This window comes from Alterinioella sp. B-7, from assembly GCF_056857775.1.
Genome location: NZ_JBSXNT010000017.1, coordinates 1 through 56,351, shown reverse-complemented (window position 1 = coordinate 56,351; position 56,351 = coordinate 1). Strand labels below are relative to the sequence as shown.

The following is a 56,351-nucleotide window of genomic DNA, read 5'->3' as shown; positions in this document are numbered from 1 at the left end:
ACGCTCGGAGGCGACGGTAAACGCCTCGACCGCCGAGGAATAATTGGACATCCGCATGTATGTCCGGCCAAGCAATATCCAGCCCTCATGCGCACCCCCATCCGGTTCGGCCTCCAGGCGGTTGCGCAGTTCGGCGGCCAGGCCTGCCATTTCGTTCGCCGCCGCGCGTTCCGCCCCACGCTCGGCGAAGGGCACGCTTGGCACGTCGGGTTCACCCAGGACGACGTAGAGCCCGACGCCGCTGGTCAGGACGACCGCGAGGACAGGAACCAGAACCCAGGCGCCGCGCCGAGGCGACGAGGCAGTGCGGGTCTGCGCGCCCGAATAGGCCAGCAGACGCCGCTTGACCTCGATCCTGGCGTCGCGGGCTTCGGCACTGTTGATCAGCCCGCGCGCTTCGTCCCGCTCGATCTCCGCCAGTTGGTCGCGCAGAATGGCAACCGCGCCTGCCTTGCGGTCCCCCCTGTTCTCATCACCCCGGCGCAGCGTCAGCAGCACGAACAGGATCGCAACGGCCGCCATGGCCGCGAAGATCAGGAAAAGCGTCATTGGCGGGTCTCCGTCGTTGGCGGGGTGTCGATGACCGACCGGAGGGCGTCCTCCTCTTCGGCGGTCAATTCATCTGGTTTCTCATGTTTTTTTCGCCGTGCCTGCCGAATGACGGCGATGCCGATGGATGCGGCCAGAAGCACCAGGACCAGCGGCGCAAGCCACAAGGCATAGGTCTGTGTGTTGAAGGGCGGGCGCAGCAGAACGTAGTTGCCGTAGCGCGCGACCATGGCTTCCAGAACCTCGTCATTGCTGTCACCGGCAACGATGCGCTCCCGAACCAGCACCCGCATGTCGCGCGCGATGCCGGCGTTGGAACTGTCGATGTCCTGGTTCTGGCAGACGACGCAACGAAGCTGCTGCGACACTTCGCGCGCGCGGGCCTCCAGCGCCGGGTCGTCCAGCATCTCGTCCGGCTCGACCGCCAGGGCGATGGTCGCAGAGGTCAGCACCACTGCGAGGGCAAAAAGAAGTCGGGTGATCATGTCATGCCTGCCTGCCGGGCCTGGGCGAGGGCGGTCGTGAAGTTACGAATTGCCACATCGCCCAGGATCGGACCGATATGTTTGTAGAGAACCGTCCCATCCGGGCCGACGATGAAGGTTTCCGGCACCCCGGTCAGGCCCCAGTCGAGGGCAACGCGCCCGTCGATATCGGAGCCGATGCGCGTGTAGGGATTGCCAAGCTCGTTCAGCCAGCGCAGGGCATCCTCCGGCTCATCCTGGTAGTTGATGCCGAACAGTTGCAGCCCTTCCTCCGCGACAAGGCGGGTCAGGACCGCGTGTTCGGCCCGACACGGGACGCACCACGAGGCGAAGATGTTGACAATCACCGGAGCATCGTTCCCCTCCAGATCAGCGTTCGAGAAGCCCGGCACCCCGGTTCCCGCAACCTCTGGCAACTCGAAAACGGGCGCAGGCCGGGAGATCAGCACGGACGGGATGGAATTCGGATCGCGTTCGGGATTCAGGCCCCAGAGGAAGAACGCACCAAAGACCAGAGCGACAATGACCGGGCTGGCGAATAGAAGGCGCTTCATGGGCTTACTCCGCGGGGGTTTCAGCGGCCGCGGACCGGCGGGCCGAACGGCGTGGCGCGCCGATACGCAGACGCCTGTCCGACAGCGACAAGCCGCCACCGAGAACCAGCATTGCCGAACCGATCCAGATGAAATTCACCAGTGGTTCATAGAGGATGCGCAGCGTCCAGGCGCCCCGCGCCTCTGCCTCGGCATTGGCGGGTTCCGTCAGCGAGGCATAGAGATCGCCTGCCAATGTGGAGCGGATTGACGATTCCGTCGTGCTGTATTGCGCGACGGGATACTGCCTGCGTTCGGGGTAAAGTGTCGTCACGTAATCACCGTCGCGTTCGACGACGAGGGTTCCCCGGTTGGCGACATAGTTTGGCCCGGTGATCCGCTCGACGCCTTCATAGACCACATCGAAGCCGGCAATCGAGATCTCCGTGCCCGGCGTGACGAACACGATCTCTTCCGATTTCCAGGCCGTCGACCCGACGAAACCCACGATCGCCACGGCAAGACCGAGATGCGACATCGTCATCCCATGGGCTGCGCGGGGCAGGTTCTTTGCGCGGCGCAGCGCCTCCCGCAGGGGCACATCGCCGAACCGGATCCGTCCCGCCCATTCCATCACCGTGGCAAGGAACAGCCAGGCGGCCAGCGCGAGGGACAGATAGGCCAGAACCGGCCCGCCCTCGGTCAGGTACCAGACCACCAGCGCGGTCAGACCCGACAGCACGGCCGCGAATTTCAACCGTTGCAGGACACCCGCAAGATCGGCGCGTTTCCACGACAGAAACGGCCCGATCGCCATGACGAAGACCAGGGGCAGCATCATCGGGATGAAGGTTGCGTTGAAGAACGGTGGCCCGACGGAAAGACGTTCTCCGCTGAGGGCCTCGATAAACAACGGATAGAGCGTGCCGAAGAGGACGGTGCCGGTCGCCGAGGCGAGCAACAGGTTGTTCACGAGCAATCCGGCCTCGCGGCTGATCGGACGGAACAGGCCGCCGGATTCAAGCGCCGGGGCGCGCCACGCGAAGAGCAGCAGGGATCCCCCGATGCTGATCCCCAGAAGCCACAGGATATAGAGCCCGCGTTCGGGATCGACGGCGAAAGCGTGGACCGACGTGAGCAGCCCCGAGCGCACGATGAAGGTGCCCAGAAGCGACATGGAGAAGGTCAGGATCGCAAGCAGGATCGTCCAGCTTTTGAACGCGTCGCGTTTCTCGGTCACGATGGCGGAATGCAGCAGCGCGGTGCCCAGGAGCCACGGCATGAAGCTGACATTCTCGACCGGATCCCAGAACCACCAGCCGCCCCAGCCAAGCTCGTAATAGGCCCACCATGACCCGAGCGCGATGCCGGCGGTCAGGCTGATCCAGGCCGCCAGCGTCCATGGCCGCACCCACCGCGCCCAGGCCGCATCGACCCGCCCCTCGATCAGCGCGGCGACCGCGAAGGAGAACACGATCGAGAATCCGACATAGCCGAAATAGAGCAGCGGCGGGTGCATGGCGAGGCCGACATCCTGAAGCAGCGGATTGAGATCCTGGCCATCCGCGGGGGGCGGAAAGACCCGCTCGAACGGGTTCGACGTGAACAGCATGAAGCTGAAGAAACCGACGCTGATCCAGGCCTGCACCGATAGGGTCCGGGCGCGCAGCCCCTCCGAAATATTGGTGCCGAAGAACGACACACCGGCCCCGAACACGGTCAGGATCAGCACCCACAGAAGCAAGGAGCCCTCGTGGCTGCCCCAAGTGCCCGCGATCTTGAACAGCAGCGGCTTGAGCGAATGGGAGTTCTCGACCACGTTCAACACGGTGAAATCGCTGACCACGAATGACCGCATCAGCGCCGCGAAGGCAACGAGGGTGAAGGTCACCTGCGCCAGCGATGTCGCCCGCGCCGACCGCATCCAGAGCAGGTTGCCACGGGACGCCCCGAGCATCGGTAATACGCTTTGAACCAGCGCGAAGCCAAAAGCGAGCGTCAGCGCGAATTGTCCGAGTTCAGGGATCATGTCGTTCCTCGATATTCGATTTCGGGATGCGGGCGGAAATCACCCGGTGCGGTTTCAGGCCCGTTCACGGAGGCCGCCGTATCGATCGGCAGGGTGAGGGTGGCGATCAGACCCCCCTCGGGCGCGTTGGACAATATGACATCGCCGCCATGTGCCCGCAAGATACCACGGGCGATCGACAGACCCAGGCCGTGCCCGCCGGTATCCAGGGACCGCGATTGTTCCAGCCGGTGGAAAGGCGCAAACACGTCCTCCAGCAGGTCGTCGGGAATGCCCGGACCATCATCGGCAATGCGGATTGCCAGAACCTCGCCCTGAACGTCATAGCTGACCCGCGCGTTGCCGCCATAGCGCTGCGCGTTCTCGATCAGGTTGCGCACCGCGCGCCGGAATGCGAACGGGCGCACCGACACCGAAACCTCCGGCCCCGGCGCAAGCGAGACAGGAGTGGTCAGTGTCTGGTTGATGTCGCCGAGCATCTGCCCGACCTGGACGCGCTCGGACGCCTCGGAGGCACTGACGCCGCGGGCATAGGACAGGGTCGCATCCAGCATCCCCTGCATCTCTTCGATGCTGGAGGTCAGTGCATCGCGGGTTTCCGTGTCATCCACCATCTCCGTTCTGACCCGCAGCGCCGTCAGCGGCGAACGCAGATCGTGGCCAATGGCGGCCAGCATGCGCGTGCGATCCTCGACGAACCGGGTCAGACGTTGCTGCATGATACCGAAGGCCGCCGTCAGATCGCGCACCTCGGTCGGGCCGGTCGGTTCCACAGGCTCCATATCCTCGCCGCGGCCCAGACGTTCGCTGGCCACGGCCAGACGTCTCAGCGGGCCGGTGATCCGTGTCATCAGGAACCAGAATCCAGCCGCCAGAAGAACCGCGGCGGTCCCCACGAAGGTCACGGTCGAGCCCCAGGCCCATTGCAGCGGGGGCCGTTCGAACCGTGTCTCGACATTCAGCCAATCGCCCCCCGACAGCGCGATCGAAACGCTCATCTCCAATGCCGACAGGTCGCCCCGCATCATCGCGACGTGCATTTCAGCCATTTCGGATGAGAGATGCGACAAGGGCATGATCGTCCCCTCGACGTCATGCACATCTACCCTGATCTCTCGGGTGAACTGATCGCCGAGCAGCCTTCTGATCCTGTCCTCGACAGGTCCGGCGACATTGTGATCGGCTTCCTGAACCTGCGGGCTTTCGGTCACGTCAAAACGAACCAGGGGTGAATTGGCGGCCCGCAGGATGGACGCGTGCAATTCGGTCGGGGCCTCCTCCAGCAGGCGGGCGACGCTTGCGGCACGTCCTGCCGCTTCGAAACCCAGTGCGGCACGGACGGCAAGGCTGCGTTCATCGACAAAGAAGAACAGGCTTACGATCTGGGCGGCCAACAGAACGCCGAGAAGAAGCAGGATCAATTGTCCGCGCAAACTCGAGAAGAAGCCGCGGATCACGAGGCAACCTCCACGTCGGTTGCCAGGCTGTAGCCGCCGTTACGCACGGTCGTTATGATCCGCGGGCGCATCGGGTCGGCCTCGATCTTGCGGCGCAGGCGGCTCACCTGATTGTCGATTGTCCGGTCGAACGGGCCGGCGGATCGTCCGGCGGTGAGGTCCAGAAGCTGTTCGCGGCTGAGGATCAGCCGGGGCCGTTCCAGGAAAGTGATCAGCAGGCGAAACTCGGAATTGGAAAGGCTGTCCTTGATCCCCGTATCCGACAGCAGCGCGCGCCGATCCACGTCAAGGCTCCAATGGGCGAACTGGACGGTTTTTCCAGCCAGGCGCCCGGCGAGGGATTCCAGGCGTTCGCTGCGCCTGAGGACGGCCTTTATCCGGGCCAGAAGCTCACGCGGGTTGAACGGTTTGGGCAGGTAATCATCCGCGCCGATCTCAAGCCCGATGATCCGGTCCATGTCATCGCCAAGCGCCGTCAACATGATGATCGGGCACGATCCCGAGGCGGACAGCCTGCGACAGACCGACAGCCCGTCCTCGCCCGGCATCATGACATCCAGCACGATCAAGTCGAAGCTGCCGACGGCAAGTTTCTGGTCCATATCCGCGGCATCCGTTGCCGAGGTCGCCCGCAAGCCGCTTTTTTGCAGGAAACGTGTCACGGCATCCCGGATTTCGCGGTGATCGTCCACGACAAGGATATGGGGGCTTTCTGACTTCATCGCGTAAGTCCTATGCAAAAGGACGGGGTGTTTCCGCCTCGGAATTGTCACGGTTTGTAACAAGGGCGGAAAACATGACGGCGCGATACATTTCCAGCCCAAGGATTCCCGCACGCGGAACCGGTGACATCGCGATCATCCATCACCCTCGGATCCGCAAGCCCGGGCAGTCAAGAGCGGAGCGGATAGCAGGTCGTCCGGCCGCATCTGTTCCTTTTCCGTTCACGACCTTGGGGCAGGCCCCTCTTTCCCCGAGCGTGCGCCTTGCCGGTCGCGATCCGCGTGTTGCGGCTATGCTGTCGTGTCAATCAGCTCCTCATCAGGACATGTCGCGGCAAGATCGGCCAGGATCGGGCAATCCGGGCGGTGATCTCCGGCACAGGCGTGAACCAGGTGCGAGAGGGTCGCACGCATCTGCGCAAGTTCCGCGATCTTGTTGTCGATACGTTCGAGATGCTGTTCGGCGATCTCCTTGACCTCGGAGCTGGCGCGCTGGTCATCCTCATAGAGCGCCATCAGATTGCGGCAGTCCTCTATGGTAAAACCAAGCGCGCGGGCACGGCCCAGAAACGCAAGCTTGTGCACGTCCCTTTCCAGAAAGTTGCGATATCCGTTTGCGCTCCGCAATGGCCGCACCAGGCCGATCTCCTCGTAGTAGCGGATCGTCTTGGGCGGCAGGCCGGACTTTTCGGCGACGTCTCCGATGTTCATGTCGTAGTCCTCCTCATTCCGCGGCAACGGGGGTGGGGACCGGCGAAGCGCTTTCGGTGACGACCGGCGTCTCGGCCTCGCTCATGGCGGGGCGCACCCAGCGAAGCCGCAGCGCATTCGTCAGAACGAAGACCGAGCTGAACGCCATTGCGCCCGCCGCAAGCACGGGCGACAGCAGCAGGCCGAAGGACGGATACAGCACGCCTGCGGCCACCGGGATCAGGGCGACATTGTATCCGAACGCCCAGAACAGGTTCTGCCGGATGTTCCGCATCGAGCGCGCGGACACCTGGAACGCGTTCACCACACCCCGCAGATCGCCCGACATCAGCACGACATCGGCCGATTCGATGGCCACGTCGGTTCCCGTGCCGATGGCGATGCCGACATCGGCATGGGCCAGCGCCGGCGCGTCGTTGATGCCATCGCCGACGAACGCGATCCGCTGGTGGTTGCCCTTCAACGTCTCCAGCGCCGCCACCTTGCCGTCGGGCAGGACACCGGCGAACACATGATCGATGCCGATTTCGCGCGCGATGGCATTTGCCGTTTCCGCCTTGTCGCCGGTGATCATGGCCACCTTCAGCCCGAGATCGTGCAGGGCGCGAATGGCGACGGTGCTGGCGGGTTTCACCGGATCCGCCACGCCGATAACTGCCGCGACCTTTCCATCCACCGCCGCAAAGAGCGCTGTCCGTCCCTGTTCCGCGATACGGCGTTCCGCATCCGCCAGGGACGCGATGTCCAGACCTTCACGGGTCATCAGACGATCCGCGCCGACCAACACATCGTGCCCGGCAACCTTGGCCCGCACACCGAGACCGGTGATCGACTCGAAATCCTCGACGTCATGGCGGGCCGCCCCCTCGGCCTTGGCCGCCCGCACGACGGCATCGGCAATAGGGTGTTCGGATTGTGCCTCGACCGCCGCGACCAGCGCGAGCATCTCGGGGCGGTCAAACCCATCGGCCAGCACAAGGTCCGTCAGTTCCGGGCGCCCTTCGGTCAGCGTGCCGGTCTTGTCCAGGGCCACGACATCGACGGATGTGAGCTCCTGAAGCGCGTCACCCTTGCGAAACAGAACACCCATCTCCGCCGCGCGTCCGGTGCCCACCATGATCGAGGTCGGCGTCGCCAGACCCATGGCGCAGGGACAGGCAATGATCAGGACCGACACGCCCGCCACAAGCGCATAGGACAGCGCCGGCGATGGCCCCAGCAAGAGCCAGGTCAGCACTGTCACCACGGCCAACACCATGACCGCCGGAACGAACCAGAGCGTGATGCGATCCACAATTCCCTGGATCGGCAGCTTGGCACCTTGTGCCTCTTCCACCATTCGGATGATCTGGGCGAGCGTTGTATCCGTCCCGACGCGCAGGGCGCGAAACTGAAAGCTGCTGGCCCCGTTGACGGTCCCGCCGGTCACGTGTTCGCCCTCTGCCTTCTCGACCGGAACCGGCTCACCGGTGATCATGCTCTCATCGACACGGGCGCTGCCTTGGGTCACTTCCCCATCCACCGCGACGCGTTCGCCGGGGCGGACAACCAGAATATCGCCAACGCCGATCTGCTCGATGGCAACATCCGTCGGCTCGCCGTCCACCAGGATCCGCGCGCTGCTTGGCTGGAGACCGAGCAGCTTCTGGATCGCGGCGCCGGTGCGGCCCTTGGCGCGTGCCTCCATCCAGCGCCCCAGAAGGACCAGCACGACAATGACGGCGGCCGCCTCGAAGTAGACCATGCGGGACGCTTCGGGCAGAAGCGTGGGCGCGAACAACGCGGTCAGCGAATAGAGATAGGCCGCGCCGGTGCCGACAGCCACGAGGCTGTTCATGTCGGGCGCGCCCTTCAGCAACGTGGCAAAGCCCTTGGTGTAGAAGTGCCGGCCGGGCCAGAACATGACGATGGTCGTCAGGACGAACTGGATCATCCAGCTTGTCTGGTGGCCGATCGTGCGACCGATCAGCTCATACACGCCCGGCACCAGATGCGCGCCCATTTCCAGCACGAAGACGGGCAGCGCAAGGGCTGCCGCAAAGATCGTCTTGCGGGCGAATGCGCGGGCTTCGTCTTGCTTGCGGGTGCTGCGGTCCTCGGAGGACGTGTCGCCAGTTGCCTCCGCCGGGTAGCCGGCCTCTTCGGCGGCCTTCAGCAGATCGGCCAGATCAAGCGATCCCTCGGCAAAATCGACGGTCGCCGTTTCCGACGCGAGATTGACATTGACGTCGAGGACTCCGGGCACCGCTGAAAGGGCTTTCTGCACGCGGCCCACGCAGGAGGCACAGGACATGGAGGAAATGTTCAGCCGCACCGATTGCGTTCGGGCAGGATAGCCCGCCTGGCTCAACGCCTCGACCACGTCGCCGATCCGGGATCTGGAATCGACCTGCGCCTGCGCCGTTTCGGTCGCGAGGTTCACATTCACCTCGGTAACGCCGGGCAGGGCGGAGAGAGCGCGTTGGACCCTGCCAACGCATGAAGCGCAGGACATGTTCTGGACTGAAAGCCGCAGGCCTTGTGAAGTTTGCATCGACGTCTCCTTGTTTATCCCGACAGCATTTAAGGCTTCCATTAACTGGAAGGTCAATGGAGTTCAAATAACTTTTTTCTCCTTGACCTTCCCATGTGGGAACCACCCATCTTCGTCGCCAGGATAAAGGAGATCACCATGAACAGATTCACTGTACCCGACATGAGCTGCGGGCATTGCACCGCGGCTATCGAGAAGGCGGTCAAGTCAATCGACCCGACAGCGACGGTCGCGTGTGACCTTGAGACCAAGACCGTTGCCGTCGAGACCTTCCTGAGCGAACGCGCCGTGTCCGAAGCCATCCGCGAGGCGGGCTACGAACCGTCGTCTCTTGCCGGGACATGAGAGCCACAGGGGGCTGACATCTCCCATGTCAGGTGTGAGGTGCGGGGCAGGCCGGTCTTGACCCGCATCTGATCGGCCGCACGCAAGGCGTCCCCCTCATGCGGGTTTTTCGACACGAGGGCGAACTCGCGGTACTGTTCGATCCGGCTGACCGGAAACGCCGGACAGCGGAGGCCGGGATAGGCTGAGCCCGCGGTTCGGACCCAGTATCGAACTTGAAAGATCCTGCGATGGTGCCGGTCGCCGCGCGATCGGGCGGCGGCTGGCGACCGCTATCAATGCTGCAAGGGCAGTCGGGATCGTTTCGGATGACCGGGCCGATTGCGGGGCATCCCGGCTTGGGTGGTATCCCGGACATTCCGGACAGAGTTTTGTCGCGCAATGTAACGGCCTCTCGATTTGCGACCCGCCGATACACGGCATGGAAGTGACTGGTATTCCATCGCAAAAATCACGTGCCATATAGGTCTCATCGCAACACCGGATACGAGGTTTTCCAAATGAAACGCACTACTCTTCTGGCAGCAATCGCAGTGACAACGGCCATCGCTGGCAGTGCGGCCGTCGCGAAGGCCAATCATGGCCATGGCGGCCAACCGAATGCCACGTCGCCCGCGGGCACCATGCAGGACGGCGGTCCCGGCATGGGCGGTATGGGCGGCATGATGGACATGATGGGCGGCATGGACGGCATGATGGACATGATGCGGCAGATGCACGGCGGCATGATGGGTGGCGGCATGATGGGCGGAATGGGCCCGATGGGCGGCACCATGATGCAGATGTTCGACGCAGATGGCGACGGCACCGTGACGCCCGAGGAAATGCGCGGCCAGTTGGAGGCAAAACTCGCCGAATACGACAGCGACGGCGACGGCGCGCTCTCGATCGCCGAGTTCGAGGCCCTTCACAGCGCCATGATCCGCGAGATGATGGTGGACCGGTTCCAGTATCTGGACGCCGATGGTGATGGATCGGTCACGTCGGAAGAAATGACCGCACCGGCCGACATGATGGACCGCGCGCAAATGATGCGCGATCGCATGATGCCCGCGCAGCCCGACATGGACGCGGACATGAGCGACGGCAACATGATGAACGACAACTAAGCGATCGGCGCCGGCGCAATGCCGGCGCCGCATCCTTCTGGCCTTATGGAGGTTTTCATGATGGGTTTTGGTATGGGCGGGATCTGGATGCTGCTCCTCATCGTCTTCCTGGTGTTGGGGATCTTCGCATTCGTCAAATATCTGTCCAGGTAAATGAAAGGAAACCGAGAATGGCATATACCTACGATCGCATTCTGAACGACACCGGCATCGACGACGCCGAAATGCGCGTTCGCGCGGCCCTTGAGGACAAGGGCTTTGGCGTCCTGACCGAGATCGACGTCAAGGCGACGATGAAAAAGAAGATCGACGTCGATATGGCCCCCTACCTCATCCTCGGGGCCTGCAATCCCGGCATGGCGCACAAGGCCATCGGGATCGAGCCGCGGGTGGGCGCGATGCTGCCCTGCAACGTGATCCTGCGGGAGGTGGATGGCGGCACCGAGGTCAGCGCCATCGACCCGGTCGCATCCATGCAGGCCATCGACAACCAGCAGCTCCACGAGGTCGCGGGCGAAGTTCGCGACATGCTTCGCAAAGCGGTCGATGCCGCTTGATCGCACTGCATCCGGCGTGAGGCCGCGAATGGCACATTGGTCTATCCCCCCCGGGATCGCCAAGGCGGCCATCGCGGCCTTTCTGGTCGTGGGTCTCGCGCTCCTGTTCATCGGGCCGCTTGCGGGTGTGATCGAGCGTATCGACGGCGACCGGATTGCCGGATGGGTCGAGGCCGCGGGGCTTTGGGGTCCGATGCTGGTCATCGCCCTGATGACGGTCGCGATCGTCGCCACGCCAATCCCGAGCGCACCGATCGCATTGGCGGCGGGGGCGGCCTACGGACATGTGCTGGGGACCGTCTACATCGTCGCCGGTGCCGAACTGGGCGCGCTTGCCGCATTCGCACTGGCGCGATTTCTCGGCCGCGATGCGCTTGTCCGCTGGCTTGGCGAAAAGGTCGATGCGGGCTTGCTGGGGTCGCAGAACGCGTTGACATTCACGGTCTTCGTCAGCCGCTTGCTGCCGTTCATTTCCTTCGACATCGTCAGTTACGCCGCAGGGCTGAGCAGGCTGCACTTCTGGCGGTTCGCGGTCGCGACACTGGCCGGAATCATCCCGGCGAGCTTCGTTCTCGCCCATTTCGGCAACGAGGCGGTCAGCGGCAGTTCGGCCCGCGCCACCTGGGCCGCCATAGGGTTGGGTGTGCTGACGCTGACGCCGCTTGTTGTCGTGGCCGTGCGGGACTTGCGAAGGCATAGGGTGCGCCATGACTGATCGCCGCGCCCCGGTGCGGCCTCCATCCGATCTGACGAGCGCCGTCAGATCGACACGTAGAACGCGCCGTCCGGCGATCGCTGACGGCTTCCAAGCCAATCCGTTGTTTGAGGAAACCCGGCCATGCTGACCGCCGCCATACCATTTCCGGACATAAGCCACGAGCTGTTCTCGATCGAGATCGGCAGTTTCACCTTTGCGCTGCGCTGGTACGCGCTTGCCTATATCGCCGGCCTGTTGATCGGCTGGCGCCTCTGCGTGATGGCGGTCAGCCGGCCGGCACTGTGGTCCGGGGCCGGTGCGCCGCTGGACCGCCGCCAGATCGAGGATCTTCTGACCTGGATCATTCTGGGCGTCATCCTCGGGGGGCGGCTCGGTTTCGTGCTGTTCTACCAGCCGGAATACTACCTGGCCAATCCGCTGGAGATACTGAAGATCTGGCGGGGCGGCATGTCCTTCCATGGCGGTTTCCTTGGCGTTGCCACCGCGGGGCTGGTCTTCAGTCTGCGCCACAAGGCGTCGGTGCTCAGCGTGGCCGACCTGCTTGCGCTGGCGACCCCGCCGGGGCTGTTCCTCGGGCGGCTCGCGAACTTCATCAACAATGAGCTCTGGGGCCGGCCCACCGACGTTCCCTGGGCCGTGATCTTTCCGGGGGACGCCGCGCAGGATTGCCTCGGCGTCGTTTCCGTTTGCGCCCGTCATCCCTCGCAGATTTACGAGGCGCTGCTCGAGGGCCTGCTCCTCGGCACCGTTCTGATCTACCTCGCCTGGCGGCGCGGTTGGCTGAAGATGCCAGGGGCGCTGACCGGGACATTCCTGGTCGGATACGGCGCTGCCAGAAGCTTCGTGGAGCTTTTCCGCCAGCCGGATGCGCAATTCGTTGCGCCCGGAAACCCGGTCGGTCACGCGATCCATTTCGGCGATTGGGGTCTGACGATGGGGCAGGTGCTGTCCGCACCCATGATCCTGGTCGGGCTGGCGCTGATATTGTATGCGGTCAGGCAATCGAGAACGGCAACCGAGCGGGACTCCAGCCTTGCCGGGTGACGGGTCGTCGTCACTGATGGGAGAGACTTGGAAAATGCGACGGTATCAAAGGAACTGACCGCCCACCATCGACCGATGCCGTCCCGGCGGATCGACCTGATGTAAGCCGGAAGCCCTGTTTGTGTAACGATCCCGAAAGCTCGGCGTCTACTGCTTAGACTCTGATGCTTTGGGCCATGGCGCATGAGAAAGACAGGCAGACCGGGCTTGAGGTCCGACAGCCATGGTCGGCCACGCGTCGGGACACGGGGATCAGGTGGCCTCGCAGCACCATAGATCGCAACAAGGAGACGTGACATGACCACAACCCTCCATCTTGCCGTCCTCGCGGCGATCCTGTTCCCGGCCCCGACCTTCCTGGTCTTCGGGGGTCTGTTCAACGCCATCGCCAAGCGTGGGAGGGTCGCATGACACGTTTCAACCGTCCCTCGCTGCGGTTTCTCGGCGCTGCCGGAACTGTTACCGGATCGCGCTACCTGCTGGCGATCGGCAGGCGGCGTATTCTGGTCGATTGCGGCCTGTTCCAGGGCTTCAAGCAACTGCGGGCGCGAAACCGGAAACCCTTTCCGGCGCGGCCCTCCAGCATCGACACGGTGTTGCTGACCCATGCGCATCTGGACCATTCCGGCTATCTTCCCGCATTGATCCGGGCCGGCTATGGTGGCCGCGTCATCTGCACCCGTGCCACGGCCGAGCTGTGCGGCCTGATCCTGCCGGACAGCGGCCACATCCAGGAAGAGGAAGCGCGCTATGCCGCGCGCCGGGGGTTTTCCAAGCACAGGAGTCCGAAACCGCTCTACACGCTGAAGGACGCCGAGGCGGCGCTTGATCGGTTCGATACCGTGGATTTCGGGCAAAAGGTCGATCTGGGCGACGGTATCACCGCGACCTTCATTCCGGCAGGGCATCTTCTGGGCGCGGCGCAGATCCGGATAGAATTCGGCGGAACGGTCATCCATTTCAGCGGCGATCTGGGGCACGACCCGGACCCGTTGATGCCTCCGCCCGAACCCTTTGCCGGTGCCGATGTTCTTGTCTGCGAATCCACCTATGGCAACCGCGCCCATCCCGACATCGACGCCGAGGCGGAACTGGCGCCGGTCTTGAAACGGGTCTTCGCACGGGGGGGGACAGTCTTGATCCCGTCTTTCGCCGTCGGTCGCGCCCAGGGGTTGATGCTGCATATTTCGCGGCTGATCGAGCGCGGCGAGATCCCGTATGTTCCGGTCTTTCTCAACAGCCCCATGTCGGTCGACGCCACCGACATCTACCACCGGCACCATGACGAGCATCGTATCAGCCGCGAGGAATGCGTGGCGATGTTTGAACTGGCCAAGCGGGTGAACACCGTCGCGCAGTCCAAGAACCTGAACACCCGCCAGGGGCCGATGATCATCATCTCGGCAAGCGGCATGCTGACCGGCGGGCGCATCCTGCATCATCTGGCCAGTTTCGGCGGCGACCGCCGCAATGCGATTCTGCTGTCGGGCTTCCAGGCGGGGGGCACGCGCGGTGCCGCTCTGGCCGATGGTGCGCGTCACCTGCGGATGTTTGGCCGCGACTACCCCATCGAGGCCGAGGTCGTGCAGCTTCGGTCGTTCTCGGGTCATGCCGATGCCGAGGAGATCCTGCGCTGGATGTCGGCCGGTCCTGCGCCGCGCATGACCTATGTGACACATGGCGAGCCTTCGGCATCCGATACCCTGCGCTTTCGCATCAACCATGAGTTGGGCCGACCGGCCCGCGCGCCCGACCATCTGGAAACCGTGTATCTGGACCATCCGCGATGACCGAGACGCTCGCACTCGTCCCCTCGGGAATAGACACATACCGCCAACCGGTCGTCTACATGCACGAAGACTGCCACATCTGCCGCGCGGAAGGGTTCGCCGCCGAGACCCGAATTCGCATCGACCTGCGCGACCGCTGGATCATCGCCACGCTGAACGTGGTCGCGCGCGGTGCGTGGCTGGCCGTGGATCAGGCCGCGCTGTCGGTTTCAGCCTGGCAGGCGCTGAAGGCGCAAGCCGGCGACCGGGCAGGGTTCTCGCATCCCGAGCCGCCGGTTTCGTCGTCAGCAATCCGGGCCAAGGTCTATGGAGGGCGTTTGCGGCAAGAGGATTTTGCCGCGATCATTGGCGACACGCTCGACAGCCGCCTCTCGGATCTCGACCTCGCCGCATTCATCACCGCCAGCGCCGGAAACCGCCTTGACGAGCGGGAGACGGTGGCCCTGACCCGCGAAATGCAGGCTGCGGGCGAAACGCTTGACTGGGGTGGCCAGACCGTCCTGGACAAGCATTGTGTCGGCGGGCTGCCGGGCAACCGGACAACCCCGATCGTCGTCGCCATCATTGCCGCTGCAGGGCATCTGATCCCCAAGACGTCGAGCCGGGCAATCACGTCCCCCGCCGGGACTGCGGACACGATGGAAGCCATGGCGCCGGTGGCGCTGGACGCCGCGGCGCTGCGCAAGGTGGTCGAAGCCGAAGGCGGCTGCGTGGTCTGGGGCGGCGGGCTGAACCTCAGCCCCGCTGACGATCACTTCATCCGCATCGAGAGGCCGCTGGATTTCGACAGCGTCGGACAATTGGTCGCCAGCGTCCTGTCAAAGAAGGCGGCTGTCGGCGCAACCGACGTGTTGATCGACCTGCCGGTCGGGCCAACGGCCAAGGTGCGCTCGGCGCAGGCCGCGGCGGCCCTGGGATCCCGCCTGAGCGCGGTCGGTCAGGCCATCGGGCTGCGCGTCGCGCTTCACGAAAGCGATGGCACGGCCCCGGTCGGGCGCGGCATCGGCCCTGCGCTCGAGGCGGCGGATGTGCTGGCGGTGCTCCGGCGTGCTCCGGCTGCGCCGACCGATTTGCGCGACCGTGCCCTGGACCTTGCCGGTCGGTTGCTCGACATGGCGCCGGGTGCTTCTGGCAAGACGGGCAGGGCGCGGGCAGAGAAATTGCTCGACAGTGGCGCGGCAGACGCGAAATTCATGGCGATCTGCGCCGCACAGGGCGGGTTCCGCGACCCTGGCGAAGCGCCGCAGCGCGCCGAGATGCTGGCCCCGGCGGCAGGATACATCACCGCCATCGACAACCGCTTGATTGCCCGCATCGCAAAGCTTGCCGGCGCACCGCGCCAGCAACGGGCGGGTGTGCGTCTTCTGGTGCGGGTCGGGGAACCCGTGGAGACAGGACAACCGCTCTATGAAATCCACGCCGAGACGACCGGAGAGCTGGCCTATGCGCGCGCATATGCCGAATCACATGCCGGCGCGCTCAGCTTGTCGGAGGATACCGCATGATCCTTGTCCCGTTCCCGGAGATGAACCCGCTCGCGCGATCGCTCGCGCCGGCATTGGGTGCGGACCTCTCTTTGCTCGACTGGCATCGCTTCCCCGACGGTGAAAGCCTGATGACCCTGCCGGACGACATGAGAGATGCCGATGTCGCGATACTGGCGACGCTTCGTGATCCTGACCGCCTGGCCCTGCCGCTGCGGTTCGCCGCACAGACGGCCCGGGAGCTGGGGGCCCGGAATGTCGGGCTGATCGCGCCCTATCTGGGCTACATGCGGCAAGACCGGCGCTTTCGCGATGGACAGGCCATCAGCGCGAAGCTGTTCGCCGGATTTCTCGCCGAGAGTTTTGACTGGCTGGTGACGGTCGATCCCCATCTGCACCGCATTGCGCGGTTGGAGGATGTCTTCACGATCCCGGCCGGGCGGGTCGCGTCCGCCCCGCGTCTGGCCGCGTGGATCCGGACCAATCTGCCCGATGCCGTCTTGCTGGGTCCGGACAGCGAAAGTCAGCAATGGGTCGCCGAAGTGGCCCGGCTTGCCGCACGGCCCTACGAAGTCCTGCGAAAGGTCAGGACCGGCGATCACCAGGTGGATATCAGCGTGCCCGAGAGCGCCGCCCTGCTTGAGGGCACTCCGGTGATACTGGATGACATCGCGTCTTCCGGCAGGACGATGGCGCGCGCCGTCGAGCGATTGCTGGCAGCCGGAACCGGTTCGCCGGTCTGCCTGGCCATCCACGCGGTCTTTGCGGAAGGGGCCCATGACGTCATCATGTCAGCCGGAGCCGCCCGGATCGTCACCACCGATACCATACCGCACCCCTCAAATGCGATCGGAACCGCCGCTATGCTTGCCACGGCGGTTCGATCTCTTGTGTCGGGTCTTGACCTTCCATCTAGTGGAAGGAATAGGTTGACACCGACTTGCTCCGATAGGAATTCCCAATGACCGATCACGCTCATCACTCCGCCCCCGAAGCCGACATCTATGTTTGCCCGATGCACCCGGAGGTGCGGCAGAACGGTCCGGGCGATTGCCCGAAATGCGGGATGCACCTTGTGCCGGAATCGGAGGCCGGTGCCCATGCAGGGCACGGCCATCACGGGCATGAGCACCACGGCCACGACCACCAGGCAAGCGCCGCCCCGGCGGACGGCAGGTATGATACCGTCCCCGCCGGATATGACGGGGCCGTCTATACCTGCCCGATGCACCCGCAGGTTCGCCAGGTCGAGCATGGCTCCTGCCCGATCTGCGGCATGGGGCTGGAGCTTGAGTCCGGCATCCCGGCAGAGGATGGCCCGAACCCCGAACTGGTGGATTTCACCCGCCGTTTCTGGGTCGGCACGGTGCTGACCATTCCGCTCCTGATCCTGACCATGGCGCCCTATGTCGGGTTTCCCGAAGTGCGCGAGATATTCGGCGAGCGCGCGACCCTCTGGATCGAACTGGTCCTGGGAACCCCGGTGGTCCTGTGGTGCGGCTGGCCCTTCATGGTGCGCGGCTGGAACTCGTTCAAGACGATGAACCTCAACATGTTCTCGCTGATCAGCATGGGCGTGATGGCGGCCTGGATCTTCAGCGTCGTCGCCGTGTTGGCACCGGATATTTTCCCTGATGGCTTCCGCGACGCCGAAGGCCATGTCGGTGTCTATTTCGAGGCGGCGGCGGTTATCGTGACGCTGGTGCTGCTTGGTCAGGTGATGGAACTGCGCGCCCGTGAAGGCACCGGCAAGGCGATCCGCGCGCTTCTCGACATGGCGGCCAAGACCGCGCGGGTGATCCGGGACGATGGCTCCGAGGAGGAGATCCCGCTGGAGGATGTGCAGGTCGGCGACCGTCTGCGCGTGCGCCCCGGCGACAAGGTGCCGGTCGATGGCGTGGTTCTGGATGGCCGGTCCTCGGTCGATGAAAGCATGATCTCGGGTGAACCCGTGCCGGTCGAGAAGACCGAGGGCGACCCGGTCACGGGGGCCACGATCAACGGCACCGGCAGCCTGGTTATGGAGGCGACGCGGGTCGGGTCCGACACGATGCTGAGCCAGATCGTCGAGATGGTGTCGAACGCGCAACGTTCGCGCGCACCGATCCAGAAATACGCCGACCGGGTGGCGGGGTTCTTCGTTCCCGCCGTGATCGCAATCGCGGTCCTCTCCTTTATCGCCTGGGCGGTCTGGGGGCCTGCGCCCGCGCTGTCCTATGCGTTGATTTCGGCTGTCGCGGTCCTGATCATCGCCTGTCCCTGTGCGCTTGGGCTTGCCACGCCGATGTCGATCATGACGGCGACGGGACGGGGCGCGCAGGCCGGTGTTCTGATCAAGAACGCCGAGGCGCTGGAGCGCTTCGAGAAGGTCGATACCCTGATCGTCGACAAGACCGGGACGCTGACGATGGGCAAACCACAGCTTGTCGCCGTCCTGCCCGAGCCCGGTCATGACGAGGCCGAGGTTCTGCGCCTCGCCGCCTCGCTGGAACGCGGATCGGAGCACCCTCTGGCCGAAGCGATCGTGCGCGGCGCGGAGGAGCGTGACGTGAAAATGGCCAATGCCAACGATTTCGAGGCGGTCACCGGCAAGGGCGTCAAGGGTGTCGTGGACGGCCAGGCGGTCGCGCTCGGCAATCTGGCGATGATCCGCGAACTGGGGCTGGAGGCGGGCGAGTTGACCGCCAAGGCCAATGACCGCCGCGACGAGGGCGAGACGGTGATGTTCGTGGTGCTGGATGGCGAGATCGCCGGTCTTGTCGCGGTCGCCGACCCGGTAAAGGAGACCACCCCCGCCGCGATCAAGGAGCTGCACGATCTCGGGTTCCGCGTCATCATGGCGACCGGCGACAACGAACGCACCGCCAAGGCGATCGGCGCGCGTCTCGGCATCGACGAGATCCGGGCCGACGTGCTGCCCGAGGACAAGGCGCGCATCATCAAGGAATTGCAGGCCGAGGGCCGCAAGGTCGCGATGGCCGGGGATGGCGTGAACGACGCACCGGCGCTGGCGCAGGCCGATGTCGGCATCGCCATGGGCACCGGCGCCGATGTGGCCATCGAAAGCGCGGGCATCACGCTGGTCAAGGGCAACCTCGACGGGATCGTGCGGGCGCGGCGGCTGGCGCGGGCCACAATGCGCAACATCCGCCAGAACCTGTTCTTCGCGCTGGTCTACAACGCCTCCGGCGTGCCGGTCGCGGCGGGCGTCCTGTTTCCCGTCTTCGGTATCCTCATCAGCCCGATGTTCGCCGCCTTCGCCATGAGCGCTTCGTCGATCTCGGTGGTGCTCAATTCGCTGCGGCTGAGAGGGGCCAGAATATGAGACAGGACATCATCCGGGGCACGCTGGCCGCTCTCGCGCTCACCGTCACGGCGAACATGGCGGCTGCGCACGAGTTCACCGCGGCACTTCTCGTGACCGGCGAGAACCGGGAGGCGCGTCTCGCCGAGGCGGTCAACGGGTTCCTGCTGGCGGCGGACGAGCGCGACGGGCATCCCGCCGAAACGTCGGACGGTCACCTGGGCGGGGTGGATGTGCAGCTTCTGCCGCTGCCTGCCGAGGCGGCGGGCCAGGTCGCCGGGTTGGTCGGAACGCCCCGGACACCGGCCGACGTCCTGGTCGTGATCGGACCGGAACCGGACGCATCCGCCGCCGCATCGCCTGCTTTCGCGGGCGTCGTGCTGCGTCCCGGCGTGCTTCCCGACGGTTGGGCTGCCGAGAATGACGCCAGCAGCTTTGCCGCCCGCTACCAAAGCACCTACGGAACCGCCCCCACCGAGGCCGCTGCATTGGGATACAACGCGGCCCGGCGGCTGGATATCGCGATCCGCCCGCTCGACGGGGTCGCGCCAGCAGCGGCGCTTGAGGCCGCCCTCGCAGAGACCGCAATCGGCATGGACTGGCAGGCGGACGTTCGATGAAGGAAAGACCAGGCCCAGGTTCCGGCGTTGCCCCCACAAACCCCGATGACGCGGCCATATCGGATTGGAGCGTCGTGCCCGCGCCGCTTCCCCCCATGTCCGCCTTCGCCACCGGCAATATGTGGGCTTCGTGTCGATGATGGCGGGTGTTCTGGTGCGATGGGCGACACTGTTGACACTTGCAATCTTCCCGGTGCTGGTCTGGATGTATGCACGTCTCGCCCGCACCGAGGAACCCTGTAAGCACCACGCCGCAACTGTTCCCGCGTTCACTCCGCTCCGGCGGGCGGGCCTGGTAGGTACAAGCAAGAAACGGACAGGAATATGACAAGACCCAAGAAGATCGCCCCCCCCGCGACAGCGACCCGGAAAACGATGGCGATTGCCTCGCTGCTTGCATTCGGATTGGCAACGGGCCTGTTCGCCCAGTCCGATGAGGTCGACGCCGACCGGCCAAGGGTGAACACCCAGATGCATGGCGACGCCGCCGGGGCACCCGCGCCCAGTCCCGATTCGGTCATCGTGCCCGAAACCCTGAGCGCACCTTCCTATTTTGGCCAGATCGCGTTCGAGCAAAGCTGCGCTGCGTGTCATGGTCAAAACGGCGCTGGCGGAACCGGCAATGGTCCACCGCTGATCCATCCCATCTACGAGCCGGGTCATCACCCGGATGGGGCGTTCCTGCGGGCGGCGACGGCAGGCGTGCAGTCGCATCACTGGAATTACGGCGATATGCCCGCCGTGGAAGGGGTCACGGAAGAAACCGTTCGGCTGATCGTCAGCTACATCCGCGAAATGCAGCGCGCCAACGGGATCGAATGATGGCAAGACGCCCCGACCCGCCGACGGTGCAGGGAACCGTCGTGCTGATCGGAGGCACGGGCGATGTCGGCGGGCGGCTGGTCCGGCTGCTCGTCGATCATACGGCAGCCCGAATAGTGCTGGTATCGCGCACTGGTGCCGGGGCGGGCGATCGGGTCGAGGCGCTGCGGCTTGATATCGCCGGGAGGGACGCCGCCGGAAAACTGCCGCCTGGCGCGACGGTGGTAAACCTGACCGAAGCAACCCCCCCATCGGTCGCGGCCGAAATTGTCCGCAACGGCGGACGTTTCCTCGAGACCTCGGCGTCACCGGATTACCTGACGGCGCTGCGACGGGACGTGCCGGAGGGCGGCGGTCCGGGCACCGCGGTTCTCTGCGTCGGGACCGCGCCTGGCCTCAGCACCTTGATGGCAGCCGAACTCCTGCGCGATACTGAGGCAGACAGGGTCGATATCGGATTGGAACTTGGCATGGGGCGCCATTATGGACAGGCCGCGACGGAATGGTCGATCGGTGCCCTCGGTCGCCCATATCGGCTGTCCGATTCCGCAAGCACCCTGGTCGCGCCAGGTGCCCTCCGGCGCCTATTTGCTTTCGGGCGGGACAGTCGGGCACGTCCCGCGCTTGGGATCGGCTTCGCGGTGGATGGTGTCGCGGATGGTTCGGGCAGCGGCCCCCCGGCCCTTGTCCGTACATTCCTGGCGATTGATCCGCCTTTGGTGACGCGCGCTGTCGGCGTGCTCTTGCGGCTCGGTCTCGGTCCGGTGCTGTCGCGGCGCAAACGCGGCGTGACACGGGCCTTGGGGCGGCTGCCGGAACTGGGCCAGGCGCGCACCCGGATCGCCGTCGAGGTGCGGGATTCGGACGGCAGCGTCATTGCCTCGCGCCATGTTTCTGCCGGCGATCAGGCCGAAGTGACGGCGGCGATGATCCTCGCCACGATCCGCGCATTGTCGGGGTCGGACAGGCAGATGCCCGGCCTGTCAACCATCGTCGATCACCTGACATTCGCCGGGGCGCTGAACGATCTGTGCCTCCTCCTGCCGGGCATGGCCGTCGAGACCTGGTCGACCGGGCGCATTGGAGGAAACCCGTGAACCGCACCAGGAACCTCCTGCGGTTGGCCCGGATTGTCACCGTCCTGGCGAAAGACGTCTGGACGCTCCGGCGATATGATCCGGCCAGCGGCGACACTGGTGCACCGGATCGGTTCGCGCAAAACCTGCTCGCCCTGGGGCCGGTTTTCGTCAAGCTTGGCCAGATCCTCAGCACCCGCCCCGATGTTCTGCCCGAAAGCTATGTCGCGCGGCTTGCGGAATTGCAGGAGCGTGCGCCCCAAGTGGATTTCGCCACGGTGCGGCGCATCGTCGAGGATGAGCTGGCAACGCCGCTGGAAACCGCCTTTGCCAGCTTCGAGGCCGAACCCGTCGCCGCCGCGTCCCTGGCCCAGGTGCACAAGGCAAGCCTGGCGGATGGCACCGCGGTCGCGGTCAAGGTGCAGCGACCGGGGCTGGAACCGCTGTTCCACCGCGATCTCGACGCGCTCGACCTTGGGCTGAGGATCGCGCGGATGGTGCTGCCGCGCCGCCTTCGGCGCGCGAATTTGCCGGCGTTCCTCTCGGAGTTTCGGCGCTACTCGCTGGCCGAGCTCGATTTTCGCGCCGAGGCGGCTGTCATGGACCGGTTTCGCGGGAATCTCGCCGGGCAGGACCGCATCCGAATTCCAAGACCCTATCGCGACCATGTGACAGCCCGCGTGCTGACCATGGACTGGGTCGATGGCCTGCGCCTGTCCGAGGTCTCGGCCGCCCTTCCCGAACAAACCCGGTCCGCACTGGTCGAGGCGCTTGTGTCGATGCTGCTGAAGATGTTCGTGTCGGACGGGCTGTTTCACGCCGACCTGCATCCCGGCAATATCGTCTTTCATGCCGACGGCACTGTGACCCTGCTCGATTTCGGCATGTATGGCGAGTTGAGCGCGGCGCAGCGCGACCGCTTCGTGCTGTACTGGATGGCCGTGGCACAGCGGCAGACCCGGCGCGCCTATCACCATTTCAGCGCGCAGACCGAGGCCCTTCCGGGCGCCGATCACGCGCTGTTCCGGCAAAGATTCGAGGGGCTTGCGGCGAAATTCTACGCAGCCCCCTCGCGCGAGGCCAGTCTTGCGCGAACCTATCTTGCGATGATGCGCGCAGGTTACCGCGCCGGTTTCGTATTCCCTGCCTCCCTGATGCTCCATGCCAAGGCGCTGACCACCGCGGAGGCGCTGCTGTTCGTGCTGGCGCCCGACGCACGGTTCGACGATTTGTCGCGCCCGTTCATCGCGCGCGAGGTTGCCGCGCGACTGGCGGCCAGCGACCCGTTGGGGCGCCTCTCGCAGGTGCTCCCCGAGCTTCTGCTCACCGGTGCCCTGCCGCCCGCCGAGGCGATTGACGAGACCTGGGACGCTACCGCAACCCAGAAAATGGGGCGCGGACTCCTCGAGGCTGTCATCCCATCCGGCGAGGGAATTGGCCGCGCCGCGCTGACGATGCTTTTCGGTCACGTCGCCCGGCGGCATCTGGGCAAGGAGACCGACGCGATCCTCTCGGACACCTGGGCGGGCTACGATCGGCTTGAACGCGACCTTCCGCTGGCGCCGAATGCCGGCGCGATCCTGACAACGCATCTTGCCGCGCTGACGCTTGCGCTGCACCGAACGCTGGTCGCGCGAGGGCGGTCAGAGGCGCAGAGCCACGAGGTCATCCATGCGATCGGCTGGGACATCTACGATCGGATGGCCGATCCGCCGTTCGAGATCGCCCGCGCCCTCACCTCCGATCCGGCCAAGCGAATGCGCATCGCGACGGGCCTGTTTCGCCATTTCCCCTTTGGACCACCCGCCTATGGCTGGCGCGACGTCGAGGCGGGTGGCAATGTCGTCGCCTTCGACTGTACGAAATGCCCGGTGGCCGCGTTCTTCGCGGCCCATGAGTCCTCGGCGCTGTGCACGGCAACCTGGTGCGCACTCGATTTCCCGGTGGCCGAGAAATGGGGCGGGCAACTGGTGCGTCCCAAGACCATTGCCGGGGGGCACGATCATTGTGATTTCAGGTGGCATACCGCGCCAGTGTTGGACAAAGACAAAATCGGAGAGGCAGCAGAGCATGCAGGACAAGAATAGAAACGACACCTACCGCGAAGGCTCGATCACCCTGGGCGGTGCTGTCGCCATGGGAACGGGCGTGATGATCGGCGCGGGCATCTTCGCGCTGACCGGGCAGGTCGCCCAGCTTGCCGGACCGCTCTTTCCGCTTGCCTTCATCGCGGGCGCAATGGTGACCGGCTTCAGCGCCTACAGCTACATCCGGATGTCGAACAAATGGCCCTCCTCGGGCGGGATCGCGATGATCCTGCAAAAATGCTATGGCCCCGGCGCGGTCGCGGCGGCCGCCGCCCTGCTGATGGCTCTGAGCATGGTGATTGCCGAAAGCCTGGTGGCGCGGACATTCGCAACCTACGTCCTGCGCGCCTTCGACATCGAGGGCGGGCCGCTGGTGCCGACCCTCGCCGTGGGCGTCATTGTCTTCGCCTTCCTCGTGAACATCGCCGGCAACCGGTCGGTCGGGCTGTTCTCGCTGATCATGGCGGCGATCAAGATCGGCGGCATCGGATTGTTCGGAATCGCCGCGATATGGTCCAGCGGCTTCCAGTTTTCGGCCGCGTCCGAGACCGCGCAGGATTACAGCGTGACCGGCTTCATTGCATCCGTGGCATTCGCGATCCTGGCCTTCAAGGGCTTCACCACCATTACCAATAGCGGGGCCGAAATCACCGAACCGCACCGCAACGTGGGCCGGGCGATCATGTTTTCGATCGCCATCTGCGTGGCAGTCTATCTGCTTGTTGCCTTCGGTGTCGGCTCAAGCCTGACCATCGACGAGATCGTCGCGGCACGGGATTATTCGCTGGCCGAGGCCGCCGAACCCGCCCTGGGGCAAACCGGCTTCTTTCTGACCGTGATCCTGGCGGCGGTGGCAACGGCCTCCGGCGTGCTGGCCAGCGTGTTCGCCGTGTCGCGGATGCTGGCGATGTTGACGGATATGAAGATGATCCCGCATCGGCATTTCGGAATGTCCGGCCCGATCCAGCGGCACACGCTGGTCTACACCGTTGTCATCGCGTCCCTGCTGGCAGTGTTCTTCGACCTCGGCCGGATCGCCTCGCTCGGCGCCTTTTTCTACCTGGTCATGGACATGGCCGTGCACTGGGGCGTTTTCCGCTACCGGCGAGAGGAGATCGGTGCCTCCGGCGCGGTGCTGCTTGCGGCATTGGCGTTCGATGCCGTGGTGCTGGTGGCGTTCACGGCGATGAAACTTCAGAGCGATCCGCTCATCGTGCTCTATGCCGTTGGCGGCATCGCCGCTGTCTTCATATTCGAACGGATCTACCTGTCGCGGTGGCTGGCGCCCGGCCAGGCCGCGCATGACCACTGATATTTGCCGGCGCGACGGCAGACCGGCAGAGGCCGGACCGGAAAGGACAACGTCCCGGCAATGACAGGGCTCCGCTTCATGCCTGGAGCGCGCGAATCAAGGCGGCCAATGCGGTCAGCGCCAGGACGGAAAGCCCGAACATCAGCACCGCGGCAAGCACATATCCCGACCGGCCGGCAACTCTCCTCGCCAACCCGCCGAGCCTGTCTGAACTCTCGATCGCGGTGACATAGAGCGGCAGCGCGCTCACCAGCGTGGCATAGAGATAGACGCCGGAGATGTTCTCGAAAAGGACCGAACGCGCCAAAGTCGGCGCCACCACCCGAAGCGCGGTCGCGCGGCTTCCTCCAAAGGATCCGAACCAGTCGGCCGACAGGACATAGATCACGGCATGCAACGCGATGAAGCCGACAACGCGGACCGGCATATCCACGAGGAGCACAAGCGTGATCCCGTAGCGCTGGTCCGGCTTCGAGACGATCCACGCATACAGGAAGAAACTCACGTAGTTTACGGCAAAGACAACCGGCAGACCGTTGGTAATGACCTGCCGCATGAACCTTTCAAGCGGAGGTCCGCCGCCCGCCAACATGGCACCGAACCCCGGTGTCAGCGCGACAAAGGCCAGGAGCGGCGGCACCAGGGCGAGCAGGCTGAACACGAAGGTGTTTCGCACGAAGTGGATAGCGGGCATATGAATGGCGAAGTATCTTTGCATGTTCATCAGTCTTCCATGCTCAGCGGCAAAAGGTCGATGGGCATGCTGGACGGCACGAGAACTATTTCGTGTCCTGGAGGATCGCAGCATTCGTGTCGTCACGATCCGCCAGTGTCTCGGCGAGCATGGGTTTCGTCCTCGTCTTCCGGCTGGCCGTGACCGAAAAGGTCGGCCTTTTCATGCGCACGGTCTTGATGTTCAAACTCCAGGCTGGAATGACCGATACTGAATTTCTCCTTCAGCCGGTCCTTGATCGCGCCCTTGATCTTCTCGGCCTGATCCCAGCCGTCGGCCGTCAGCACGACGTGGCAATCCAGCGCCGGTTCGTGCTCCTGCATCTGCCACAGATGTACGTGATGAACGTCTGCGACACCGTCGACACCCCGCATCGCCTCGACGACCTCGTCGCCGTCGATCTCCGGCGGGCTGCCGAGCATCAGGGTTCGGATCGGGCCGCCGATCTCGGTGAAAGCGAGATAAAGGATGTATAGAGCGATGCCGATGGTGATCGCCGGATCGACCCACCGCATGTCGTAGAGGAGGATGAGCGAGCCGCCGATGATGACCGCGACGGAAGCCAGGGCGTCCGACAGGTTGTGCAGGAACAGCGCGCGGATGTTCACGCTGCCTTTCTGCATCGAATAGGTAAGCATCGCCGTCAGCGTGTCGATGAATAGCGCGATGCCGCCCAGGATCACCACCGTCCAGCCCGCCACCTCGGGCGGGTCGATCATGCGCATGCCGCCTTCGTAGATCAGGTAGAAACCGATCAGGATCAGCGTGGTGTAGTTGACCAGCGCCGCGACGATCTCGATCCGCCCGTAGCCGAAGGTCATGCGCTCATCCGCGGGCCGCCGCGAGATTTTCCGGGCGGCAAAGGCGATTACCAGCGATGCCATGTCCGAGAAATTGTGCAGCGCATCCGCGATCAACGCGAGGCTGCCGGACAGGATGCCGCCGATGACCTGCGCAACCGTCAGAAGGCTGTTGGCCCAGATGGCGATGGAAACGCGGCGGTCGCCGGATTCGGGGTCGATATGGGCGTGACCGTGATCATGCGGCACGGCTTGTCTCCTCGTGACTCAAGTCGGATCAACCCGCGGCACAACTCTCCGGCGGATCGTTCACGAGGGAATGTAGTCTCTATAGCGACTATAGCTTCAAGCCTCGATTTTCAGGCGCTGTCTTCACCTGACTGTTCGTCATCGTGCACCGCCTTGTGGTGCTCACCATGCGCGTCTTTCAGGATTTCGACGCCCCCCCAGGCCGCTATGCCAGCGACGATCACGCCCACCACAAGGTCCGGCCAGTTCGTCCCGAGCCAGGCCACGAGCCCCCCCGCGACGACGATACCCAGATTGGCGGCGAAGTCGTTCCAGCTGAACGTGCTTGCGGCGCGGATGTTCACATCCGGATCGCGAAGCCGCGCCAACAGCCAGACGCAGACCGTATTGATGACCGCTGCCACAAGGGCCATCGCGATCATCATCGTGCCAAGGGGATCCGACCCGCCGACATAGCGGCGCCAGGCATCGTAAAGAATGCCGAGGGCGAAGAGGATCAGCAGGCCGCCCGAAACATTTGCCGCGCCTCGCTTCCACTTGGCGGAGCGGGACAGCGCGAAGAGGCTGATCGCGTAGACGAAACTGTCAGACAGATTGTCGAGCCCATTGGCGATAAGCGCGCTTGAATCGCCGAAGGCACCCGAGGCGAAGAAAGCGATTGCCAGCCCGATGTTGAGACCCAGAACGATCCAGAGTGTACGTCTTTCCGATGCGTTCTTCTGCTCTGCCATGCCCGGTGACCAAATCTGATGAATAGCCGAAGAGAAACCAATACCGGCCTACTTGGGTTCCTCAAAGGCCCTCAGAATGGCTCAGGCGCCGATCTCTTCATGGTCGGTCAGGCATTCGGAATGATCGCGCAGCACCTCGAGCACACGGCAATCGGCCGTCTGCCCGCCGCTGCACTCCTGCACCATCCGCTTCAATTCCGTGCGCAGCGCCTTGAGCCGCGCCAATCGTTGCTCGACCTGCTTGAGCTGCCGACGCGCGATCGCATCCGCCTCGGCGCAGGATTTTCCCGGATGATCGCCAAGATCGAGCAGTTCGCGGATCGCCTCCAGCGAGAACCCCAGTTGCCGCGCGTGCCGGACGAAGGACAGGCGATCCAGCTCGGCATCGCCATAACGGCGCTGGCCGCCCTCGGTCCGGTCGGGCTCTGGCATGAGGCCGATCTGCTCATAATACCGGATGGTCTGCACTTTCGTTCCGGTCTTCTTGGCCAGCGTCCCAATCGTCAGCATATCAGGCCCTCCCCATTAGCTACAGTGTATGTAGCTTCAAGCCGCGCGCGTCACAAGCTTTACGTGGCTTTTGCAGATCGGTGATTATTGGCCGATCTGTAACATTGACGCTTGAACCTGCACTAGCCAGAGGATGTAAATGCACAGAAAGAATGGAGAATCGACTTCGGGCGGATACTGAAACCGTGGGGGTTCGGCAGACGCCGACATTCTTCATGAACGCAAGGCCGCTGGAACCGTTCGACGAGGCTGAATTGCGGCGCGACGTGGCCGCGGAATTTGCGGTCGCACAAAGCTGAACACCGGTGAAGGGAAGAAACAGATGAAAAGGCCGCGCTGCGGAAATGCCGTAACCGTCCTTGCACTTCTTGCGGGATTGTCGGGCCCGGGACTGGCCGGATCGGAGGATGTCGTGATCGCGGATGCCTGGCCTCGCGCAACCATCGGCATGAACCGTCCCGGTGCCGCCTGTCAGACCCTGGGCAACACCGGCGATGCGGATGTGACAGTGACCGAGGGCCATGTACCGGCCTCTGACATCCAGCGCCTGCTGGAGGATCGGCCGGACGCGGTCGGCCTCGCGGCGCCGGATATGCCCTCCGGATCGACCGAGGTCTACAGAAGCGACCCAGACTCCTGACAGATTCCCAAGCGAGGCATTAGAAGTTGGAATCCCTCTCCCCCATGGCGCTTGGCTTTTTCGGAAGCCTGGCCGCAGGATCGCTGACTGCGATCGGCGCGGTGCCCGTTCTCTTCGGGCGTCTCCCCTCGCGGGCCACGCGCGATCTCCTGCTTGGCTTCGCGGCAGGTGTCATGCTCGCGGCTTCTTTCTTCTCGCTGATCATCCCGGCCCTCGACGCGGCCGAACTGCAGTTCGAGAACGCAGCCGCCCCCGCAGCCATTGTCTGCATCGCGATCCTGTTGGGTATGGGCGTGATCGCCATCCTGAACGAAAGGTTGCCGCATGAGCATTTCAAGACGGGACGCGAGGGACCGGAAGCCGCCTCGCTGCGGCGCGTCTGGCTTTTTATCATCGCGATCACCATCCACAACTTTCCCGAAGGGCTTGCCGTCGGCGTCGGGTTCGGGGCTGACGGAGTTTCGGGCGGCTTGCCCCTCGCCATCGGCATCGGACTGCAAAACGCCCCCGAAGGCCTCGCGGTCGCGGTCTCGCTGTTGGGCGAGGGCTATTCCAGGTTTCGCGCATGGGGCATCGCCGCCCTGACCGGCCTCGTCGAGCCGGTTGGCGGGCTCCTGGGGGCCGGGATCGTCAGCATCTCGCAACCGCTGTTGCCGTGGGGCCTTGCCTTCGCCGCAGGTGCGATGCTCTATGTCATCAGCCACGAGATCATTCCCGAGACACACCGTTCCGGCCACCAGAACCGGGCAACGCTCGGCCTTGCCCTGGGTCTCGTGATCATGCTGTTCCTCGATGTCTGGCTTGGCTGACCCCGCCGGGCAAATGAATTCACCCTTGCTTTGCCCTGGCTGCCTCGGGCGGCGGCTTTTCACGACTTGCAACAGGCCGGTCTTCGGCCTGACATCCTGACAGCAGAACCACCGAGCAGGCCGCGCGGCAGATCTATTCCCGTTCGAGCCGCCTTTCAAAAGCCGCAAGGGTGGCATCGCTCACATGATGCTCGATCCCTTCCGCATCGCGTTCCGCGGTCTCTTCATCAATGCCCAGGCTGAGCAGAAATGCGACGACGATCCGGTGACGCCGCTTGCAGGCCTCGGCCAGCTCCTGTCCCGTCTCGGTCAGGAAGATCGAACGGTAGGGCTCCCTCCGGACAAGGCCGACGGTTTCGAGCCTCGAGACGTTCTTGGTCACGGTCGGCGGTTTCACCCCAAGCCGCTCGGCAATATCGACCGGCCTGGCCTCGCCCCGTGTCTCGATCAGTTCCGCGATCAGCTCGACATAGTCTTCGGCCATCTCGCTCTCATGCGCCAGGCGCACGGTCGCGAACCCATCGGCCTGCGCCTCGGGTGCCCTGTCGGTCGCTTCCCGCCTGTATGGCTGCGGTTTCGTCATCCGCCCACAGTGCCGCGAGAGATCGGGATTGACAACGAGGGATTGACAACAGGTTTCCTTGGGGTAGATAAATTAGCCATGTCTAACTTATTCACCCAGAGGCCAAAGTGATCCGAGATTTCGCGACAGTCCTGCTTGCCACAATCGCGGCTGTGTTCGTTCTCGCGGGCCCGGGCGCGGCGACCCCCGCCAGAGAGGCCCCGTGGCTTCCCGAGGCGGCGGCGTATCGGCTGACCCTGTTTCTCGGCAATCTCGAACCCGTGCCCTGGGACGAGGTCGCATCCGCCTGGTCCGAACCCTATCGCGGGTCGGAATTCACGGTTGGCGGGTTGGCATGGCTCGGGCGCGAAAGCGCGGTTGACACCGACCGGCTGGAAGCCGCCATCGCGCAACAGGACCGGCAGGCGGTCTTTGCCGAGGCAACGAGGCTGATCGCGCTCAGGATCGAAGAGGAACTGGAACGCGCCGTCACGACGCAGGATCCGGCGGCGGCGCAGCAGGCCGTTCGGACGGGCCGGGAACTCTACCGCGCATTCGCGGATGGCATCGCCGCCGCCGATCCCGAGGCCGCAAGACGCAACGGCATTGCCTGGCTGGAGCTCAACAGCAGCACCGGATTCGCCGGTGTTCTTGGTGCCGGCGCCACCCCTTCCGACACCGACACCATGATGGCCGCGCGCGCAACCATCTCCGATTACATCGCTCAGAACTACCTGGTGGAGGATTTCGCGCCCCGCCAAACGCTGAGCACCTTGCCCGAAACCGCCGCTCTGGGCGACAGCAATGTCGAGGTGCCGCCCGCCCTGCCACCGGGCTCGGACATCTTCGATCAGGATCCGCTGCCACTGCTGGTCCTCAACTTCGAGGAGCAGGGCATCGACGAGACTGACCTGCCGCTGGTGGCCTATGGCGACATGCTGTTCGACAGCGCGCAGATATTCGGCGGCCCGGCGCGCGATCTCGGGATCGCCTGCTCGACCTGTCACAACCGCTCGGACGTCAACCAGCGGCTGTTCATTCCCGGTGCCAGCCACCAGCCGGGCGCGATCGACGTCGATGGCGCCTTCTTCAACCCGATCTTCAACGACCGGCGCGATGACCCGATCGACATTCCCAGCCTGCGCGGCCTGCGCTTTACCGGGCCCTATGGCCGCGATGGCCGCTTTGCCAGCCTGCGCGACTTCACCCGCAACGTGATCGTCAACGAATTTGCCGGTGACGAGCCGACGCCCTTCATGCTGGATGCGCTCCTCGCCTACATGCTCGAATTCGACTTCCTGCCGAACTCCATGTTGACGACCGATGGCCGCCTGACCGATGCCGCCCCGGACGCGGCGTGGCGCGGCGAAGTGATCTTCAACACGCCCTTCGCCGGGCTCGGGGACCGGTCCTGCGCCAGTTGTCACATTCCGGACGCCAATTTCCTCGACCGGCAGACCTATGACATCGGCTCGGTCACACCGGCCTATGCAGGCGCCCGTGCCGGGGCGATGGATACGCCCACGCTGCTTGGCACGCTCTATACCGCGCCCTATTTTCACGACGGGTCTCTGCCGACCCTGGGATCGGTCGTGGATTGGTTCGACGAGACCGCGTCACTCGGCCTGAGCGAGGCCGAGCGGGCAGACCTGACCGCCTACCTGGAGACCGTCGGCGCGGCGGATGCGCCCTATGAGGCGTTCGACGAGGAGAACACGGCCTTCCGTCTGGCCTTCTCCGAACTGACGACCTTCGCCTCGACGCTCGACACGCTGCTGCCACGGCGGGACGCGGCGCACATCCTGCTTCTGACCGACACCGTCGCCGCGGACCTTGCGGCGGATGCCAGCACAATGGCGAACCTTGCCGCGCGGCCCGAAATCTACGCGCTGGCCGAACGGCTGGTCGCGGTCGGGGCTGCCGTGCGCGATGAAGACTGGGCGGCTGCCGAAGAAAGCTGGTCCGCGTTCCAGTCCGAGGCCCGCGCACTCGAAGAAAGGGCATTTTGATGGCAATCCGCATGAATCGCAGGATGCTGATGATGATGGCCGGTGCGGGCGCGGTGTCGCTGGCGGCGCCTCTCCTGGCGCAGGGCACGGCATTGCGCATTGCCTTCATTCCGCAGGAAAACCCCGAAAAGCTGCTTGGCGACATCGAGGCGATCACTGGCTGGCTGGCGGCGCAGATCGGCGTGCCGGTCGAAGGGTTCGTCACCATCGACCACGCCGCGGCGGTCGAGGCGTTGCGAAATGGCGATGCGGATATCTCCTTCATGGGCGCGCTGCCCTTCGTTCTGGCCGAATCCGAGATCGGGGCCGTGCCGCTCCTGTCCGAGGTCTACCGGGGCGCGCCGAGTTACACGGGGCGCATTTTCGTGCGCCGCGACAGCGGTATCGCCTCGCTGGCCGACCTGCGCGGGCGCGACATCGCCTTTGCCGACCCGATCTCGGAATCGGGCTACCTCTATCCGCTGGCCGAGTTCGAGCGGGCCGGTCTGATCGACGGTCCCGACGGGGCCGGGGCGTTCTTTGGCCGCATCTTCTTCGCGGGCGGCTACCAGCAGGCAATGCAGGCCATGGCCGAGGGCCTGGTCGATGCCGCGGGGGCCAGCCAGTATGCCGATCTTCTGCTGACCCCCGATCAACAGGCCGATGTGACCTGGATCGCGGAAAGCGAACCGATCCCCAGCCACCTGGTGATCGCGCGGCCAGGGCTGGATGCCGATCTGCAAGGCCGCTTCATCGACGCCATGATGCAGCTCAACGAGCCGGAGAACCGTGACAGGCTGCGCTATCTCTACGGCCCCGATGGCTATGTCCTGGCCGATTCCGGCGCCTATGACGGCGTCCGCGAGATGGCACGGCGATACGGGCTCTTGCGATGAGCGGCGCGATAGAAATCGACGACCTGGGCTATTCTCATCCCGGCGTGGCGCTTCCCGCGCTGAGGGAGGTTTCTCTCGTGGTGCCGCAGGGCGAAAGCGTTGCCCTCATCGGGCCGTCGGGGGCTGGCAAGACAACGCTTCTGGCGTTGCTCGACGGCAGGCTACAGGGTTGGTCCGGGCGGGTTGCCGTCCTTGGATCATTGCTCGATCCCGACCGGCCGCCGCCGAAAGGCCGCCGCGCGGATACCGGTTTCGTGTTTCAGGAATTCGCCCTGGTCGAGAGGTCGACGGTTCTGCGCAATGTCCTCAACGGTCGCCTCGGGCGCATGTCTCCCTTGCGCGCCCTGATGGGGTCGCCGACCACCCGCGACCAGGAGGTGGCGCACAGGGCGCTTGACGATTGCGGCATCGCGGACCTTGCCGGACGCAGGGTCGACAGCCTCAGCGGCGGGCAGCGTCAGCGCGTGGCGATCGCGCGCTGCCTGGCGCAGGAACCCCGGCTGATCCTGGCCGATGAACCGGTCAGCAACCTCGACCCGGCCCGCGCGGGCGAAATCCTCTCGCTCTTGACCGGCGCGGCGCGGGCGCGCGGGGCAACGGCGCTGTTCTCGTCGCATCAGCCCGACCTGGCGCGGCGCTTCGCGCAACGCATCGTCGGGATGCGAGGCGGGCGGATCGCATTCGACGCCCGGACCTCGGACGTGACCGAGGCCGCGACGGCGGAACTTTACCGCGATGAAGCGCCGACACCCGCAATCGGCCTCAGGGCGGTGTCGTGATGCGGTTTCGGAGCGGTGGCAGCTTCGCGGCGGGCCTGCTGGTCGCCGCGGCGGTCCTCTGGTCCTTCGCCACGACCGATGTGGAACTGTCGCGCCTGATGTCGGCCGGCCCGCGCATTGCCGATTTTCTCGGTCGCATGTTCCCGCCGGACCCGACGGTAATGCAGGAGATCATGACCGGCAGCGCGGAAACCCTGCGGATCGCCATTCTCGGTTCGCTCGGGGCGGTGATCCTGTCGATCCCCCTTGGCATAGTCGCGTCCGAGACGATGGTATCGCCCGCGCTCTATCGACCGGTTCGGACGCTTCTGGCCGTGATCCGGGCGATCCCGCTGATCCTGGTGGCCATGCTGATGGTGGGGGCGGTCGGGCTGGGTCCGCTGCCCGGTATCATCGCGGTCGCCTTTCATGCGACGGGGATGCTCGCCAAATTCTATGCCGAGGCAATCGACGGTGTCTCCCGCGCGCCAATCGCTGCGCTGGAAAGCGCGGGCGCGGGTCCGCTGGTGCGGCTCAGACACGCGATCTGGCCGCAGATGGCGCCCGTCGTCGCCCGCGACACCATCTTCCGGTTCGAGCTGAACCTGCGCGAGTCGCTGATCCTGGGGATTGTCGGCGCGGGCGGGATCGGGTTCTACATCCAGACCTACGTGCGCTCGTTCCAGTATGACAAGGCGGCCAGCGTCACGATTGCCGTTGTCGTCATGGTCATCGCGATCGAGATCGTCAACGCCGCGCTGCGCCGCCGCTTTACCTGATCCTCACGCATAGATGTCGATAGGCGTCCCATCGCGCACCATGGCATAGATCTTCTCGATCTGGCGATCCGAGACCGTGATGCAGCCTGCTGTCCAGTCACGGACATTCGTCGGGTCGATTCCGCGCCGTGGCCCGCCATGGATGAAAATATCGCCGCCCGGTGACCGGCCCTGCGCCTCCGCGAAGGCGATATCCGCCTCGTTCGGGTAGGAAATGCCGATGGACAGGTGGAACAGGCTGTCCGGGTTGCGGCGATCAATCAGGTACGAGCCCTCCGGCGTCCGACCGTCCCCTTCGAACTGCTTGTGACCCACGGGCGCGAAACCCAGGCCAATGGGATAGCTCTGCAAGGTGCCTTCCGCGCCATCCAGAACCAGCAGGCGCTGCGCCTTGTAAACGCGCAGCCGCGTGACTTCGGGCCCGTCATAGGTCCGGAACCTGCTTGCGCAGGCCGACAGGAACGCGGCCACGCCGCTCAACAGCATGATCCGCCGTGAAAGCCTTGATTTCAGCACTGCCCGACACCCATTCTTGCGAGGTCTTGATAGCCACGATTGATACGGTATCGGGCAGGCCGGATCAATGCCCGTGCGCCAGTGCACCCTTCGCCATGTGCTCGCCCACGGGTTTGCCGCCGGAAGGCGGGGTCTCGGCCCGATGACCGTTCAAAAGCCGCAGCGCATTGGCGACCACCAGCAGGGACACGCCCACATCGGCGGCAATCGCGCCCCACATCGAGGCCATGCCAAAGGCGGTCAACCCGACGAACAGCGCCTTGGTCGCCAGCGAGATGCCGATATTCTGGTGAATGATCGACATGGTCCGGCGCGAATGACCGATGAGCCAGGGCACGCGGCCGATGTCGTCGGTCATCAGCGCGATATCCGCCGTTTCGATGGCCGCGTCCGATCCGACGGCCCCCATGGCAATGGCATAATGCGCCCGCGCCATGGCCGGCGCGTCATTCACGCCGTCGCCGATCATGGCCACCACGTCGTGACGTTCGACCAGCTCCTCGATGGCGGCCACCTTGTCCTCGGGCAGCAGCTCGGCGCGCACCTCGTCGATGCCGACTTCGGCCGCGACCGCGCGGGCGGTGCGCTCATTGTCCCCGGTCAGCATGATGATGGATTTGACACCCTGCGCGTGCAGCCGGGCCACGATCCCCTTGGCATCGGGGCGGATGCGGTCACGCAACTCAAGCACGCCGGTCACGCCGGTTTCGTCACCGACCGCCACCAGCGTGCTGCCCGCGCCTTCGATCCGGTCGCGCAGATCCGCCGGAATCGCATTGCCGAAACCCTTCTCCTCGGCAAAGCGGTCCGAGCCGAGCCAGATGGCGCGATCATCCGCGCGCCCCTCCAGGCCGCGCCCCGGCACCGTGCGCGTATCCTCTGCGGCGGAAACCTTCACGCCGTCGATCTCGGCCCGCGCAAGAATGGCGCGCGCCAGCGGGTGCGAGGATCGCGCCTCCAGACCGGCGGCCATCGTCACCAGGTCACGCGCAGAGGTGTCGCCCAGGGGGTGAACGGCCGCCACCTCGGGCTCGCCCATGGTGATCGTCCCGGTCTTGTCCATCGCCAGCGCCGTGGTGCGGCCCGGTGCCTCGACATAGGCCCCGCCCTTGATCAGCACCCCGGCCCGCGCCGAGGCGGTAAGCGCCGCAACAATCGACACCGGCGTCGAGATGACCAGCGCACAGGGGCAGGCGATGACCAGAAGCACCAGCGCATTGTAGACCCAGTAATCCCAGGCCCCGCCCATGAGCATCGGCGGCAGCACCGCGATGGCACTGGCCAGCATCATCACGATGGGCGTGTAGATGCGGGCGAATTTCGCCACCCACTGTTCGACCGGCGCGCGTTTGGAATGGGCATCGCCCACCATGCGGATGATCTTGGCCAGCACCGTGTCCGACGCGGCTTTGGTCGCCCGCACCGTCAGCGTGCCCTCGCCGTTGATCGTGCCGGCATAGACCTCGTCGCCGGTCTCTTTCGGCACCAGCGCGCTTTCGCCGGTGATCGGGGCCTGATCGACGGCGCCAGCGCCCTCCACAACCTCGCCGTCCAGCGGGATGCGGTCGCCGCCGCGCACGATAAAGCGGTCATCCACCGCGACCTCGGCCGCCGGAACGTTCGCCTCGCTGCCATCAGGCCGGATCACCCGCGCCGTGGGCGGCGCAAGGTCAAGCAGGGCGGAAACCGCGTTGCGCGCCCGTCCCACGCTCCAACTCTCCAGATAGAGCGAAAGCGAAAAGAAGAAGGCGACGGTGGCGGCCTCGAAAAATTCGCCGAGGCCGATGGCACCGGCCACGGCCACGACCATCAGAAGGTTCATATCGGGCGACAGCCGCCGCGCCGAAGACCAGGCCTTGGGCGCCACCAACCAGACGCCAAGGATGATGGCGACCGCGAACAGCCCCGCCTCGACCAGGGGCATGGCCGTGTCGTCATGGCCCGAGAAGATCCCGATCGCGCCCGCCAACCCGGATTCAGCGATGTGATAGAGGAAACCCGCCGCCCAGAACCCGCCACTTAGCGCGGTGAAATATTTCTGCCGCGCCAGATGCGCGGCCTGGTCTTCCGCCGCGTCATCGGCATCCCATGGCTTGGCGCTCATGCCCGTGCTTGCGACCAGTTGCGCGACCTCGTCATCCGAAATCCTTTCGGCGCTGTCGAGAACGGTCATGCGCCCATTGATGACGTCGAACGCGAGATGTTCTGTCCCGCCAATTTTCGGCCCGACCACCCGGTTCAGGATCGCGACCTCCTCGGCACAATCGAGGCCCGAGACCTGAAAGCTCCTGCCATTCGCCGGGAAAGGTTGCGCCGCCACGGCGCCAGCGCCCGACCCGCAGCAGGCCCCGTCCGCGCCATGCGAACGGGGGCGGCCCGACCGGGCATGGTCGCCTGAATGATCCTGGCGCTGGCCATTGCAAGACATCGATTCGACCTCACGATTAGCGAATTCGAATCGGATATAGCCCCTACAGCTACTAGAGCTTCAAGAGGGAGGGCGGGGCATACCTTCAGCCAGAACAGCCACGGATCAGACGCAGACAGCCTTGGACGAAGCTCGGCTGAACGTCGTCAAAGGCCGCTGGTTCAACTATGCGCGACCATGCCATCCTCGGCGGGATAGAGAACCGCCGTCGAACCGATCTCTACATTCGGGTAAAGGTCGATGATGTGGGGCATCACCATCCGCACGCAGCCGGAGCTGGCGCGGCTGCCGATGGACCAGGGCTGCGGCGTGCCGTGAATCCTCAGGTAGGTATCGCGGTTGCCGACATAGAGATACAAGGCGCGCGACCCGAGAGCATTGGTCGGGCCAGGTTCCATCCCGTCCTCGTATTGTGCGTAAACCTCGGGCTCTCGCTCGATCATGTTCCGTGTCGGGGTCCAGTGAGGCCATTCGACCTTGCGCCGAATGGTGTATGTCCCGGGCTCGTAGAGACCGCCCCGCCCAATCGCCACACCATAGCGCATCGCGGTGCCGCCTTCCTCGATGTGGTAGAGGTAGCGCGCCACGGCATCGACATGAATGTCGCCGGGGGTAAGCCGGTCGTTCGCGGCGACCCGCTGCGGCAACAAGCGCGGATGCAGACCCCAGGGGTTGGTCGTGGCCGGATCGTAGCCGAGCGGCGTCACTTGCGCGTCCCAGGCCGCCTTCTGCGCCGCGTCGGGCCAGGTGCTGGCCAGGACCGGGGTAGAAATCGCTGCCGAAAACAGCGCCGTGGTCGTCTGGATGAAGTGTCGTCTCGTCAGCATGTGCTTTGCTCCGCTCTCGTGATCACCTGTCGCTGGCCCTGCCAACCTGAATTTAGCAGTGCCTGGGGCCTTCAGCAATTATCGGTTCAAGACAAAATGCCCCAGGCGAAGGCGCGTGCCACGAAGATTGTCGTCGTCCGGGCCTTTGGCAAACCCGTTCTTCAAAGATCATGGGCCGGCATCTTGTCCTCCTCAGACGCCTTGCTGCCCTCGACAGGAATTTGCGCCACACCGGTCAGTGGTGCGAGTTGTCAAGAATATACGCACATCGCCGCCCCCCGGTTCCGTCTGCCGTCTTTTTGACTGGCATGGACTTTCTCAACTGTCCTCGCTCACGCCACTTCGGTCAGCGCGTCGATGACGGGACATTCGGGTACGTCGTCGCCGGTGCATTGTGCCACTGTAGACGACAAGACCTGTTCGATGCGCCTGAGATCCGCGATCTTGGCGCGGACCGTGGCGAGATGGGCCGTGGCGAGGGCCTGCACCTCTCCGCAGGTCTGCTGCCCGCCATCGACCATTGCGAGCAGATCGCGAACCTCGTCCAGCGTGAACCCCAACCCGCGCGCGCGCATGACGAAGCGCAGCCGCGTGACATGACTGTCATCGTAGACGCGGTAGTTCTTGCTGGAGCGCGGCGGCTCCGGCATGACGCCGATAGTCTCGTAATAGCGGATCGTCTCGAGGTTGCATCCCGTCAGTCTGGCCAGATCTCCGCGCCTCAGGATCTTCACCGACCTGTGATCATTCTTCACGTCAGCCCCCCTTGAGCCTGTATCGGCTACAGACCCTAGGTTGAGATCATCAACCAGGCAAGGACGATTCGAACCATGACTGAAACCACATCCTCGGGTCAGGCGACGGGCGCAGGCGACACACCGGTCGACGACAGAAAGGCTTGGGCGACAACCGGGTTGGGCTTTTTCGGCGCGCTGGCCATGACCTCATGCTGCATCCTGCCGCTGGTACTGGTCAGTTTCGGCGTGACCGGCGTGTTCATCGCGCAACTGGGCGTTCTCTACCAGTACAGGTGGATCACCTTCGCGCTGAGTGCCGCCTTCATCGGCTACGGCTTTTACAAGGCTTACCGCCCGACCCCGGCGGAGGCCTGCGCCGATGGCACCTGCGCGCGTCCCATGAACCGGACCCTCATGCGATCCCTTCTCTGGCTCGCCACCGCGATCGTCGCCGTCGCGATGATCTTCCCTTACCTTGCCCCCTACGTTCTGTCCTATTGAAAGGCCAAGCCCATGAAACCGATCCAACGCGCCATTGTAGCCTTGGGAATACTCGCAGCGGTTCCCGCCAGCGCCGAAGAACAACGCATCAATATCGGCGTCGGCGAACTCACCTGCCCGACCTGCTCGTTCACGGTTGCGGCGGCCATGCGGGGCGTTCCCACGGTCGAGATCATCGACTTCACGGAAGGAGAGGAGTTCGGCACCGGCACCTATATCGTGGCCTTCGACGATCAGGCGGCCAACCCCGACATGATCATCGACGCCGTCCTGTCCAACGGGTATCCCGCCGAGTTGCTCCAGGCCGGGGATTCCTGAGGCGCGGAAGCGTGGGCAGGGCCATGGAAGACACGCGCATGCTCCGTCTTCTTCCGGCCCTTGTCATTGCCGCCCGATGCTCATGATCCGCGGCGGCGGTGGCATCCGAATGACACCCGATACACGGTATTGAAGAGAAACACCCCATGACAAGCAGTTACGACCTCATCGTGATCGGTGGCGGCACCGCTGGAAATGGCGTGGCCCGGATGGCCGCAGATGCAGGCTGGAGCGTTGCCAGCATCGACAGCGAACCCCATGGCGGCACCTGCGCCCTGCGCGGCTGCGATCCCAAGAAGATGCTCGTTGCCGTCACCGAAGGCGTCGAATGGGCCGAAAACATGAAGGGCAAGGGGCTGGAGGCGCAGCCTTCGGTCAACTGGCCCGACATGATCGCCTTCAAGCGCGGCTTCACCGACAGCATGCCGCCGCGCATCGAAGGCGGAATGGAAAAGGCGGGGATCGACGTGCTGCACGGAGAGGCCAGGTTTACCGGCCCCGATACGATCGAGCTGAACGGCAAGACCCTGACCGCGAAACATTTCCACATCGCCACCGGCGCACGGCCGATGACGCTGAACATCCCCGGCGAAGAGCATCTGACCACCAGCACCGAATTCCTCGAACTGCCCGAGCGTCCCGACCGCATCGCCTTTGTCGGCGGCGGCTTCATCGCCATGGAATTCGCCCATATCGTCAAGCGCGCGGGCGCCCGCGACGTGACCGTGCTGGAAATGATGGATCGCCCTCTTGGCAATTTCGACCCTGATCTGGTCGAAATGCTGGTCGAGGCGACCGAGGATCTGGGCATCGACCTGCGCACCAAGGCGAAGGTGGCGAAGATCGAGAAGCAGGGCGACGAATTTGTTGTCACGGTGGAACGCGCGGGCGGCACCGAAACCGTGACCTGCGACCTGGTGGTGCATGGCACGGGCCGGGTGCCCAATATCGACCGGCTGAACCTCGAAGCCGCAGGCGTCGAATACTCCCGCCGTGGCATCAAGGTGAGCGACGCGATGCGCACCACCAACCCGGCGATCTTCGCCGCCGGTGACTGCGCCGATAGTGGGCTGAACCTGACCCCCGTCTCGGCGGCAGAGGGACGTATCGCGGGCAAGAACCTTCTGGCCGGCAAGGACGCGCGGCAGATCAGGTATCCGCCGGTCCCGTCCGTGGTCTTCACCCTGCCGATGGTGGCCACGGTGGGCCTGTCCGAAGCGGCGGCCAGGGAGCAGGGGCTGAAATTCGATGTGCATTTCGAAAAGACCCAAGACTGGTATTCGTCGCTGCGCGTCGGCGCGAAACACACAGGTTTCAAGGTTCTTGTCGAAGAAGGCAGTGGCAAGATCCTCGGCGCGCATCTGATCGGGCCGGGCTCCGAGGAACAGATCAACTTGTTTGCCATGGCCATGGGTGCCGGACAGACCGCCAACCAGATCAAGGCGATGATCTTCGCCTATCCCAGCTACGCCTCCGACATCGGGTCGATGGTGTGAAACGAATATTGACCGCGCCACGAGGACGGCACCGGTTGTCAGAATAAGGAAATCAAATTGGACCAGACCGTCAAAGCGGACGACTGCTGTTCGACCGAAGAGGCCAGCAGCGACCAATATGACCTCATCGTCGTGGGCGCCGGATCGGCCGGGTTCTCCGCCTCGATCACGGCGGCAGAGGCCGGCAAGCGGGTCGCGCTGGTCGGGCACGGCACCATCGGCGGCACCTGCGTGAATGTCGGCTGCGTGCCGTCCAAGGCGATGATCCGCGCCGCCGAGGCGGTCCATGGCGGCGCGTCGGCGGCCCGGTTCCCCGGCATCGCGGCCAGCGCCCACGCGGTGGACTGGGGCGCCGTGGTCGAAGGCACCGCCGATCTGGTCGCGGAGATGCGGCGGAAGAAATATGTCGACCTGCTGCCCGCCTACGAGAATGTCACCTATATCGACGAAGGTGCCGCCCGCCTGGTCGAGGGTGGCGTCACGGTCGGCGGGCGGGTGATCTCCGCGCCGCGTGTCCTGATCGCCACCGGCTCGCGCCCGCACATGCCCGCAATCGACGGGATCGAGGATGTGGCGGCGTTGGATTCCTGGGGGCTGCTGACGCTGCCCGACCGGCCCGACAGCCTCATGGTTCTGGGGGGCGGCTACATAGGTTGCGAACTGGCGCAGATGGCCTCGCGGCTGGGGGTGAAGGTGACGCTGGTGACCCGCTCGCGCCTACTGCCCGGCGCCGAGCCTGAGGTCGCCGAGGCGCTGGCGCAGGCGCTGATGGCCGAAGGCATCGCCGTCGAGACCGGCCTTGCCTACACCTCGGTCGCACAAGCTGCGGGCGGCGTCACTCTGGCACTCGACCGGGATGGCAAGACCGAGGCGCTGACGGCGGAACGGCTGGTCGTGACCACCGGACGGGTGGCCAATTCCGGGAATCTCGGGCTGGAAGACCTTGGGATAGAGACCGATGCGCGCGGACGGGTCAAGGTCGGCCCCGACATGGCCACCACACGGCCCGGTGTCTGGGCGGCGGGCGATGTCACCGACCGCGACCAGTTCGTCTACATGGCGGCCTATGGCGCCAAGGTGGCAATCAACAACGCCCTCGGACTGGAGCCGATGCGCTATGACAACGCGGCGATGCCCTGGGTTGTCTTCACCGACCCGCAAGTGGCCGGTGTCGGCCTTTCGGAGGAGCAGGCGAAGGCCGCGGGACACGAGGTCAAGACCAGCGTGCTGACCCTGGACAACGTGGCCCGCGCCGCCGCCGCCCGCGACACCCGTGGTGTGATCAAGCTGGTCGCGGACGCCGATACCGACCGTCTTCTGGGTGGCCAGATCGCGGCACCCGAGGGCTCGGACACGATCCAGACGCTGGCCATGGCGCTCAAGTTCGGCATGACCGCACGGGCGCTCGGCGAGACGATCTTCCCCTACCTGACCACGGTGGAGGGGCTGAAACTCGCCGCGCAGACCTTCGACAAGGACGTGGCCAAACTCAGCTGCTGCGCGGGGTGAGGGATGCACCTTTGCCCTGATGCAGGACCGCCTGCCCAACGGAGGTGGAACTGACGTGGCCATCGCATCCGCCGGTGCCGTGGCTATGACGGGCTTCATGGGGGATGGCGCTGGCCGGTTGATGAGTGGTCACATGACGGGCATGATGCTGGGGGCGAGGGCTTGTCTACCTGCTCCTGATTGCGATGCTGATCCTCGCGGTGGCGGCCCTGACCACGTAGCTGCGGAGGGCGATATGACAGGTGTCGGACTGGTTTCCGGGGGTATCCTCGCTCTTGCCGCGAGCGACGTATCCATCGTGACTGTCTCCGCCTCATGGTGCGCACCATGAGGCGGCGCGACCTGCTGGCCGGCGCGCTGGCCTTTGCCGCGGCGCCCGCAGCCGCGCGCCCCCTGATGCCGCTGCACCAGACCCCGCGCGAAATTCTCTCGCCGCCCTTCATGGATGGCGGCGGGCGCGCCCTGAGCCTGGCGGATTTCCGGGGGCGGGTGGTGTTGCTCAACATCTGGGCCACCTGGTGTGCGCCCTGCCGCGAGGAGATGCCGACACTCGACCGCCTGCAGGCACGGCTCGGTGGGGACGATTTCCACGTCCTGCCGCTCTCCATCGACCAGGCGGGACTGGGTCCGGTGCGCCGCTTCTACGAGCAGATCGGCATCCGGCATCTGAACATGTACCTGGCCGAGGAGATCCGCGCGATGTTCGCCTTCGCGGTCATCGAGCTGCCCACGACCCTGCTGATCGACCGGCAGGGGCGCGAACGCGGCCGTCTGACCGGCCCCGCCCAATGGGACAGCCCGGAGGCGATCGCACAATTCCAGACCGTCATCGCTGAGCGGAGCAGATGAGGTTGCCGGACACATCCCATGACCAGGGCGCGGCGGCGCACTGAGACGGCCCGCCTATATCCCGCTGGTCCGGCGCGGAAGTTTCGGACCGCTGAAGACGGGCCGTGGGGCGGGCTGGCGCAGGGCCGCCCCATGCCGCCAGAGGAACAGCCCCCAACCGGCAACCCAAAGCATCGGCGCGGCAGCCTGCCAGATCGCGCCCTCCAACGGAAGCACCCGCGCCACGGCGGCAACCCAGAGCAGGCCAAAGCCGACCAGATCGACGACCGCGGGCCGCAGATGCTCGCCCCGCCGCGCGACGGCACGCGCGGCCACGGCGTAGATCGCGCAGGCGACCGCGCCCGCGGCCAGCGCGTGCAGCGCGTCCGTCTCACTGATCGGCAACAGACCCAGTCGCACCAGAGCGACAAGCGCCAGCCCGATCGGAAGCCACGCGTAGGCAAGATGCAGCATCAAAAGCAGTCCGTCCCGCCTCACCGCGCGGAACTGCCAGAGCGCCAGTCGGCCCATCTCCAGCATCGAGGCCAACAGCAGCAAGCCCGCCGTCAGCTCACCAGCCTCCTGCGTCGCGCCCATCAGCAAGATCGCGGCAAGCGCGGCGGCACTGACAAGACCGAGCCATCGCGCGGCCCGCGCCCGCGCATGCCCTGACGCATCTTGCCCGACCCGGTTCCAGGTGAAGGCCGCCACGATACGTCCGCCGACCATCGATAGCAGCAGCGCGAACAGCAGCAGCGGCAGGCGCGGCGGGATCAACCCCGAAAGCAACGCCACCTGGCCCAGGGTCAGACCGCAGGCGAAGAGGGCCAGGATCGCCCCCCGCCTCTGCCGGGCGCGCAGGGCCGCATGGATCAGGATGACGGAAACGGCCGTCATGAAGGCGGCCGACGCGCCGGGGAAAAGCCACCCTCCATCCCCGGCCCCCGCCAGCGCGGCCAGGCGCGACACCACCCAGGCCGCCATCACCCCGACCAGGCCAGGGCGCGACAGCCACCCCGGTCCCGCCCAACTTGCCATCGCCGTCAGGGCATATGCCGCAAATCCCGTCGCGGCGAATCCGAACAGCATTTCATGCGCATGCCAGGACAGGCCGGGCGCGACCGGATCCGGCACCGGCCCCCACTGGGACAGGACGATCACGACAATCGCCCAGGTTCCGGCGGCGATGAACAGCGGACGATGCGCAGAAGCATGGGGCCGGTTCCCGTGCGCGCTTGTCGAAAGGTCTCCTGCGGTCATGCGATCTCCGGCCTCACTGCGCGCTGTCAGACACCGTCCAGACGGATGACGCAATCCGCCAGGGTGCCGCGGTTGAGATCGGCGATGAACGCGGCCTCGGCCTCGGCCAACCGCCCCCGCAAACGGCAATGCGGGGTCAGCGTGCAGGTGCCGCCGCTGGCCGCGAAGCAGTCGACCAGCGCCTGATCCGCCTCCAGCAGCGCCACCACATCGCCAAGCCTGATCGCTTCGGGCGCGCGCGCCAGCATCGCCCCGCCACCGCCGCCGCGCCGCGTCACCAGCAGGTTCGCCGCGGCAAGCGCCGAAATGACCTTGGCCAGATGATGCCGCGAAACCCGGAGCTCGCGCGCAAGCTCGGCGGTGGTGAAGGCGCGGGTCGGCTGGCCTGCCATGCACATCAGCACGCGCAGTCCGAAATCGGTAAAGGAGGTGAGGCGCAAGGTCGCGTTCCCGATAAGATAATTGAGTTCCGCAATCGCCGGATGATATGCGCAATTCAGATACCAATTCGCCGCCGGTGCCGCAAGATGCGGGGCGGCACGCCTTGGAAGACCCGACCATGACGAACGCGAGCGAGAGCGGTGGGTGCAGTCCGCACGCTGGACAGGCGCAAGCGGCTGTGACGTTGCTGGCGACTGTCTCGGCCCCCGGACGCGGCGCAACCGACCGGGTGCTGGCCAGGGTTGCCGATCAGATGAAACACGACGGGATCCGGTTGCTCGGCGCCTTGCGCGCGGCCAGGGGCGCGGGCGCGACCGGGCATTGCGACAGCGACCTGACGCTGCTGCCGGACGGGCCCGAGGCGCGGATCACCCAGGATCTCGGGGCCGGATCGACGGCGTGCCGGATGGATGCCGGGGCGCTGGAAGCGGCGGTCGCGATTGTCACCGACCGCCTGGCCGGTGAGGGCGCGGATCTGCTCATGCTCAACAAGTTCGGGCTGAGCGAGGCCGAGGGCCGCGGCTTCCGCGCGCTCATGGCCGAGGCGCTCGGGCGTGGCATCCCCGTCCTTGTCGGGCTGACCCCGGCCCATCGCGCCGCCTTCGACCGTTTCGCGGATGGCATGGCCACCGCCCTGCCCCCCGACGAGGCCGCGATCCTGGCCTGGTGCCGGGCGGCTGTCCGGCGCGGTGACGCAGGCCCTGCCCCGTCACAACCCGACGCAATCTTGCCGGATCGGACGGGGTCCGGGTCCGGCGCGCAAGCCATACGGGAGCCCCGATCATGACCACAGGCACCAGCACCCCCCCTGCCCCTCCGCGCGTCCCTCCGCGCGCCCCCCGCGCACCAAGACCCGGACCGGGCGCGCTGTCCCGGCTGGCCTGCCTCGCGGTGCAGCCGATCCTGTCACGCACCGTGCGCCGGATCGCGGCGCGTCACCCCTCGCTCTTCGCGCGGCTCGGGCCGCATCAGACCACGGACTTCCTGATCGACCCGGTGGAGCTGCCCTTTGCATTGCACCTGCGCCCCGACCCCGAGGCGCTGATCTTCCGCGCCGTGCCGCGCGATGCCGCCCCTCGGGCCGGGGCGGTGATCCGGGGCCGGTTCATGCTGCTGCTGGAGCTTGTCGATTCCGAGGAGGACGGCGATGCCGCCTTCTTCTCGCGCGATCTCGAGGTCTCCGGCGACACCGAGGCGGTGGTGCGCCTGCGCAATGCGCTGGACGACGTCGACGGCTCCATCGCCGAGGAGACCGCCGCCATGTTCGGACGGCCCGGACGGGCGATCCTGGCGCGGCTTCGGCGGGCCTATCTCAACGACAGTGAATGACAGGAAACCAGATGAGTCTTGCCGAATTGATCTGCCCGGCGGGCACCCCCGCCGCGTTGCGCACCGCCGTCGATGCCGGGGCCGATGCGGTCTATTGCGGCTTTCAGGATGCCACCAATGCGCGCAATTTTCCGGGGCTGAACTTCACCCCCGATGAACTGGCCGCCTCGGTCGCCTATGCCCATGCCAAGGGCGCCAAGGTGCTGCTGGCGCTCAACACCTATCCGCCCGCCGGCAAGGTCGATCTGTGGCGCCAGGCCGCCGATACCGGCGCGCGGCTTGGGGTCGATGCCTTCATCGTCGCCGATATGGGCGTGGCCGATTACATCGCGCGCACGCATCCCGCTGTGCGGCTGCATCTCTCGGTGCAGGCCGCCGCCTCCAGCCCCGAGGCGATCCGCTATTATTGCGAGAATTTCGGCGTCAGGCGCGTTGTCCTGCCGCGCATCCTGACGATCCCCGAGATCCGCCAGATTCGCACCGAAATCCCCTGCGAGATCGAGACCTTCATCTTCGGCAATCACGGGCTGATGGTCGAGGGGCGGTGCAGCCTGACCAACTACCTCACCGGGCAATCGACCAATATGGACGGGGTCTGCTCGCCCGCCTCGGACGTGGACTATGCCCGCCATGCGGATGGCTCGATGTCCTCGCAGCTTGCCGGGTTCACCATCGACTGTTTCGGGCCTGACGAAAAGGCAGGCTATCCGACGATCTGCAAGGGCCGCTACACCGCCCCGCACCGGCCCGAGGGGTATTATGCCTTCGAGGAACCCGTCAGCCTCAACCTCTCCCGCCTCCTGCCCGAGCTGATCGAGGCGGGCGTGCATGCCTTCAAGATCGAGGGGCGGCAGCGCTCGAAAAGCTATGTGCGCGGCGTCGTGCGGGCCTTCCGCAAGGCGGTCGACGACATCCGCGCCGGACGAGAGGCGAACATGGCCGACCTCGTCGCCCTGACCGAAGGGCAGAAACAGACCCAGGGCGCATTCGAAACGAAGAAATGGCGGTGACCGCGATGACGAAACTGACCCTTGGCCCGATTGCCTATCACTGGTCCGCCGAGGCACGGCGCGACTTCTACGCCCGCATTGCCGATGAGGCCCCGGTGGATGAGGTCTATCTGGGCGAGGTGATCTGCTCCAAGCGCGCGCCCTTCCACGAGGCCGACCTGCCCGCCACGATCGAGCGGCTGGAGGCCGGGGGCAAGACCGTGATCCTCTCGACCCTGGCCGAGGTGATGCTGAAACGCGAACGCAAGGCGACGGCAGACATCGCCGCGATGGACGCGCCCGAGATCGAGATCAACAATGCCGCCGGACTCTATGAACGCGGCCACCGGTCGCATCGCATCGGCCCCTTCATGAACGCCTATAACGAGGCGACCATCGCCTGGATGGCGGGCCAGGGCGCAACCCATGTCTGCCTGCCCGCCGAATTGCCCGCCGAGGCCATCGCGGTGGCCACAGGCGCGGCCCGCGCGCTAGGGCTCGGCGTCGAAATACAGGTCTTCGGCCGGGCGCCGCTTGCCGTGTCCGCGCGCTGCTACCATGCCCGCGCCCATGGCCGGACCAAGGATAACTGCCAGTTCGTCTGCGAGGAGGATCCCGACGGGATGCCCCTGCGCACCCGGGACAACCGCCCGGTCCTGCGCGTGAACGGCATCCAGACCCAATCCGAAAGCTATGTCGACCTGTTGCCCGAAACAGGCCAGATCGTCGCCGCCGGCGTCACCCATCTGCGGCTGATGCCGCAGGCGGTGGACATGGTCGGGGTCGCCCGGCTGTTTCGCGCCGTGCTGGACGGCACGCTTGCCGTGCCCGAGGCCGATGCGCGCCTCGCCGCGCTCTGCGACGGCACGGACCTCAGCAACGGGTTTTATCATGGCGCTGCCGGGTATCGCCGGATCGCATTGGCCGCGCCCGCCTGACCACATTGCAGGGATCGCCCCCCCGTGCCCGCGACAACCGCCCAACAGATGCGGGCCTGGACCGGCCCCGCGATCCTGACCTATGGCCCGCGCCCGTTCTTCTTCGGCGCGGGCGTTTGGGCCACGGTCGCGATGGTGCTCTGGATCCCGATGCTGACCGGCCATCTCGCGCTGCCAACCGCGTTCGACCCGGTCAGCTGGCACGCGCATGAGTTTCTTTACGGCTATCTCGGCGCGGTGATCGCGGGGTTCGTGCTGACCGCGGTGCCGAACTGGACAGGCCGCCTGCCCATCGTCGGCTGGCGCCTCGGCGCATTGGCCCTGCTCTGGCTGCTCGGACGGATCGTGATCGCGGTGTCCGCCTTGATGCCGCCGCTCCTCGTCGCCGCGATCGACCTGGCCTTTCCGGTCGTGTTCGCCGCCACCATCGCGCGCGAAATCGTGGCGGGGAAGACGTGGCGAAACCTTGTCGTCCTGGGCTTGCTGGCCATGTTCACGACGGGAAACCTCCTCTTTCACTGGGAGGCCGCGCAAGGCGCGAACGCCGCAAACGGGGTTGGCCTGCGGCTTGGCCTTGGAACAGCGGTCATGCTGATTGCCGTGACCGGAGGCCGTCTGGTGCCGTCCTTCACGCGCAACTGGCTGGTCAGGCGCGGCGCGAGCCTCCTTCCCGCGCCTCCGATGCAGCGTTTTGACAAGCTCGCGCTGCTGGTTCTGCTGGCCGCCCTCATCCTCTGGCTCATCTCGCCGCGGCACCCGGCGACCGGTGGCGTTCTGCTGCTGGCGGGGCTCCTGCACCTTGTCCGCCTGGCCCGTTGGGCGGGGCACCGCACCCTCGCCGACCCCCTGGTGGCCGTCCTGCACGCGGGCTACGCCTTCGTGCCGCTTGGCGCTCTGGCACTGGCAACCAGCATCTTCGCGCCCGGCTGGCTCGGGGCGGCGGCGGCGGAACATTTGTGGATGGCCGGGGCGATCGGTGTGATGACGCTTGCCGTCATGATGCGCACGATCTTGACCCATACCGGCCAGCCCCTTCACGCAGGGCGCTTGGCTCTCGCAATCCATATCGCCCTTGTGCTGTCGGTCTCGGCCCGGGTCGCCGCCTCGCTATGGCCCGAGGTCGCATCGCTTCTCTTCGTGGTTTCGGGGCTGCTCTGGATCGCCGCCTTCGGCGGTTTCGCGGCGGGGTTTGGCCGCTTGCTGCTGCGCCGGTCCCCGCGTCCTCTGCGGTGACCCCCGCGCCCGTCTCAGGCAAACGGGTTGACCAGCCGAAGCCGGTCTTCAATCAGCAGCCCATCCTGCATGTCTTCCGTCCACAGCGTGGTGCAGCCCGCAACAAGGGCTGCCGCGACGATCATCGCGTCATAGACCGAGACCCGGTAGCGTTCCGCCAGGGCGCGCCCTACCTCATGCGTGTGCAGGGTCAGGTCTTCTACCGGGCAAAGGGCCTGGATGCCGGCCAGGAACGACCCGGTCTCGTCCCAGGTCAGACCGGCCTTGCGGCGGCAATTGACCAGCGTTTCGTTGAGAACCTGCACGCTGATGCGCGGCCCCTGCCCCACGATCGCCTCGGCCCGATCGGCCTTGGGGCCGTCATCCAGCAGGTAGAGGATGACATTCGTGTCGGCAAATTCAGCGCTCATGCGCGGCGTCACGGCTCAATCTCTTGGACGCGGGCAACCGGCCCCGGAACGCGCGCAGCGTCTCAAGCACCTCGTCGGCACGTGCCCGACGCTGAACCCTCACCGCGTCGTTGTCCTTCACCAGGTCAATCTGGTCGCCTTCCTTCAGGCCAAGCTCACGCACCAATTCTGCGGGCAATCGGACCGCAAGGGAATTTCCCCATTTTGCAACTTGCATCGCTGCCTCCTGCGCCGTGTATATCTATATGACAATGTATATCCACGGCGCTCGGAAAACAAGGTTCGCCCCCCTACCCTGCCCCCTCACAGACGATCTGAACCTCCCGAACTTCCCTGTTCTCCGCCGTGATCGCGGCCAGCAGGCGGGTCAGGTAGTGGGTGCGCACATAGCTGGCGATGAACCGCGAAGGCGCCAGCAGCGTCAGGATCCCGTTCTCCACCTCCAGCACCTGCAACGGCGCGAACCAGGCGCTGTAAAGGGCCTGATCCTGCGCCTGCAATCGCCGCGCCGCCCCATCCCATCCGGTGCCATCCGCGTCGGGAAGCGTCAGGTCGCGCCTCAGCGGCACCACGTTGCTGTCGGTCTCCGGCTCGGGCGCATGGCTCATCCGGGCCACGAAATCGGGGCCGACCGCGTCCCAATGCGGCATCGTCGCGCCAAGCACCCGGTCCAGGTCGATGCGGTACTGCGCCACCCTGCCCCGCGCCGCCGGAACCGACACCGCGACCCAGCCGAGGCCGCGCAGATGCGCCATCTCGCGTTTCGCGGTGCGCTCGGTCACGCCCCACATCCGCGCCATTTCCTTCTGGCCGACGGCGAAACAGCCGCTGCGCCAGTTGAACCGCGCGGTGATGAGCAGCGACAGCCGCAGGGCCAGGCGGGCCTCGACGGCATCGCCGCGCGCCGCGGTCACAAGAAGCGCCGTGAGAATATCGTATTTGACTGCCGCGGCACCCGGCCCGGTGATCCTTTTCGCTGGGGCGAACCCCGCTGACTTGTTCTGTGCCACGTCAAGCTCCTGCCCCGGTGCCGTGCCTGGTTTGCCTCCGGGTGGGCGCCGCCCTTTGTCTTCCGCAAAGGCGATCTTAGACGCTTTTCCCGATCATGGCCTGATTAGCGTTGGAAACGCGAAATTTGTCAAGGATTCGAATCCGATGCCGCAATCCGGAAATCAATATCAGATTGAAAAGAGGTATGTATTGGTATTGGGGGACGTCCTGCGTGCCCCCCGAAATGGCCTGTGTGTCCCCCCAACATCTTGTTGGCGCCTCCGTCCGTCCCCCTAAATACGTCGGCGGATCTCCGACAGGCGATGGCGCGTGGCGGCGGGCCGATTCGCCGCGCGCGCCCTGCCCCGCCTGGGCCTGGACCGCAGGTTTTCCGCCTTGCATGTAAGAATAACGGTCTCGACAAATTGCGCAACTTCAGCGTAAATCGTGAAAACCGCATTATCTACGTCCGAGGCACTATGCTTACCCATACCGATCTCAGAACACTTCAGGCCCGCTCGCTCAAGATGCAGGGCTGGATCCGGCAGCAGACCTTCTCACCCGAGAGCGAGAAGACCCTGCGCCGCTTCTCCTCCTGGGAGGTCTCGGAGCTGATCTTCGGCATGAATCAGTCCACCTTCCGGGGCAAGCTGGCCGCCGATCCCACCTTACCCGCGGGTAAGGTCGAGCCTGACGGGCGCCAGCGCTGGTTCACCTTGGACGAGGTCAACACCCTGCGCCGCAAGCTCAAGCCGCGCGGCAAGCCGCTGCGGCCCCGGCGTCCGGCAGGCCGCGCCTTCCGCACCGCGATCGCCAATTTCAAGGGCGGTGCCGGCAAATCCACGGTGGCGCTGCATTTCGCACATGCCGCCGCGCTGGATGGCTACCGGGTGCTCTGCGTCGATTTCGACCCGCAGGCGACGCTCAGCCACTCGATGGGCCTCACCGATGTCAGCGAGGAAAACACCGTCTGGGGCATCATGGCCCGCGACCTGGTGCGCGAGACCGAGATGCAGAACAATGCCCCGCGCGGCGCGGCCAGCGGCACCGCCCTGCCCCGCCGCGCGATCCCGTCCAGCATCACCGATCTGGGCCTCCAGGACCTGCGGCTGGCCGACTTCATCCAGCCGACCAACTGGCCGACCATCGACCTGATTCCGTCCTGCGCCAACGCGGCCTTCGTGGAATTCGCCTCGGCCCAGTATCGCCACCTGAACCCGGAATGGTCCTTCTTCGCCGCCGTCAGCCGCTTCCTCGACCAGCTGCCCGATGACCAATGGGATCTGATCCTGTTCGATTGCCCGCCCGCCATCGGCTACCAGTCGATGAACGCGGTCTTTGCCGCCGACATGCTCTACATCCCCTCCGGTCCCGGCTACTGGGAATATGACAGCACCACCAGCTTCATCGGCCAGCTCAGCGAGGCGCTGGAGGATCTGTCGCACGGGTTCGAGGGCACCTTATCCGCGGGTAAGATCGCCCTGCCCAAGGTGTTCCACGACATCCGTTTCCTGCTGACCCGCTACGAGCCCGGCAATGATCTGCACCGGGCGATGTTTGAAGCTTTTGGTAAGGTGTTTGATGATAAGCTGGCGCGCCATCCGGTCGAGATGACTCGCGCGGTCGAACAATCCGGGCGGTTCCTCAGTTCGATCTACGAAATGGATTACCGCGACATGACCCGCGAGACCTGGCGCCGCGCCAGGGCCAGTTTCGACCGCGCCTATGGCGAATTCAAAGAGACGATGCTGCCCCATTGGGAGGCGATGGCGACGGACACCTTACCCGCGGATAAGGTCGCGTCCGCGCCGCTGGTGGAAGGAGACCAGACATGACCCGGAAGAGACGGATGTTCGATATCGAGTTGCCCGAGGACGATGCCCCGACGCCCGAGGCACCGGCCCCCGCCGCGCAACGCCGTGGCCCGATGGCCAGCGCCATTTCCGAGAACGCCGAGGCGTTGCAGGCCCGCCGGTCCGCGGCCGAGGCCATCCGCGAGGAGAACGACGCGCTGGCGCATGAATACGTGGCCCTGCGCGAGGCGGGGCACGTCGTCCAGTCGGTGCCGCTCGACGATGTGCATTGCTACCTGCTGGTGCGCGACCGCCTGCCCGGTGACGACATGGAGATGGCCGAACTGATCACCTCGATCCGCGAGCTTGGCCTGTCCAACCCGATCCGCGTGCTGCCGCGCCCCGATGGCACCGGGGTCGAACTGGTGCAGGGCTACCGGCGGCTCTGCGCCTATCGCAAGCTGCTTGAGGAAACCGGCGACGAGGCATGGGCGCGCATCCCCGCGCTGGTCCTGCCGGGGGCGGCCGATGTCTCCGGGCTCTATCGCCGGATGGTGGATGAGAACGTGATCCGCAAGGATCTGTCCTTCGCCGAGATGGCCTATGCCGCGCAGAACTATGCCGCCGATCCGGCCACCGAGGCCACCGATCTGGGCGAGGCTGTCGCCGCTCTGTTCCAGTCCGCGCCCTATTCCAAGCGCAGCTATATCCGCTCCTTCGCGCATCTGCTGGACAGTCTCGGGACGGCGCTGAGCTTCCCGACCGAGATCCCCCGCGCCCTGGGGGTGGAGCTGTCGCGGCTGCTCAAGGACCGGCCCGAACTGGCCGAAGGCATCCGCCGCGAGGTCAGGGCGCTTGGCGACAACCACAACATCCGCGACGAGCTGGACGTGCTGCGCCGCTACGCCAAGGCGGATGAGTTCGACATCCTGCCGCACGGTGCCGCAGCGGCGAAACCCGGCGCGCGGGCGGGGCAGGGCGGCGCCAAGGCCAAGACCACCTTTCACATCCGCAGCGCCCATGGCCAGGTCAAATGCACCGCCGGTCAGGGCCGCTTGGAGATCAAGGTCGCGCGCGACTTCACCTCGATCGACCGCGCGCGGCTGGAACAGGCGATTGCCACGCTGGTCGACGGGTTGGAGTGACCTTACCCGCGGATAAGGTCACAAGAGCCCCAACCTCTCGGCGCGGTCCAGCAGCATCCTGACCGAAGACGGCTGCCAGCTTGTGCGCCCACGCGGCGTGCGTTCGCGCATCGCCTCCAGCCGGTCGCAGATCGCCTGCAAGGTAATATCGGGGTCAGCCCCCTTGATGGCGGCGACAATGGCGGGCAGGCGGTCATCGCCCGCGCGCCGTCCGGCGCGGCCAAGGACGGTCTCCGGCAGGAACCCGTCGCGGACATAGGCGTTCACGGCCCGCAGCAGGCGGCTTTGCGTCCAGCGGCGGTCGTGGGGCAGGGGGCCGTTGACGACGCGCAGCACGTCTTCCCAGGCCATGTCTGGCCGGAGGCGACGGACCTGCGGCACCCAATCCTGCGCTGAGGCGTTCAGGCGCTCCATATAGCCATCCTGTCGCGCCAGCCGCATCTTGCGCAGCGCGGCAGGGTCTTTGGCCCGCAAACCCGGATTGCCACCCACGCGGCCCTTTATGCGCGCGCTGGCAAGCCCCGCCTTGGTGCGTTCGCGGACCAGAGCGCGTTCGAACTCTGCCGCGGCACCCAGGACCTGGAGCGTGAACTTGCCTTGTGGGGATCCGGTGTCGATCGGGTCTTGGATCGAGCGAAAGAACGCACCCTTGGCCTCCAGCCGCTCGATCACCTCCAGCAGATGCGAGAGCGACCGCGCAAGGCGGTCGATCCGCACGACGACCAGCGTGTCGCCTTTGCCGATGCGTTCCAACACCCGCGCCAGCACCGGCCGCGCGCGATTGCCGCCCGAGGCGTGTTCCTCATGGATCTCGGCGCAACCCGCGGATTTCAGGGCCTCGGACTGGGGCAGGGGGGTCTGATCCTCTGTGGAGACGCGGGCGTAGCCTATCAGGGGCATGGAAACGGGCCGTTTGCAATTTAGGGTATCACCACTAAACGACCGTTTGTAAACGGATGCAAGAGCACTCTCTGTGGTCCTGCTCAGCGCAGAGCCCTTGGTTTCCATAGGCTGAGCGCGATGAGAGCGCCCTCGCCGACCATCGCCCGCGCGTGCTATATGATGAGCGTGGGTGCAACCCGACAAAACCCTTGGGTAAAATGCAAAATCCCATTATTTTGCACATATGAAGCCTCAAGCGCCTGCCTTTCTTGATGACTCGGACGCTCTCTTCCTCGATGCTGAGGAGGTGGAGGAGTCGTCCGAGGACGATCTGTGGTTCCTGCCCGGTCCCATGGAAGAGGAGCCGGACTATTTGCCACCCGGACCGCGGGCCGAGCCGCGTGAAGCCGAGGCTCTCGACGATTGGCGGAAAGCAGAGGCGGGTCATGCCGCGCGTCTTGCCCGTGTGGCCGGTCGCGTCGGCGCGCTGGACGACCGACTAAAGCGCAGCCCGGAAGGATGGCGGCACAGGCTCGCCCTGATCGAGGCTGCCGATCTCAGCTGGTTCGCGGGTGACCGCATCGGTCCGGATCGGCTGGCGCTCTGGATGTCCCTGCGCATTTCCGGCCTGCAAGACGACACCGCCGCACTCGCGCGTGTCGGTTGGGCGGTACGTCGTCTAACAGGGGGGCCAGGCCCAGAGGTGGACCTGTCTGCCTTCCTCGACCGTCGCGATCCCGAGAACATGGCAGATGAACCCGAGCCGTTCGCGGACCGCGCGGGAGGATGGCCCGACCTGATGGCACAAGCCGCCGATCTTCACGCGATAAGCGGCGCCTGCGCGGGTTATCACTTGTGGAAGCTCGCGGGACTCGGCGGGCAGGGTGACTGAATGGAAGCGGCAGTCACGGCCGGCCGGATCGCGGGCAGCGACGGCAAGGGCGCAGTCTTTGCGCCTCTGGTCATCGGCGGGGCAGGGGGGCTGCGCGCGGACGGCTCACCGGCCGACCGTCTGGCGCGATGGCTTGACGGCATGGAG

The 56,351-nt window shown here is 65.4% G+C and carries 54 protein-coding genes and 3 pseudogenes (1 of these 57 running past the window's edge); 34 read left to right on the top strand and 23 right to left on the bottom strand.

What is annotated here, in order from left to right; genetic code table 11:
• The 8 genes from ccmI to AC13C7_RS01695 all read right to left on the bottom strand — a co-directional run.
• Window positions 1-549, bottom strand: partial view of a c-type cytochrome biogenesis protein CcmI gene (ccmI, locus tag AC13C7_RS01730; protein WP_482866418.1) — the 5' end (the start) only. 600 nt of this gene lie to the left of the window's left edge; only the first 549 of its 1,149 coding nucleotides appear in the window; it begins with the start codon at window positions 547-549; the stop codon falls past the left edge of the window.
• Entirely contained in the window at window positions 546-1,031 is a 486-nt protein-coding gene (locus AC13C7_RS01725) for a cytochrome c-type biogenesis protein (RefSeq protein WP_446121535.1), read from the bottom strand. The genes ccmI and AC13C7_RS01725 overlap by 4 nt, the downstream gene beginning before the upstream one ends.
• Window positions 1,031-1,588: a DsbE family thiol:disulfide interchange protein gene (locus tag AC13C7_RS01720; protein ID WP_482866417.1), complete on the bottom strand. Its 558-nt coding sequence runs from the start codon at window positions 1,586-1,588 to the stop codon at window positions 1,031-1,033. The genes AC13C7_RS01725 and AC13C7_RS01720 overlap by 1 nt, the downstream gene beginning before the upstream one ends.
• A 4-nt stretch (window positions 1,589-1,592) precedes the next feature.
• A complete protein-coding gene (locus tag AC13C7_RS01715) occupies window positions 1,593-3,596 on the bottom strand; it encodes a heme lyase CcmF/NrfE family subunit (protein WP_482866416.1) in 2,004 nt (667 codons plus the stop codon).
• Entirely contained in the window at window positions 3,593-5,017 is a 1,425-nt protein-coding gene (locus tag AC13C7_RS01710; RefSeq protein ID WP_482866415.1) for an ATP-binding protein, read from the bottom strand. Before AC13C7_RS01710 ends, AC13C7_RS01715 begins: the two co-directional genes overlap by 4 nt.
• Window positions 5,018-5,049: 32 nt before the next feature.
• Window positions 5,050-5,775, bottom strand: a complete 726-nt coding sequence (locus AC13C7_RS01705) for a response regulator (protein WP_446169275.1) — start codon at window positions 5,773-5,775, stop codon at window positions 5,050-5,052.
• Window positions 5,776-6,066: 291 nt separating this feature from the next.
• Window positions 6,067-6,486, bottom strand: coding sequence for a Cu(I)-responsive transcriptional regulator (gene cueR, locus AC13C7_RS01700; RefSeq protein ID WP_446121529.1), 420 nt, complete (start codon window positions 6,484-6,486; stop codon window positions 6,067-6,069).
• A 13-nt stretch (window positions 6,487-6,499) separates the two neighbouring features.
• Complete coding sequence (locus tag AC13C7_RS01695) at window positions 6,500-9,019, bottom strand: heavy metal translocating P-type ATPase (protein ID WP_482866414.1); 2,520 nt, start codon at window positions 9,017-9,019, stop codon at window positions 6,500-6,502.
• 138 nt (window positions 9,020-9,157) lie between these two features.
• Between AC13C7_RS01695 and AC13C7_RS01690 the strand changes: the two genes are divergently transcribed.
• The 14 genes from AC13C7_RS01690 to AC13C7_RS01625 all read left to right on the top strand — a co-directional run bounded on the left by AC13C7_RS01690 (window position 9,158) and on the right by AC13C7_RS01625 (window position 25,287).
• Entirely contained in the window at window positions 9,158-9,364 is a 207-nt protein-coding gene (locus AC13C7_RS01690; protein WP_446117795.1) for a heavy-metal-associated domain-containing protein, read from the top strand.
• A 500-nt stretch (window positions 9,365-9,864) separates the two neighbouring features.
• On the top strand, window positions 9,865-10,473 hold the full coding sequence (locus tag AC13C7_RS01685; protein ID WP_482866413.1) for an EF-hand domain-containing protein: 609 nt from the start codon (window positions 9,865-9,867) through the stop codon (window positions 10,471-10,473).
• A gap of 170 nt (window positions 10,474-10,643) precedes the next feature.
• Complete coding sequence (locus AC13C7_RS01680; protein WP_172321112.1) at window positions 10,644-11,030, top strand: DUF302 domain-containing protein; 387 nt, start codon at window positions 10,644-10,646, stop codon at window positions 11,028-11,030.
• 28 nt (window positions 11,031-11,058) lie between these two features.
• Window positions 11,059-11,745, top strand: coding sequence for a TVP38/TMEM64 family protein (locus AC13C7_RS01675; protein ID WP_482866412.1), 687 nt, complete (start codon window positions 11,059-11,061; stop codon window positions 11,743-11,745).
• Between the two features lie 123 nt (window positions 11,746-11,868).
• A complete protein-coding gene (lgt, locus tag AC13C7_RS01670; protein WP_172321110.1) occupies window positions 11,869-12,792 on the top strand; it encodes a prolipoprotein diacylglyceryl transferase in 924 nt (307 codons plus the stop codon).
• 407 nt (window positions 12,793-13,199) lie between these two features.
• The gene (locus AC13C7_RS01665) at window positions 13,200-14,582 is read left to right on the top strand and encodes an MBL fold metallo-hydrolase RNA specificity domain-containing protein (protein ID WP_482866411.1); all 1,383 of its coding nucleotides are present in this window, start codon (window positions 13,200-13,202) and stop codon (window positions 14,580-14,582) included.
• Window positions 14,579-16,087: a thymidine phosphorylase family protein gene (locus tag AC13C7_RS01660; RefSeq protein ID WP_482866410.1), complete on the top strand. Its 1,509-nt coding sequence runs from the start codon at window positions 14,579-14,581 to the stop codon at window positions 16,085-16,087. Before AC13C7_RS01665 ends, AC13C7_RS01660 begins: the two co-directional genes overlap by 4 nt.
• Window positions 16,084-17,031: a ribose-phosphate diphosphokinase gene (locus tag AC13C7_RS01655; RefSeq protein ID WP_482866409.1), complete on the top strand. Its 948-nt coding sequence runs from the start codon at window positions 16,084-16,086 to the stop codon at window positions 17,029-17,031. The genes AC13C7_RS01660 and AC13C7_RS01655 overlap by 4 nt, the downstream gene beginning before the upstream one ends.
• Before the next feature lie 50 nt (window positions 17,032-17,081).
• Complete coding sequence (locus AC13C7_RS01650) at window positions 17,082-19,391, top strand: copper-transporting P-type ATPase (RefSeq protein ID WP_482866444.1); 2,310 nt, start codon at window positions 17,082-17,084, stop codon at window positions 19,389-19,391.
• On the top strand, window positions 19,388-19,990 hold the full coding sequence (locus AC13C7_RS01645) for a hypothetical protein (protein ID WP_482866408.1): 603 nt from the start codon (window positions 19,388-19,390) through the stop codon (window positions 19,988-19,990). Before AC13C7_RS01650 ends, AC13C7_RS01645 begins: the two co-directional genes overlap by 4 nt.
• Window positions 19,991-20,365: 375 nt before the next feature.
• Complete coding sequence (locus tag AC13C7_RS01640) at window positions 20,366-20,812, top strand: c-type cytochrome (RefSeq protein ID WP_482866407.1); 447 nt, start codon at window positions 20,366-20,368, stop codon at window positions 20,810-20,812.
• 41 nt (window positions 20,813-20,853) lie between these two features.
• Window positions 20,854-21,909 carry a hypothetical protein gene (locus tag AC13C7_RS01635; protein ID WP_482866406.1) on the top strand — a complete coding sequence of 352 codons (1,056 nt, stop codon included), beginning with the start codon at window positions 20,854-20,856 and terminating at the stop codon, window positions 21,907-21,909.
• The gene (locus AC13C7_RS01630) at window positions 21,906-23,975 is read left to right on the top strand and encodes an AarF/UbiB family protein (protein ID WP_482866405.1); all 2,070 of its coding nucleotides are present in this window, start codon (window positions 21,906-21,908) and stop codon (window positions 23,973-23,975) included. Before AC13C7_RS01635 ends, AC13C7_RS01630 begins: the two co-directional genes overlap by 4 nt.
• Window positions 23,959-25,287, top strand: coding sequence for an APC family permease (locus AC13C7_RS01625; protein WP_482866404.1), 1,329 nt, complete (start codon window positions 23,959-23,961; stop codon window positions 25,285-25,287). The genes AC13C7_RS01630 and AC13C7_RS01625 overlap by 17 nt, the downstream gene beginning before the upstream one ends.
• Before the next feature lie 76 nt (window positions 25,288-25,363).
• On the opposite strand, the gene AC13C7_RS01620 is transcribed toward AC13C7_RS01625, so the two are convergent.
• The 4 genes from AC13C7_RS01620 to AC13C7_RS01605 form a co-directional block, all read right to left on the bottom strand.
• Window positions 25,364-26,011 carry a hypothetical protein gene (locus AC13C7_RS01620; protein ID WP_482866403.1) on the bottom strand — a complete coding sequence of 216 codons (648 nt, stop codon included), beginning with the start codon at window positions 26,009-26,011 and terminating at the stop codon, window positions 25,364-25,366.
• Between the two features lie 92 nt (window positions 26,012-26,103).
• Window positions 26,104-27,069, bottom strand: coding sequence for a cation diffusion facilitator family transporter (locus AC13C7_RS01615; RefSeq protein ID WP_172321100.1), 966 nt, complete (start codon window positions 27,067-27,069; stop codon window positions 26,104-26,106).
• A gap of 110 nt (window positions 27,070-27,179) precedes the next feature.
• The gene (locus AC13C7_RS01610; RefSeq protein WP_172321099.1) at window positions 27,180-27,800 is read right to left on the bottom strand and encodes a cation efflux transmembrane domain-containing protein; all 621 of its coding nucleotides are present in this window, start codon (window positions 27,798-27,800) and stop codon (window positions 27,180-27,182) included.
• Between the two features lie 81 nt (window positions 27,801-27,881).
• Window positions 27,882-28,310 (bottom strand): MerR family transcriptional regulator, encoded by a 429-nt coding sequence (locus AC13C7_RS01605; RefSeq protein WP_172321098.1) that lies wholly within the window; start codon window positions 28,308-28,310, stop codon window positions 27,882-27,884.
• A 158-nt stretch (window positions 28,311-28,468) separates the two neighbouring features.
• Here AC13C7_RS01605 and AC13C7_RS01600 point away from each other — a divergent pair.
• From AC13C7_RS01600 to AC13C7_RS01590, 3 genes and pseudogenes are all read left to right on the top strand, one after another.
• Window positions 28,469-28,609 (top strand): annotated as a pseudogene (locus tag AC13C7_RS01600) (DsbA family protein); the annotation flags it as partial.
• Between the two features lie 23 nt (window positions 28,610-28,632).
• Window positions 28,633-28,917: pseudogene (locus AC13C7_RS01595) on the top strand (DUF411 domain-containing protein); the annotation flags it as partial.
• A 59-nt stretch (window positions 28,918-28,976) separates the two neighbouring features.
• Complete coding sequence (locus AC13C7_RS01590) at window positions 28,977-29,759, top strand: ZIP family metal transporter (RefSeq protein ID WP_172321097.1); 783 nt, start codon at window positions 28,977-28,979, stop codon at window positions 29,757-29,759.
• 133 nt (window positions 29,760-29,892) lie between these two features.
• Here the strand turns inward: AC13C7_RS01590 and mntR are convergent, their stop codons facing one another.
• A complete protein-coding gene (mntR, locus tag AC13C7_RS01585; RefSeq protein WP_172321096.1) occupies window positions 29,893-30,342 on the bottom strand; it encodes a manganese-binding transcriptional regulator MntR in 450 nt (149 codons plus the stop codon).
• A 152-nt stretch (window positions 30,343-30,494) separates the two neighbouring features.
• On the opposite strand from mntR, the gene AC13C7_RS01580 reads away from it, so the two are divergent.
• Genes AC13C7_RS01580 through phnE form a run of 4 tightly spaced genes read left to right on the top strand, consistent with a single transcriptional unit; the run spans window position 30,495 to window position 34,742 of the window.
• The gene (locus AC13C7_RS01580; protein WP_482866402.1) at window positions 30,495-32,330 is read left to right on the top strand and encodes a cytochrome c peroxidase; all 1,836 of its coding nucleotides are present in this window, start codon (window positions 30,495-30,497) and stop codon (window positions 32,328-32,330) included.
• Window positions 32,330-33,205, top strand: coding sequence for a phosphate/phosphite/phosphonate ABC transporter substrate-binding protein (locus tag AC13C7_RS01575; RefSeq protein WP_482866401.1), 876 nt, complete (start codon window positions 32,330-32,332; stop codon window positions 33,203-33,205). Before AC13C7_RS01580 ends, AC13C7_RS01575 begins: the two co-directional genes overlap by 1 nt.
• Window positions 33,202-33,984: a phosphonate ABC transporter ATP-binding protein gene (locus tag AC13C7_RS01570; RefSeq protein WP_482866400.1), complete on the top strand. Its 783-nt coding sequence runs from the start codon at window positions 33,202-33,204 to the stop codon at window positions 33,982-33,984. Before AC13C7_RS01575 ends, AC13C7_RS01570 begins: the two co-directional genes overlap by 4 nt.
• A complete protein-coding gene (phnE, locus tag AC13C7_RS01565) occupies window positions 33,984-34,742 on the top strand; it encodes a phosphonate ABC transporter, permease protein PhnE (RefSeq protein WP_172321092.1) in 759 nt (252 codons plus the stop codon). The genes AC13C7_RS01570 and phnE overlap by 1 nt, the downstream gene beginning before the upstream one ends.
• 3 nt (window positions 34,743-34,745) lie before the next feature.
• Here phnE and AC13C7_RS01560 read toward each other — a convergent pair whose 3' ends face one another.
• The 4 genes from AC13C7_RS01560 to AC13C7_RS01545 form a co-directional block, all read right to left on the bottom strand.
• On the bottom strand, window positions 34,746-35,228 hold the full coding sequence (locus AC13C7_RS01560; RefSeq protein WP_482866399.1) for a L,D-transpeptidase family protein: 483 nt from the start codon (window positions 35,226-35,228) through the stop codon (window positions 34,746-34,748).
• A gap of 94 nt (window positions 35,229-35,322) precedes the next feature.
• Window positions 35,323-37,686 (bottom strand): heavy metal translocating P-type ATPase, encoded by a 2,364-nt coding sequence (locus AC13C7_RS01555; protein ID WP_482866398.1) that lies wholly within the window; start codon window positions 37,684-37,686, stop codon window positions 35,323-35,325.
• Between the two features lie 161 nt (window positions 37,687-37,847).
• On the bottom strand, window positions 37,848-38,513 hold the full coding sequence (locus tag AC13C7_RS01550) for a L,D-transpeptidase (RefSeq protein WP_172321089.1): 666 nt from the start codon (window positions 38,511-38,513) through the stop codon (window positions 37,848-37,850).
• A 332-nt stretch (window positions 38,514-38,845) separates the two neighbouring features.
• Window positions 38,846-39,268 carry a MerR family transcriptional regulator gene (locus tag AC13C7_RS01545; protein WP_482866397.1) on the bottom strand — a complete coding sequence of 141 codons (423 nt, stop codon included), beginning with the start codon at window positions 39,266-39,268 and terminating at the stop codon, window positions 38,846-38,848.
• 75 nt (window positions 39,269-39,343) lie between these two features.
• Here AC13C7_RS01545 and AC13C7_RS01540 point away from each other — a divergent pair, with 75 nt between their 5' ends.
• From AC13C7_RS01540 to AC13C7_RS01520, 5 genes are all read left to right on the top strand, one after another.
• Window positions 39,344-39,751: a mercuric transporter MerT family protein gene (locus tag AC13C7_RS01540; protein ID WP_482866396.1), complete on the top strand. Its 408-nt coding sequence runs from the start codon at window positions 39,344-39,346 to the stop codon at window positions 39,749-39,751.
• A 12-nt stretch (window positions 39,752-39,763) separates the two neighbouring features.
• On the top strand, window positions 39,764-40,069 hold the full coding sequence (locus AC13C7_RS01535; RefSeq protein ID WP_446169335.1) for a heavy-metal-associated domain-containing protein: 306 nt from the start codon (window positions 39,764-39,766) through the stop codon (window positions 40,067-40,069).
• 146 nt (window positions 40,070-40,215) lie between these two features.
• Window positions 40,216-41,565 carry a dihydrolipoyl dehydrogenase family protein gene (locus AC13C7_RS01530; protein WP_482866395.1) on the top strand — a complete coding sequence of 450 codons (1,350 nt, stop codon included), beginning with the start codon at window positions 40,216-40,218 and terminating at the stop codon, window positions 41,563-41,565.
• A 51-nt stretch (window positions 41,566-41,616) separates the two neighbouring features.
• Complete coding sequence (gene merA / locus AC13C7_RS01525; protein ID WP_407925874.1) at window positions 41,617-43,074, top strand: mercury(II) reductase; 1,458 nt, start codon at window positions 41,617-41,619, stop codon at window positions 43,072-43,074.
• Between the two features lie 327 nt (window positions 43,075-43,401).
• The gene (locus AC13C7_RS01520) at window positions 43,402-43,923 is read left to right on the top strand and encodes a TlpA disulfide reductase family protein (RefSeq protein ID WP_482866394.1); all 522 of its coding nucleotides are present in this window, start codon (window positions 43,402-43,404) and stop codon (window positions 43,921-43,923) included.
• 54 nt (window positions 43,924-43,977) lie between these two features.
• On the opposite strand, the gene AC13C7_RS01515 is transcribed toward AC13C7_RS01520, so the two are convergent.
• Both AC13C7_RS01515 and AC13C7_RS01510 read right to left on the bottom strand, forming a co-directional pair.
• On the bottom strand, window positions 43,978-45,162 hold the full coding sequence (locus AC13C7_RS01515) for an NnrS family protein (RefSeq protein WP_482866393.1): 1,185 nt from the start codon (window positions 45,160-45,162) through the stop codon (window positions 43,978-43,980).
• 26 nt (window positions 45,163-45,188) lie between these two features.
• A complete protein-coding gene (locus tag AC13C7_RS01510) occupies window positions 45,189-45,602 on the bottom strand; it encodes an RrF2 family transcriptional regulator (protein ID WP_482866392.1) in 414 nt (137 codons plus the stop codon).
• 179 nt (window positions 45,603-45,781) lie between these two features.
• On the opposite strand from AC13C7_RS01510, the gene AC13C7_RS01505 reads away from it, so the two are divergent.
• From AC13C7_RS01505 to AC13C7_RS01485, 5 genes are read left to right on the top strand one after another with little or no spacing between them, the layout of a single operon-like run.
• Window positions 45,782-46,390 carry a DUF2478 domain-containing protein gene (locus tag AC13C7_RS01505; RefSeq protein WP_482866391.1) on the top strand — a complete coding sequence of 203 codons (609 nt, stop codon included), beginning with the start codon at window positions 45,782-45,784 and terminating at the stop codon, window positions 46,388-46,390.
• Window positions 46,387-46,932 carry a ubiquinone anaerobic biosynthesis accessory factor UbiT gene (ubiT, locus tag AC13C7_RS01500; protein WP_446117439.1) on the top strand — a complete coding sequence of 182 codons (546 nt, stop codon included), beginning with the start codon at window positions 46,387-46,389 and terminating at the stop codon, window positions 46,930-46,932. The genes AC13C7_RS01505 and ubiT overlap by 4 nt, the downstream gene beginning before the upstream one ends.
• A gap of 11 nt (window positions 46,933-46,943) precedes the next feature.
• Window positions 46,944-47,942 carry a ubiquinone anaerobic biosynthesis protein UbiU gene (gene ubiU, locus AC13C7_RS01495; RefSeq protein ID WP_482866390.1) on the top strand — a complete coding sequence of 333 codons (999 nt, stop codon included), beginning with the start codon at window positions 46,944-46,946 and terminating at the stop codon, window positions 47,940-47,942.
• 5 nt (window positions 47,943-47,947) lie between these two features.
• Window positions 47,948-48,859, top strand: a complete 912-nt coding sequence (gene ubiV, locus AC13C7_RS01490; RefSeq protein ID WP_482866389.1) for a ubiquinone anaerobic biosynthesis protein UbiV — start codon at window positions 47,948-47,950, stop codon at window positions 48,857-48,859.
• A 24-nt stretch (window positions 48,860-48,883) separates the two neighbouring features.
• Window positions 48,884-50,092, top strand: coding sequence for an NnrS family protein (locus tag AC13C7_RS01485; protein WP_482866388.1), 1,209 nt, complete (start codon window positions 48,884-48,886; stop codon window positions 50,090-50,092).
• Window positions 50,093-50,106: 14 nt separating this feature from the next.
• Here the strand turns inward: AC13C7_RS01485 and AC13C7_RS01480 are convergent, their stop codons facing one another.
• The 3 genes from AC13C7_RS01480 to AC13C7_RS01470 form a co-directional block, all read right to left on the bottom strand.
• Window positions 50,107-50,502 (bottom strand): PIN domain-containing protein, encoded by a 396-nt coding sequence (locus AC13C7_RS01480; RefSeq protein ID WP_446117443.1) that lies wholly within the window; start codon window positions 50,500-50,502, stop codon window positions 50,107-50,109.
• A complete protein-coding gene (locus AC13C7_RS01475) occupies window positions 50,492-50,719 on the bottom strand; it encodes an AbrB/MazE/SpoVT family DNA-binding domain-containing protein (RefSeq protein ID WP_172321073.1) in 228 nt (75 codons plus the stop codon). The genes AC13C7_RS01480 and AC13C7_RS01475 overlap by 11 nt, the downstream gene beginning before the upstream one ends.
• Before the next feature lie 73 nt (window positions 50,720-50,792).
• On the bottom strand, window positions 50,793-51,512 hold the full coding sequence (locus AC13C7_RS01470; protein WP_482866387.1) for a DnaA N-terminal domain-containing protein: 720 nt from the start codon (window positions 51,510-51,512) through the stop codon (window positions 50,793-50,795).
• Between the two features lie 459 nt (window positions 51,513-51,971).
• On the opposite strand from AC13C7_RS01470, the gene AC13C7_RS01465 reads away from it, so the two are divergent.
• On the top strand, window positions 51,972-53,327 hold the full coding sequence (locus AC13C7_RS01465; protein WP_446117445.1) for an AAA family ATPase: 1,356 nt from the start codon (window positions 51,972-51,974) through the stop codon (window positions 53,325-53,327).
• Window positions 53,324-54,430 (top strand): ParB/RepB/Spo0J family partition protein, encoded by a 1,107-nt coding sequence (locus AC13C7_RS01460; protein ID WP_482866386.1) that lies wholly within the window; start codon window positions 53,324-53,326, stop codon window positions 54,428-54,430. Before AC13C7_RS01465 ends, AC13C7_RS01460 begins: the two co-directional genes overlap by 4 nt.
• An 18-nt stretch (window positions 54,431-54,448) precedes the next feature.
• Here AC13C7_RS01460 and AC13C7_RS01455 read toward each other — a convergent pair whose 3' ends face one another.
• Window positions 54,449-55,330, bottom strand: a complete 882-nt coding sequence (locus AC13C7_RS01455) for a recombinase family protein (RefSeq protein ID WP_482866385.1) — start codon at window positions 55,328-55,330, stop codon at window positions 54,449-54,451.
• A gap of 226 nt (window positions 55,331-55,556) precedes the next feature.
• Here AC13C7_RS01455 and AC13C7_RS01450 point away from each other — a divergent pair.
• A pseudogene (locus AC13C7_RS01450) lies at window positions 55,557-56,351 on the top strand (hypothetical protein); the annotation flags it as partial.

What these genes read in the sequence shown, in the direction of transcription:
- AC13C7_RS01620 (WP_482866403.1), bottom strand. Translation starts at nt 26,011, where the DNA reads ATGAACATGCAAAGATACTTCGCCATTCATATGCCCGCTATCCACTTC.
- AC13C7_RS01520 (WP_482866394.1), top strand. Translation starts at nt 43,402, where the DNA reads ATGAGGCGGCGCGACCTGCTGGCCGGCGCGCTGGCCTTTGCCGCGGCG.
- AC13C7_RS01695 (WP_482866414.1), bottom strand. Translation starts at nt 9,019, where the DNA reads ATGCAAACTTCACAAGGCCTGCGGCTTTCAGTCCAGAACATGTCCTGC.
- AC13C7_RS01530 (WP_482866395.1), top strand. Translation starts at nt 40,216, where the DNA reads ATGACAAGCAGTTACGACCTCATCGTGATCGGTGGCGGCACCGCTGGA.
- AC13C7_RS01610 (WP_172321099.1), bottom strand. Translation starts at nt 27,800, where the DNA reads ATGGCAGAGCAGAAGAACGCATCGGAAAGACGTACACTCTGGATCGTT.
- AC13C7_RS01660 (WP_482866410.1), top strand. Translation starts at nt 14,579, where the DNA reads ATGACCGAGACGCTCGCACTCGTCCCCTCGGGAATAGACACATACCGC.
- AC13C7_RS01475 (WP_172321073.1), bottom strand. Translation starts at nt 50,719, where the DNA reads ATGCAAGTTGCAAAATGGGGAAATTCCCTTGCGGTCCGATTGCCCGCA.
- AC13C7_RS01575 (WP_482866401.1), top strand. Translation starts at nt 32,330, where the DNA reads ATGGCAATCCGCATGAATCGCAGGATGCTGATGATGATGGCCGGTGCG.
- AC13C7_RS01690 (WP_446117795.1), top strand. Translation starts at nt 9,158, where the DNA reads ATGAACAGATTCACTGTACCCGACATGAGCTGCGGGCATTGCACCGCG.
- AC13C7_RS01540 (WP_482866396.1), top strand. Translation starts at nt 39,344, where the DNA reads ATGACTGAAACCACATCCTCGGGTCAGGCGACGGGCGCAGGCGACACA.
- AC13C7_RS01535 (WP_446169335.1), top strand. Translation starts at nt 39,764, where the DNA reads ATGAAACCGATCCAACGCGCCATTGTAGCCTTGGGAATACTCGCAGCG.
- AC13C7_RS01705 (WP_446169275.1), bottom strand. Translation starts at nt 5,775, where the DNA reads ATGAAGTCAGAAAGCCCCCATATCCTTGTCGTGGACGATCACCGCGAA.
- AC13C7_RS01680 (WP_172321112.1), top strand. Translation starts at nt 10,644, where the DNA reads ATGGCATATACCTACGATCGCATTCTGAACGACACCGGCATCGACGAC.
- AC13C7_RS01460 (WP_482866386.1), top strand. Translation starts at nt 53,324, where the DNA reads ATGACCCGGAAGAGACGGATGTTCGATATCGAGTTGCCCGAGGACGAT.
- AC13C7_RS01640 (WP_482866407.1), top strand. Translation starts at nt 20,366, where the DNA reads ATGGCGATTGCCTCGCTGCTTGCATTCGGATTGGCAACGGGCCTGTTC.
- AC13C7_RS01655 (WP_482866409.1), top strand. Translation starts at nt 16,084, where the DNA reads ATGATCCTTGTCCCGTTCCCGGAGATGAACCCGCTCGCGCGATCGCTC.
- AC13C7_RS01570 (WP_482866400.1), top strand. Translation starts at nt 33,202, where the DNA reads ATGAGCGGCGCGATAGAAATCGACGACCTGGGCTATTCTCATCCCGGC.
- AC13C7_RS01605 (WP_172321098.1), bottom strand. Translation starts at nt 28,310, where the DNA reads ATGCTGACGATTGGGACGCTGGCCAAGAAGACCGGAACGAAAGTGCAG.
- AC13C7_RS01515 (WP_482866393.1), bottom strand. Translation starts at nt 45,162, where the DNA reads ATGACCGCAGGAGACCTTTCGACAAGCGCGCACGGGAACCGGCCCCAT.
- mntR (WP_172321096.1), bottom strand. Translation starts at nt 30,342, where the DNA reads ATGACGAAACCGCAGCCATACAGGCGGGAAGCGACCGACAGGGCACCC.
- lgt (WP_172321110.1), top strand. Translation starts at nt 11,869, where the DNA reads ATGCTGACCGCCGCCATACCATTTCCGGACATAAGCCACGAGCTGTTC.
- AC13C7_RS01665 (WP_482866411.1), top strand. Translation starts at nt 13,200, where the DNA reads ATGACACGTTTCAACCGTCCCTCGCTGCGGTTTCTCGGCGCTGCCGGA.
- AC13C7_RS01625 (WP_482866404.1), top strand. Translation starts at nt 23,959, where the DNA reads ATGCAGGACAAGAATAGAAACGACACCTACCGCGAAGGCTCGATCACC.
- AC13C7_RS01715 (WP_482866416.1), bottom strand. Translation starts at nt 3,596, where the DNA reads ATGATCCCTGAACTCGGACAATTCGCGCTGACGCTCGCTTTTGGCTTC.
- AC13C7_RS01645 (WP_482866408.1), top strand. Translation starts at nt 19,388, where the DNA reads ATGAGACAGGACATCATCCGGGGCACGCTGGCCGCTCTCGCGCTCACC.
- AC13C7_RS01720 (WP_482866417.1), bottom strand. Translation starts at nt 1,588, where the DNA reads ATGAAGCGCCTTCTATTCGCCAGCCCGGTCATTGTCGCTCTGGTCTTT.
- cueR (WP_446121529.1), bottom strand. Translation starts at nt 6,486, where the DNA reads ATGAACATCGGAGACGTCGCCGAAAAGTCCGGCCTGCCGCCCAAGACG.
- AC13C7_RS01555 (WP_482866398.1), bottom strand. Translation starts at nt 37,686, where the DNA reads ATGTCTTGCAATGGCCAGCGCCAGGATCATTCAGGCGACCATGCCCGG.
- AC13C7_RS01480 (WP_446117443.1), bottom strand. Translation starts at nt 50,502, where the DNA reads ATGAGCGCTGAATTTGCCGACACGAATGTCATCCTCTACCTGCTGGAT.
- ubiT (WP_446117439.1), top strand. Translation starts at nt 46,387, where the DNA reads ATGACCACAGGCACCAGCACCCCCCCTGCCCCTCCGCGCGTCCCTCCG.
- AC13C7_RS01650 (WP_482866444.1), top strand. Translation starts at nt 17,082, where the DNA reads ATGCACCCGGAGGTGCGGCAGAACGGTCCGGGCGATTGCCCGAAATGC.
- phnE (WP_172321092.1), top strand. Translation starts at nt 33,984, where the DNA reads ATGCGGTTTCGGAGCGGTGGCAGCTTCGCGGCGGGCCTGCTGGTCGCC.
- AC13C7_RS01560 (WP_482866399.1), bottom strand. Translation starts at nt 35,228, where the DNA reads ATGCTGTTGAGCGGCGTGGCCGCGTTCCTGTCGGCCTGCGCAAGCAGG.
- ubiV (WP_482866389.1), top strand. Translation starts at nt 47,948, where the DNA reads ATGACGAAACTGACCCTTGGCCCGATTGCCTATCACTGGTCCGCCGAG.
- AC13C7_RS01675 (WP_482866412.1), top strand. Translation starts at nt 11,059, where the DNA reads ATGGCACATTGGTCTATCCCCCCCGGGATCGCCAAGGCGGCCATCGCG.
- AC13C7_RS01550 (WP_172321089.1), bottom strand. Translation starts at nt 38,513, where the DNA reads ATGCTGACGAGACGACACTTCATCCAGACGACCACGGCGCTGTTTTCG.
- ubiU (WP_482866390.1), top strand. Translation starts at nt 46,944, where the DNA reads ATGAGTCTTGCCGAATTGATCTGCCCGGCGGGCACCCCCGCCGCGTTG.
- AC13C7_RS01455 (WP_482866385.1), bottom strand. Translation starts at nt 55,330, where the DNA reads ATGCCCCTGATAGGCTACGCCCGCGTCTCCACAGAGGATCAGACCCCC.
- AC13C7_RS01685 (WP_482866413.1), top strand. Translation starts at nt 9,865, where the DNA reads ATGAAACGCACTACTCTTCTGGCAGCAATCGCAGTGACAACGGCCATC.
- AC13C7_RS01465 (WP_446117445.1), top strand. Translation starts at nt 51,972, where the DNA reads ATGCTTACCCATACCGATCTCAGAACACTTCAGGCCCGCTCGCTCAAG.